The sequence below is a fragment of the Acinetobacter sp. AOR41_HL genome (assembly GCF_027854645.1).
GTDB lineage: Bacteria > Pseudomonadota > Gammaproteobacteria > Pseudomonadales > Moraxellaceae > Acinetobacter > Acinetobacter nosocomialis.
The window spans coordinates 1-57,671 of sequence record NZ_JAKTHZ010000024.1; the positions used below are offsets into that span (position 1 = coordinate 1).

Below are 57,671 nucleotides of genomic sequence, written 5' to 3' on the forward strand. Positions count from 1 at the left end.
GGGACTGTTCTAAATTTTGTGTAAGTACTTAATTTTCATTTATCCTTCAGAGGATAATTACAAAAGGTACTTCACATGGATGAAGCAACAATCAAAAGTATGGCTGCCGAATTGGCTAAAGGTCTAAAAACACCAGAAGACTTAAACCAAATGACAGCAGTCTTTAAAAAATTCATGATTGAAACTGCACTCAATACTGAACTTTCAGACCATCTCGGTTATGAAAAGCATCAGCCCAAGAAAGGCTCAAATAGCCGTAATGGGTTTAGTTCTAAAACCATTACAACTCAAGATGGACAACTGGCTTTAGATATTCCCCGTGATCGAGAAGGTTCATTTGAGCCACAAATTATAAAAAAGCACCAAACACGCATCACCAGTATGGATGACCAAATCCTCTCACTGTATGCAAAAGGAATGACTAATAGGGAAATTGTAGCCTTCTTCAAAGAAATGTACGATGCCGATGTGTCAGCATCTCTCATCAGCAAAGTTACCGATGCTGTGATTGAGCAAGTGACTGAGTGGCAAAATAGAGCCTTAGATAGCCTTTATCCTGTTGTCTATCTTGACTGTATTGTTGTCAAAGTCCGTCAGCACTCCAATGTGATTAACAAGTCCGTATACCTTGCTTTAGGCATCAATATGGATGGGCAAAAAGAATTACTGGGTATGTGGATTGCTCAGACAGAAGGTGCCAAATTCTGGCTGTCAGTCATGACAGAGCTAAAAAATCGAGGAGTACAGGACATTCTTGTTGCCTGTGTAGATGGATTAAAAGGCTTCCCTGACGCGATAGCCTCTGTTTACCCTCATACTGATATTCAACTGTGTATCGTGCATGTTGTACGCAATAGCCTGAGATTTGTAAGCTGGAAAGACTACAAAGCTGTTACGTCGGGTCTGAAAGCGATTTATCAGGCAAGTACAGAGGAAAATGCTTTAAAATCCCTAGACATCTTCTGTGATCAATGGAATCACCAGTATCCCAAAATTGGAGAATCCTGGCGGGCCAATTGGGAAAATATCCGAACGATCTTTAGCTATCCAGCCGAAATACGTCATGCAATTTATACAACAAATGCGATTGAGTCGTTGAATAGCGTAATACGCCATTCAACGAAGAAAAGGAAAATCTTTTCATCTGATGACTCAGTAAAGAAGGTCATTTACTTAGCAACATCAAATGCTGCGAAGAAATGGACGATGCCAATTCAAAATTGGCGTTTAGCAATGAATTGGTTTACGATTCAGTTCGATGATCGATTAAAAGATCATTTATAAAAAATGGAACTTACACAAAATAATTTACAGGCTCGCATTAAAGACTTAACGGTTTAGGCGTAAAATTAAATGTAAAAAAAGCAGCTTCTAAAAGCTGCTTTTTTATTTATGTCTTTATTAACGCGCTAACTTAGCTAAAAGTTCTTCTTTAGTTAAATTGCTCGCTTCAGCATCGCGGCGGCCTTTATATTCAAATGTACCAGCATCAAGACCTTTCTCACCAATTACGATACGGTGTGGAATGCCCATTAACTCAAGGTCAGAGAATTTAACACCTGGACGTTCATTACGGTCATCAAGTAATACATCAAAACCTTGAGCTTGTAATTCAGCATAAAGTGCTTCAGCTGCTTCAAGAGTGCGAGGTGATTTGTGTGCATTCATTGGAACAATTGCGATTTCAAAAGGAGCAATTGCTTGTGGCCAAATAATCCCTTTGTCATCGTAGTTTTGCTCAATTGCAGCTGCAACTACGCGCGTTACACCAATACCGTAACAACCCATTGTTACTGTAAATGGTTTGCCATCTTCACCTAAAACTTTACAGCCTAATGCTTCAGAGTATTTAGTACCAAGTTGGAAAATATGACCCACTTCAATACCGCGTTTAATTTGTAGTGTGCCTTTACCATCTGGAGATGGATCGCCTTCAACCACATTACGCAAATCAAAGATTTCAGTAATTTGTGCATCACGTTCCCAGTTTACGCCTACAGCGTGTTTATCAGCTTCATTTGCACCAGCAACAAAGTCAGAAAGAACAGATGCAGCACGGTCAACAATTACAGTGATACCTTTTTCAACCAAACCTTGTGGACCTGTAAAGCCAGCAGTTAAGCCAAATGCTTGAAGTTGCTCTTCTGTTGCAAATGTAAGAGGAGCGGCAACTAAAGGATGTTTCTCAGCTTTAATTTCATTGAGTTCGTGATCGCCACGTAAGAATAGGGCAACCACAGGTACATTACCTTTTTCGTCTGCAATACCTTGAACCAATAACGCTTTTACTGATTGTTTAGGATCAGCATTTAAGAACTGGCATACATCAGCAATTGTTTTTTGGTTTGGTGTTTCAACCAACTTAAATTCTTGTGCAGGCGCTGCGCGTTCACCTACTAAAACAGCCTCAGCCATTTCAACGTTCGCTGCATAATCAGATTCAGTTGAAAATGCGATGTCATCTTCACCACTTGAAGCCAATACGTGGAACTCATGTGAAGCTGAACCACCAATTGAGCCTGTGTCAGCTTGAACTGGGCGGAAGTCTAAACCTAAGCGAGTAAAAATACGGCTATAAGTGTCGTACATTACATCATAGGTTTCTTGTAATGATTCTTGAGTTGCATGGAAAGAATATGCATCTTTCATAATGAACTCGCGTGAACGCATTACACCAAAACGTGGACGAATTTCATCACGGAATTTGGTTTGAATTTGATAGAAATTTACAGGAAGTTGTTTATAACTTTTTAGCTCGTTACGTGCTAAATCGGTAATTACTTCTTCATGTGTAGGACCAAGCACAAACGGGTTGTCGTGACGATCTTTGAAGCGTAATAATTCAGGGCCGTATTGTTCATAACGACCTGATTCTTCCCACAAGCTTGCGGGTTGAGTCACGGGCATGAACACTTCCATAGCACCTGAACGATTCATTTCTTCACGAACAATCGCATCAACTTTTTTAAGCACACGTGTTCCCATCGGCAGCCATGTATATAAACCAGATGCCAATTTACGAATCATCCCCGCACGTAACATAAGCTGATGTGAAATCACTTCAGCATCGTTTGGGGTTTCTCTCAACGTTGCAAATAAAAAGCGGCTTGCGCGCATGGAAAAAGTCCTAAAAAGTTAAGCGTTATAAAAACGCAGATTATACGATAGTTGCTGCATTATGACATGAATCGTCGAGTTTGACGCAGCATAAAGTTTTTCAAGTCATCCAGATAAGTGAAAATGACGGGTACTACTACAAGAGTCAATAAGGTAGAGGTGATTACACCACCAATAACAGCATGGGCCATCGGCGCACTTTGCTCTCCGCCTTCGCCCAAGCCTAAAGCTAATGGAACCATACCCATGACCATAGCACTAGTAGTCATTAAAATAGGGCGTAAACGGGTTTTACCCGCTTGTAAAATAGCATCATAACGACTTTCCCCATGTTCCATGGCCTTTTTAATAAAGTCGATAAGTAAAATCGCGTTTTTGGTTACTAGCCCCATGAGCATAATAATGCCAATAATTGAAAATAGGTTTAGGGTACTTCTGAACAAGAACAGTGCAAGGAACACCCCAATCAATGACAGGGGCAGAGATGCCATAATCGCAGCTGGATGAATAAAACTATTAAACTGAGAACCCAAAACAATATAAATAAATACAATGGAAAGCGTAATAGCAGTTAATGCATAACCCGCAGACTCGGCCATATCTGCATTGGCACCTTGGGTATTGAAGGTATAACCGGCAGGCAACTTAAATGCTTTTTGCATTTTATCGATGTCTTTACCGATATCCCCACTTGGGCGTCCTGACGTATTGGCTTGGATGAGTACTTCGCGCTCAAGATCACGTCGGTTAATTTGTGACGCACCGAATTTTTGCTCGGTTGTTGCTACTGCACTCAATGGAACTAATATCGGTTGTCCATTTGCACCAGTTTTGTTTGAGTTGAGATATAGGTTTTGCACGTCTTGCGGAAGCATACGTTTGTTTTCATTTAAACGGATATTTACATCATAAGTTTCGCCGTCACGGTCTTCCCACGTTGTGACATTATCGCCCGCAATGAGTGGTCGAATCGCATTTGCAACTTGGGAAACAGACAACCCTAAGTCACTTGCCAGTACACGATTAATATGAACACCTAAAGTTGGTTTCGGTTCTTTTAACGAGCTTTCTAAATCGACCACACCTTTAATTTTACCCATTTCAGTCATAAATCGATTTGAAATTTTTTGAAGTTCATTCAGGTCAGTTCCTTTAATCGAAATCATGATTGGCTTTTGACCACCAGACACTGAATCTTGAGCCGCAGCAACGGAGGTAACACGAATACCCGCTACGGTTTGCAAACGATCACGGAATTCATTATTGAGCGTTGTTAAATCTGAACTACGCTGTTGTTTTGGTTTTAAAGTCACTCCTAAACCAGCGTGGTTTTTACCAGAGTCTATTGTGCTATTTACAACCCCGTAGGTAGATACCACATCGGGAAATTGCCTAATAATTTGATCGACTTGATGTAACTTGGCTTGAGTATATTCTAAAGAGGCATCGACAGGCGTCTCGAACTGAATACGGATTTCACCTTTATCTGGAACTGGTACAAATTCGGTTCCAATCAATTTAGATAAACCTAAGGCCGCAACCAGTGAAGCAATCGCAATAATGACTGTAATAAAACGAAAGCGCAGAGCAAGTTTCAACAGCTTTTCATAAATATGGGTAAGGCCATCTAGTAATTTAGAAATGTGATTAAAGAAACGTTGTAGTCGACTTTCTTTTTTCTTTACCGGGTCTTTCCAATGTGCTGAAAGCATTGGGTCGAGTGTAAAACTGATAAACATAGAAATAAGAACAGCTGTACTTACAGTTACCCCAAACTGGTAGAAGAAACGCCCAATTAACCCCCCCATGAAAGCAACAGGTAAAAATACCGCCACAATGGTAAGTGTAGTTGCGAGTACTGCTAACCCAATTTCTTTGGTCCCATCTAAAGCGGCGGTGACATGGTCTTTGCCAAGCTCTGTATGCCTAACAATGTTTTCTCGAACTACAATCGCGTCATCAATTAATAGGCCAATACTGAGTGATAGAGCTAACAGCGTCATCATGTTAATACTAAATCCAAAAGCCCAGATGAACGTTAATGTTCCAAGCAGGGTAATGGGTAAAGTTAAACCTGTAATGACGGTAGATCGGAAAGAACCTAAAAAGAGTAAAACAATTAAAACTGCTAAACCTGCTCCTTCAAGAATGGTACGTACTACATCTTTAATTGAAGCGCGAATACCTTTGGAGCTGTCTGCGACGACTTTATAGTTTAATCCAGCAGGCATTTGAGCTTTTAGCTTCTCTAAGGTTTGGTAAGTCTTATCGACAACTTGAATTACATTGGCATCTGAACTTTTTAAAATATCGATGGAGACTGCGGTTCTTCCATTATAAAAAGCACTGGATTGCAGTTCGGCTTGAGTGTCTTCAACGGTTGCCACTTGTTTTAGAAAAATAGGGGAGCCATTTTTATTAGCAATGACCAAGTCACCAAAACCAAAAGGATGAATAACTTTTGATTGAATCTGTACCACTAGTTCAGAATTCTTTTGCTGTAAAGTTCCTGCAGGTACTTCTATATTTTCATTTTTTAGTGTGTTAATGACCTGATCAATGCCAATACCATAGCTTTGTAATTGTTCAGGATGAACTTTTATACGAATTTGACGTTTCGCATCACCTAGTAAATTGACATTACCTACACCAGAAACGGTTTTAAGTTGCGGCACAATTTTTTTGTCTACATAAGAACTTAATTGAGCCAAGCTCATCGTATTCGACTCAAACACCACCGACATAATCGGGCTAGATGAAGGATCGTAGCGTTGCACAATCGGCGTATCAATTTCATCACGAAATTGAGCGATAACCGGAGCAATTTTGTCGCGAACATCTTGAGCAGCAATTGCTGAAGAGGTGTCTAGATTAAACTCGGCAATCACCATCGATGACCCTTCACTTGAACGTGAAGTAATTTGTTTAATGCCTGAAATTGTATTGATTTGATCTTCGAGTTTTTTTGTAATATCAGACTCAACTGCTTCAGGTGAAGCACCAGCATATTGCGTGGTAACCACTACAAATGGGAAATCTACATTAGGAAACTCTTCAACGGTCATGCGCTTCCAAGAGGCTAACCCGAGTACCATTAAGCACAGCATCATCATAATGGTAAAAACGGGATACTTCACACTGATTCGGGTAAACCACATAAGCTATTTGCTACCTTATTTATTTTTTTCGGCTGTAAGCGTCACTTTTTTATTGATATCGGAATCGTCAAACTGGATACGACTTACCTGATCTGTGCTTTGTAGACCTTGTACCAAAGCAATATTTTCGTTGTAACGCTGCTCAACTACCCGAATTTTGACCTTTTGAATGGTTTGATTGCGTATCACCCATACGAAAGGACCTTGTTGCAGGTTTTGAATACTATCTAAAGGAATAGTTTGTCCTTGATTGTGATCACTTTGCAAAATAATGCCATTAATAAAAGCGCCGATACTGAGTGAATCAATTGCTTCTTTAGGGCTCGCAAAGAATTCAATTTGTCGACTATCTTGGTCTGCTACAGGTGAGACCCGAGTCAGTATGGCATGTAATTGTTTTGAATTACCCTGAATCTGATATTGAATAGAGCTGCCGACTTTTAGTGCAGATTGTTGCTCAATAGGCAACTTTGCCTGTATTTCTAATTGATCAGGATTAACGATTTCAAAGAGCGTTTGTCCAACCGATACAGTTTGTCCCGGTTCAACTTGTCGTTTAGTAATGACACCTGAAATCGGGCTAGTAATAATACCATCTCGATCAGCCTTTTTAGCAATATCAACATTGGCTTGCTGAGCTCTAACACTTTCAAGTTGACTCTTATAATCTACCTGACTCTGTTCAAACTCTACACGGGCAATAAAGCCTTGATTAAGTAGTCTTTGTTTTCGATTCATCAAATTACGTGCAAGCTCTGCTTGTGCCTGAGCTGAAGCAAGATTTGCTTTAGCCTGAGCTAAACGTGCAGCATTATCTTGATTGTTTAATCTGACTAAAACTTGGCCTTTTTGTACTTTTTGTCCCACATTTGCATTAACAGATGTTGCTGTCGCACTGACTTGAGCTTGAATAGAGCTTTGTTGTACCGCACGAATAGTTCCTGTAAAGGCAGTCTGAGCAGCAAGCGAACCTTCTTTTACAGTAATTAAATCTTGAGGAATCAGTTCAATTTTTTTTGGTTCAGATGCTGTGGTTTTTGGTGCTTCTTGCTGATGACATGCAGCTAAAATCAAACTCAGGCTAATTAAGCTTAATTTAAAAAAAGTAGAAGGGGTAAGATGCGTTGTGCGCATACAGCATCATCCTGTAATTCAAATTTTATTTTGCCCTTATTCTTGATAAAGCTGTGCGCTTATTCAAGCTTTTTTAAACGTTCGATAATATTTTCATAGTCTTTATTGGTGCGATTATAGTTTTTTGAAAGTATTTCAAGTGTTTGTTTAACCTTATTAATATTCATCAGATTGTTTTCAATTAGGGTTTTATGCCTTTCAGGAACCTTTTCACCTTTACGAAAATATTCCATTTCCTGACGTTTAAATAAAATTTTGTCTTGTTGTAATTGGCTCAGTTGTTCCTGTTGATAATTCATTTGTTTTTTGATTGCCAATAAAGCTTGGTCTCTTTTAATCAACGCAGTTTTACTATTGCTATATGCTTTTTTTAACTTGTTATCTTCTTCCCTATATCGAGCAGATAATGCACGTTGTGAAGATTGATTTAGATCAGCTTCAGAATTATAGGGATGATTTCTTTTAATGACCTGCATATTTTGGTCAAGTGCCTCATATCCATAGCGAATATGAGCGGGGGTTACAGATGTACTAATATTAGCAATGCCATGCTGGTCGTAATAGCGATACCAAACAGCTTTAGGAGCACTATTTGCAGCTAAAGTTGGGGATGAGAAAAACAGGGCTCCGCAAGAAGCAATGCTTATAAAAACAGACAAGCAGGTCCTATAAAAGGCATATTTCATCCGCTTATTCATAAAATTCCCCAAAAAAGAAAGCTAAACCGCTTATTTTTAAATAATTAATCTTAAATATATTAGTTATTATTTAACTGAATAAAAATATCGACATTCTAAAAAAAATGATAATTTTTTCGAAAGTGTGATGAGGTTAAAAGTTATTGTTTATAAATGAGAAAGTAGACAAAAACCTTTCATTGAAAATAGAAGTATAGATATGTTAAAAATGCGTATAAATCTGTAAAAACAAATTTAAGTTAAATTGCATTTATATTTTATGTTATGGGGATGGAAGATTAAATGGAAGATGCGTTCCAAAATCTGAAAGTAATGGTTATTGATGACTCAAAAACTATTCGCCGTACAGCAGAAACATTATTGCAACGTGAAGGTTGTGAAGTGATTACTGCTGTCGATGGATTTGAAGCTTTATCTAAAATTGCTGAAGCGAATCCGGATATCGTTTTTGTAGATATCATGATGCCTCGTTTAGACGGTTATCAAACTTGTGCTCTGATTAAGAACTCTCAAAATTATCAGAACATTCCCGTTATCATGCTCTCTAGTAAAGATGGTCTATTTGATCAGGCAAAAGGGCGTGTGGTAGGTTCAGATGAATACTTGACGAAACCATTTAGCAAAGATGAATTGTTAAATGCGATTCGTAATCATGTAAGTTCATAATTAAGTAATTTAAGGGCAAAGAAGAAATGGCACGTATTCTTATTGTTGATGACTCACCAACAGAAACTTATCGTTTTAGAGAAATTCTAACTAAGCACGGTTACGATGTAATTGAAGCATCTAATGGTGCAGATGGTGTAACTTTGGCAAAAGCAGAACAGCCTGACTTAGTGTTAATGGATGTTGTAATGCCAGGTGTAAATGGCTTTCAGGCAACACGCCAGATTACCCGTGATGAAGACACTAAGCATATTCCAGTTGTTATTGTAAGTACTAAAGATCAGGCAACTGACCGAGTATGGGGTAAACGTCAGGGTGCTCTCGATTACTTGATTAAGCCTATTGAAGAAAAGCAACTGATCGATGTAATTAAACAATTTCTAAATTAACTCATCCATCCATAAAAACATAAATGGCGGGTCTACACCCGTCTTATAGGATCGAGTATGGCCGCGAACGGATTTATTGAGTTACTTCGTTTGTCTAAACGGGGTAACAAGAATTACGCTTCAGTCCAAAATGAAGCAGAGCGATGGTCAGGAATTGCTTTTGAAATGAGAGGGCAATACTTCGTCGCACCACTTGGGGAAGTGTCAGAGGTTATCTATCCACCAAAATATACACCTGTTCCAAATACCCAAAGTTGGGTGAAGGGACTGGCAAATATTCGGGGAAGATTACTTTCAGTTTCTGACTTGGCACATTTTATTTCAGGGCAACGAAGTTCATTTTCGGCTGCCCAAAAAGTGTTATGTATTAGCCATCACGACCAATATGTGGGATTGGTTGTTGATCAGGTCTTGGGGATTCAACACTTTAATAAGAAAAGCTTTTTTTCTCAAAGTTCAAACTTGGAGGAAAATTTAAAAGAATATTGCCAAGGGTATTTTCACCAACACAATCAGCATTGGCATGTTTTTTTATTTAGTCGATTATTGCAAAACCCACATTACATGAATGCATCGACAAAATTTATAAACTAATTTTTATGCTGTTAATACACAGTGTATTTTTCTGGGGAGAAGCTGTATGGGCTTTAAACTTAAAAAGAAAAGTGGCAATCGTAGTGTAAACGAAAAATCGAGTGTCAACTTTATTGCGAAAATTCAGTCACAAATTGAGCAATACGCCAGTTTATTTGGGGAAAGTAAAAAGTCCAAGCCTATCCTTTATGTAGCGTTGTTATGTTTAGTATTAGCTTCAACTTCGCTTGCTTACTTGTTTTATAGTGTACCTCGACATAACGAATTAACACGTAGTATGGGTGAGTTACGTTTACTGTCACAAACCATTTCTAGACAGGCTACAGAAGCGACCGCTTCTGGTTCACCTCAAGCCATGAAAGACTTGGTTGAATCGCGTCAAACTTTTGCCAAAAATATAAAAAATGTCGAAAATATTTATGGTACATCTTCAAAAGAATATAAAAAAGTAGCGACTCTGTGGAAATCTTTGTCTTATGACATTGACTTAATCTCATCACAACAGGACGTAATTAACCAGTTATATAATATGAATATCTCGATTAGTGATTCTATTCCTGAGATTCAAGCTGAATATAACTTGATGGTTGATAAGATGGTCCGCGAAAAAGTATCAAGTAATCAGGTCGTAATTGCTAAAAACCAAGTATTTATTGCGGAACGTATTTTACGATCTATTAACTCGGTTTTCGTTGGTACAGAGAACTCTGAAAACTCAGCGCATGACTTTAGTGTTGATATTGAGACTTTTGGTGTGTACTTAGATGCACAGCTAAATGGAAATGCGGAGTTGGGGGTAGCTAAAGTTGAATCTCCTGAAGTGCGTGAATCTTTGGAAGGTATCAAAACTGAATATGATAAAGTTTTAAAATCTGCTGCAACTTCTGTCCTCAAGCATACAAACCAGATCGTAAACGTACGTCAATCATCAAGTGAGATCTTCTCTCAATCTGATGCAATGTTAACTGCTTTAGGTGATCTTTCAGAGCAAACCCAATATGGCTGGAAGGCTTTTGCGTTAGTTGCTGTACTGACATTATCACTTCTTGGCTTAATTACTTCTGTTTTAAAGCTTTTATCACTTCGTAGTAAAGCAGATAAACAACGTGTAGCTACATTACAAGAAGAATATGATCGTAACCAGAATGCGATTTTACGTTTACTTGATGAAATTGCCGATCTTGCAGATGGTGACTTACGTTCATATGCAACGGTATCTGAAGACTTTACTGGTGCGATTGCCGACTCGATTAACTTTGCGATTGACCAGTTACGTGACTTAGTATCACGAATCCATGAAACTTCTCAGGAAGTTGCACGTTATACGCAAGATACTCAAAATATTACTAACCAGTTAGCAGAGGCATCTGAGCACCAAGCACAAGAAATTGCCGGTGCATCAACTGCAATGAACGAAATGGCATTGTCGATTGACCAAGTATCTGCCAACGCCTCTGAATCTGCTCAAGTAGCACAACGTTCGGTATATATTGCATCTAATGGTGCACAAGTTGTAAACCGTTCTATTGAGGGTATGGATACCATTCGTGAACAGATTCAGGAAACCTCGAAACGTATTAAGCGTTTGGGTGAGTCTTCACAAGAAATTGGTAACATCGTATCGCTCATTAACGATATTGCAGACCAAACAAACATTCTAGCCTTAAATGCAGCAATTCAAGCATCTATGGCCGGTGAAGCAGGTCGTGGTTTTGCCGTGGTTGCTGACGAAGTCCAACGTCTTGCAGAACGTTCAGCTTCGGCAACTAAACAGATTGAAACGCTTGTTAAAACGATTCAAACGGATACCAACGAAGCCGTTATTTCAATGGAACAAACGACAACAGAGGTTGTACGTGGTGCTAACTTAGCGAAAGATGCGGGTATTGCACTTGATGAAATTCAAAAAGTATCGGGTGACTTGGCAAACTTAATTGCGAGCATTTCTGATGCAGCAAAACTTCAATCAGCTTCTGCGAGTCACATTGCTGCAACCATGACTGTTGTACAAGAAATTACTTCACAAACAACAACGGCAACCTTCGATACTGCTCGTTCTGTATCTGAATTGGCGAATATGTCGGAGTCATTACGTGAGTCAGTAACGGACTTTAAATTACCTGACTAAATTGGGGGATGAGAATAGCTATTCTCATAATAGCTATTCTTTTAAAAGTATGAGCAGCGCCAGACAAATATTGGGGAAATAGCTATTTTTCTGGTGTTGACTCTGTAGTTTTCCCCATTCAGGGGGTAAGCAAAAGAAGCCTTTGCTATGAAAGAAATATTAAAAACTTTAACTGAAGCAATGACGCTACCTGAAGATAGCTATTCTGAACAAGATGCTGAGTTTCTTGAAATCTTCGTTGAAGAAATTGAAGAAATTTTTGTTGATTTGCAACCATTATTAAATGAATGGATGCAGTCTGAGAATACTGCTACGCTCACTGAAATTCGCCGCCATTTCCACACTTTAAAAGGTTCTGGAAGAATGATCGGTGCTAAATCTTCAGCTGAGCTTGCTTGGACAGTTGAAGACACGCTTAATCGCGTAATCAATCAAACCCTTAAATTGACTCCAGCAATCCAGAGCTATGTTCAATTAGTATTTAAGTTCTATTTTCTTAAATTAGTAGATAACTTTAAGCAAAAAAGAGCACATGCAGTAGATTTTCGACCGCTTATTTTATTAGGCCAACAACTACAACAACAGCAAAGTTTAGAACCTGCTTTAGAAGAGCTTTTACAACTTTCAAATACGCTTACTGCCGAAACAATGACTGGGCTTGAGCTAGACTATATTGAGCAAAACTCATTGGCTGAGCCAATTGTTGAAGATGTAGATACTGAAATTGCAATAAATCTAGATGAAACTTTGACCTTGTTTATGGAAGAGGCAGAGGAGCATTTAACTACAATTCATCAGTTCTTAAATCAAGAGCTGCATCAGTATGATAGTTATAATGCCTTAATACGCGCGCTACATACTTTGCGTGGCAGTTCTGCGATGGCACAGGTCGAAACAATTTTTGAAGCCAGTACCAAAGTTGAGCACTTATTTAAAATACTGTTGCAAGAAGAACTTTCTTCTAACTCAGATGAAATTTTATTATTACAAGAATATCGTGAGTTTATTAGAGATAGCTTAGAGCTTCTATCTAAACATAGTTCAAATGAACAGCTTGAAGCTCGATTGCAGCAGTTTAATCAATCATGGGATGCTTACGTTGAGCAACATGGTGACCGAACAGATCCATTAACACCTTCTCATGGTTTGGTATCACAACTATTGTTGTTAGATGTCTCTGAATTGTTAGATGCAGAATTAGATTTTGAGAAAGGAATTCGTAATGAGTTTCCAGATTATCTTGAACGTCTAAGTGAACAAGCTGATCTACTGTTACAACATACACATTCTCAAGCAATGCTGGGTTTACATGAATATACCAGTCAATTGAAAGAAAGTTATGATGTATTACTTGATAAACCTCTATTATTGCAATCAGACTATATATTTGAAATTTATCAAAAAGCGCATCAACAGCTTATTCAATTGTTCGATGCCTTGGCTGCTGGTCAGCGAGTTGGTATTGTTAAGCAACATCAAAGTATTCTAGAAGAATTAAAACTTTATACCCTACATACTCCGAGCGTACACAATGACCTGTCTCAGCAAGATCCTGCTTCTGTTGAGCCACTACTTAATATCGAACCAGAGCCAGAAGCTGCTGTTACGGTAGAGAATTTATCAGACTCTGCAGACTGGGCAGTATTAAGCCAGAGTGTACAGCAAGATCGCCAATATATTTCCTCTACACAGGTAAATCAAAACTTTGATCCTGACCTTTTAGATATCTTTCTTGAAGAAGCTGATGAGCTACTTGAGGGAATTGATACCGATCTCAATATTTGGGTAGGTGAGCAAGAAAACTTTGCAGCCCTGAATAATCTAATGCGCTATTTGCATACCTTGAAAGGTGGAGCAAATATGGTTCAGGCGACTTATCTTGGTTCGATTACCCATGAATTAGAAAGCATATATGAGCGTTTAATTCAAAAGCAGTTAGTTGCAACTTCACCGTTAATTGATTTTATCCGTTTAGTACAAGATGACTTGGCTGACCGACTGCAAATCATGCGTGAACAACAATTAGATTATGCAGCTCCTTACACAATTAATGCGTTAAAACGAGCAGGTCAAAACTCTAACTTCCAACCTGTACCAATGGTTGAAGTATTTGATAGTGAAAGTGAGATCTTCTCTGAACAAGAGCTGATATCTGAAGTATTAATCGATGAAATACCGGCAGAAATTGAGCCTATTCTTGCAGAATTAGAAGTTCACAATGATCAGCTGGTATTTGATAACGTTGTTACTGAGTTAGCTACGCCAGTTGAAGCAATAACATCCGTTACATCACAAGAGAATGAAGCGGTAGTTGAAGAACAGGATATTACGGCTGTTGTTGAGCAGACATTCCTAGAAGAAGCTGCTGAATTGTTAGAAATGGCTGATGGGCTATTGAAACAATGGTTTGAGCAGCGTACAAACCGTAGTATCTTGCTTCAATTACAAAGAGCTGTGCACAGTTTGAAGGGTGGTGCACGAATGGTCGGTTTAGAAGCCGTCTACGCGATTGCCTATCAACTCGAAAATACATTCGAACAATTTGCGTTGCATCACTTCAACTCGAATATTTATGACCATTTGCTCGAAAGTGCAATTGCATGGCTAAAAGATGCTATTTTCAAGCATAACTATCAGCATTTCGATGGATTACAACAAAGTTTAGAAAATATTCAATTCTTTGAAACGAATATCCAAATTCCGGCTAAGTTAACGAAAACTGATTTGTTTAGCTCAGAACCTGTGATGACTTTCATACAAGGTGATGGTACAGAACCACCACCAATGATGGGCGCATGGGAGCAAACAGAACGTCTGGATCAGAACAATGAAATGATCCGTGTTTCAGCAGACTTGATCGAGAAGATGATTGACTTGTCTGGTGAGAACTCGATTAACCGTTCACGAATTGAAATGGACTTGAGTCAGTTCGGTCATACATTGGTTGAAATGGAATTGGCTATTCAACGACTGGCCGATCAGTTACGACGAATGGAAGGCGAGTTAGAAACACAAATTATTGCTAAACACGGTATTGAGCATTCTCGCTATACCGACTTTGACCCTTTAGAGATGGACCAATATTCATCTTTAAACCAGTTATCGAAATCTCTTGCTGAATCTGCATCGGACTTGGTCGACTTTAAAAATACGTTATCTCACAAGATCAGAGATACAGAAAGTTTACTTTTACAACAGTCGCGTATCCAGGCAGAAATTCAAGAAGGCTTGATGCGAACACGATTGGTTCCATTTTCACGTTTGTTACCGCGTTTGCAGCGGATTGTGCGTCAAACATCTACAGCCTTGAATAGACCTGCTGAGCTTTTCGTAAATAATACCGAAGGTGAGTTAGACCGTAACATTTTAGAACGCTTAGTGACACCACTCGAGCATATGCTCAGAAATGCGATTGACCATGGTCTAGAAGACCGGGCACAGCGCCAAAAGGTGAATAAACCGGAAGCAGGGCGTATTGAACTGAACATTCAGCGTCAAGGAACAGACGTTGTTGTTGTCTTTAGCGATGATGGACAAGGTATTGATGTTGAAAAAGTGCGCCAAAAAGCACTGCTTGCTGGTCTGATCAAGCCAGAACAAGATTTAGAAGAGCAAGATATTCTACAGCTAATTTTCCATCCAGGTTTAAGTACCGCAGAACAGATTACTCAGATTTCTGGACGTGGTGTTGGTCTTGATGTCGTACAGAGCGATATTAAAGCTTTAGGTGGACATGTTAGCGTTGACTCTGTTTATGGTAAGGGAACAACATTTACGATACGTGTACCGACTACTGTAGCTGTAAGTGATGCCTTAATGGTAAAAGTGGCAGATCAGCAATTTGCAATTCCACTTGCTCAAATCGATCGAATTGTTCGAGTTTCGCCAGCTTCTTTAGAGCAGTATTTTGAAAGCCCTAAAGAACTATTTGAATATGAAAATAAGCGATATCCCTTACGTTATCTTTCTGAATTTGTTGGTAATCAACCAATGCCACGACTAAATGGCATGATGTATTCATTACCTGTCTTAATGATTAAAGCCAACAATGGTCAAACTGTGGCGTTACTTGTCGATCAGTTAATTGGTTCTCGAGCTCAAATTGTAGTGAAACCAATTGGTCAACAGTTCTCTAGCATTGGGGCAATTGCAGGCGCCACGATTTTAGGTGATGGACAGGTTTGTTTAATTTTAGACGGGCAAAATATTGCGCGACAAATTCAGTCTACACCGCGTCATAAACAGCTCAATGAAGCAGTATATAGACAACGTGAATCAGACGAGCGCCGTCTCGTTATGATTGTCGATGACTCCGTAACTGTACGTAAGGTAACGTCTCGATTACTTGAACGCCAAGGCTACGATGTTGTTACGGCTAAAGATGGCGTTGATGCCATAGAACAGCTAGAAAATATTAAGCCAGATTTGATGCTGCTTGATATTGAAATGCCACGTATGGATGGTTTCGAAGTACTTAATCTTGTACGACATCATGATATGCATCAATACATGCCAATTATTATGATTACATCCAGAACAGGCGAAAAACATCGTGAACGGGCATTCTCGTTAGGTGTAAGTCAATATATGGGTAAACCGTTCCAAGAAGAAGAGTTACTAGAAAATATTGATGCTTTACTTGTAGCGTTTGAAAGCGAGGTCAAATCATGAAAGGTAGTGTAAATACATCTTTGATCGGTAATATGGACCAACAAGAGCTACAGCATCTTATTACGGTTTCAACTGGTTTTATTGATGCCTATATCATTGAGTGTAATGATGAGGTACCTATGTTGTTGCCGCAAAATATTGTGTTATCCGCCATGGACGTAAAAAATGGCGTAAAACATATTGAGTGGCATGATGTAAAGCTACCTATATACTCAGTCCATAATGCAACTGATCAATATGCTGTAGCACTGGTAATTGAAGGGGAAGATATCAGCCAACGTTTTGCTTTAATGTGTAAAACTATGCCGATCTCTGTTCGTTTACGTATTTCTGAAATTGTTGATGAAATAGATGAATACCAAGAAGCTGAACAGCACCCTACAGTATTTAAATATGTGCGTATGCAAGATCAACGCTACCACATACCTAACCTAGAATATATTGAAAAAACTCTAGGTTTATAAAGAAAAAAGGAACTCAAATGAGTTCCTTTTTTATAAAAATTAAATAAATTTTAAAATATAAAATCATATATTCCAGTATAGAGATAAGCATTCAAAAGAATGCTATATAAAGATTCTCAAAAATAAATTATCTAATTTAATAACCACGAATTATATTTCAGAATTTTCAAATACATATTCATAATTAAAAATAATAAAAAAGCACCCTAAAGAGGATGCTTTTTATATAGATCAATGATCTTTAAGCTTTTAAGCAAGTAAGTTTTCTAAAATTTGCTCATAAATATCAGTTAAAGGATCAAGATCATGTACATCTACATGTTCATTAATTTGATGGATAGTTGCATTTAGAACACCTAGTTCTAAAACTTGTGCACCTGTTGGTGCAATAAAACGTCCGTCAGATGTACCACCACTAGTAGATAGCTCAGTTTCAGTGCCGGTCACATTTAGAATAGCAGTTTGAGCAGCATTCACTAATTCACCTACTGGCGTCAAAAATGGCAAACCAGATAAGTTCCAGTCAATCTCATACTGCAAACCATGCTTATCTAAAATTTCATGAACACGCTGTTTAAGCTGCTCAGCTGTAACTTCTGTTGAATAACGGAAGTTAAAAGTAACTTCTAAAGTACCTGGAATGACGTTGGTTGCACCAGTACCCGAATGAATATTTGAAATTTGGAATGAAGTTGCAGGAAAGTATTCATTTCCATTGTCCCAAACAGTTTGGCATAACTCTGCTAAGGCAGCCGAAGCTTCATGAATGGGATTGCGAGCTAAGTGAGGATAAGCCACATGACCTTGCTTGCCGTGAACATGTAGTACGCCATTTAAAGAACCACGACGGCCATTTTTAACAATATCACCTAATTTACTTGTACTTGATGGTTCACCGACCAAACACCATGTAATTTTTTCATTACGCTCTTCAAGTGTTTCAATAACTTTAAATGTACCGTTAACAGCAGGGCCTTCTTCATCTGAAGTAATTAAAAAAGCAATTGAACCTTTATGATCTGGATGCTTTGCTACAAAACGTTCAGATGCAACCACCATTGCAGCCAACGCAGTTTTCATATCAGCTGAACCACGACCATAAAGTTTGCCATCACGAATTTCTGGTGCAAATGGGTCTGAATTCCATGCATCTAGACGACCTGTTGGAACAACATCGGTATGTCCAGCAAAACAAAACACAGGACCTTCAGTGCCGCGTCGAGCCCATAAATTGTCAACGTCCCCAAAACGCATTGGTTCAATATGAAAGCCAGCTTTGGCTAGACGATCAGCCATAATAGTTTGGCAAGTATGGTCAACAGGAGTAACAGAAGGCTGTTGTAAAAGTTCTAAGCTAAGCGAGAGAGTGTCTGAGTGGTTCATACCGGAAATTGCATGCTGAGTAGGGGAAATATAGTCCGATATAATAGGCGAATCTCTGAAGGTTGGGTATTTAAAAATAAAAAAACCTTATCGAAGTGATAAGGTTTTTCGAAGCTGTGCATAACTTACATTTTATTCTCAGTTTTTTGTGCGGTATTACTTACAGCATCACCAGCTTTAGAGACATCTTTACCAAAACCCTTGAACGTATTACAGCCAGTTAATACAAATGCAATCATTACAGACGCGACTAAAACTTTTTTCATCATTTTCTCCGTTTAAATTTAATAATGAAGTAAATTTAGATTAAAAAACAAACGTAAAAAGAAACATGACTATTTAATAGTAAAAACGTTATAAATTGTTTCTAGAAGTCCATACCTACTTGTAAAGTGGCATTTTTTCGTTGTTAACCGGTGCTAGGCTTAGTAGAGGAGGACGTCTAAACATATAAAACTGTGTATCTTCGTTGTTCTTACAATATAAGCCATCTGTCCACCAATAAGCAGCGTTTGAACTTGCTTGTTTATTAGGACAAAGCCATTCATGTCTTTCTAGACGATAAAATTTAGAGTCAGGAATAGTTGTGCCCCAGTATCCGAGTCGACGTGTTGAATTTACCCAATTGGGTATGGATTGTTTTTGGCCTAAATTCAAAGGTAGGTAGAGCTGGCCTTTTAAAACAGCAAAACGCTGTTGTACCTTAAAATCTAAAGCTTCTGAAAATTGGAACTGCTTATCGGTAAAGTGATACAGCTTTTTGCTCAAAGTATCTTCTCTATTTAAGCCAATCCATTGTTCTAAATTTAACTGACCTTCACCCAAGTAATATTTTAGAGCAACTTCCCAGTGTTCAACTTGTTGTGTTTCTTTATTTAAAATTAAGAAATCAAGTTCACCTAAAGTTCTTGCACCCTCAATTTTTTGAATACTATGGCCTAACAACTGATAAGAATGGTATTGATCTTCCTGTAACCAAAACCAAAGTAAATTCTCAAAACGTAAACCTAAACGTGTACTTTTAAGGCGAGACATAAATTGGAGTAAAGGCTCAGGCATCTCATCAAGCTGGTGTAAACGTGGTAAATAATTTTGAAAATGTTGTTTCCAAGTCTGATCAGAATGTAATTGAAAACTATGCCGAATAGAGAGGCTTTGGGGAAGTTGGCAAAGTAAATTAGGACTAGCAATGGTAAATGCTAATTGTCTTACCATTGGGTGGTTGAACTGTAACCATGGTTCAAAATAGGATGTCTTAACTGAGGCAATATTCATACGTTTAGTACTCGAAATAATTCATCCCAATTTCATGGTCGATCAACAAAACAATACCAGAAAAACACTTTATACTACGATCAACAATAGCTTAAGGTTTATATATGCGAACATTGTTTTGGCGAACTCTGGTCGTGACTTTTATCACGCTTGGTATTATTGGAGCAATTTTACCAGGCATGCCGACAACAGTGTTTCTTATTCTGGCTGCTTGGGCTGCCTCAAAGGGATGGCCTCAAATGGATGCATGGTTGTTAAATCATCCAAAATATGGACCAACTCTACGTGACTGGCGAGCAAATGGCACAGTACCGCGTAAAGCGAAGTGGATTGCCAGTATTATGATGACCGCAAGCGGTATTTTAATGCTGTTTACTTCTGCACCATTTTGGGTGAAAGTTTTCACTGATACTACCATGCTCGTTGTTGCAATTTGGTTATGGCTACGTCCTGAGCCAAAATTAAAAGATTGATAATCTTTTAATTTTGGCGCAAGACAAGCAGTGAAACTGCGCGTAGATAAAAGAAGATTGATAATCTTTTACTTGTGACGTATGACAAGTTTTCCATTAATTTTTATTAAAGCTCAAAATAGTTGAGTTGATATAAGAGAAGAAATTCGATGTCCCAATTTAAACTTGAAGATGCAGATATTCTTATCGATTTAGCAAATCAAACTTTAAGCCTCCCTAAACATAATAAGTTTTATGTGGTTTCTACGGGTAAGAATGGAATTGGGGAACAGGAAAATACGGGGAGAACCCCACGCGGATGGCATCGGGTTGCCAAAAAATTTGGTATGCAATCTCCCAAAAATGCAGTTTTTATTGCACGACAACCCACAGGTGAAGTCTATAGTAGTGAATTAGCCGCACAATTTCCTGAGCGAGATTGGATATTGTCACGCATTCTTTGGCTAGATGGTCTAGAAGAGGGCTTTAATAAAGGCGAAGGCCACGACACTATGCAACGTTATATTTATATTCATGGTACACCTGATAAAGAACCGATGGGGGTTCCAATGTCACATGGGTGCATTCGAATGCGTAATGAAGAAATTATTGAATTGTTTGATTTAGTCTCTGAAGATGCGCTTGTCTATTTGTCTGAACAATCTTTAACCTAAAATGGGATTTTAAAGATTATTGTTTAATTAGCCGAATGATCAAAATATTAAAATAAGTGCTTAAATAAAATACAAAAAATTGTTTTTTACTTAATAATGACTTATTTTTAATCATTCATTCGCATTTTTTTGAAAAGTTGTCGAAAAGCGTTTGACACCTGTTAAAGATTCTCTATAATGCACCTCACAAACGATGAAGACGTTAAGGGCGCTTAGCTCAGTTGGTAGAGCGTCTGCCTTACAAGCAGAATGTCGGCGGTTCGATCCCGTCAGCGCCCACCAAGCCTTTACGTTAAGCTCTCAAGTGCAGCGGTAGTTCAGTTGGTTAGAATACCGGCCTGTCACGCCGGGGGTCGCGGGTTCGAGCCCCGTCCGCTGCGCCACTTAAGACTTAACATCGTTTACCCCACAATTGCGATATTGTGAAAGTGCAGCGGTAGTTCAGTTGGTTAGAATACCGGCCTGTCACGCCGGGGGTCGCGGGTTCGAGCCCCGTCCGCTGCGCCACTTTTATAAAACGCTTTTGCAGGGCGCTTAGCTCAGTTGGTAGAGCGTCTGCCTTACAAGCAGAATGTCGGCGGTTCGATCCCGTCAGCGCCCACCATAATTTGTGACCATACTTTATTTTTAAAGTATTGCAAGTGCAGCGGTAGTTCAGTTGGTTAGAATACCGGCCTGTCACGCCGGGGGTCGCGGGTTCGAGCCCCGTCCGCTGCGCCATTCTCTTGATTCCCTGATCTAGAGGATGTAATGTATAAAGACTGCGGTTGTTGTCTTTTTCAATCAGGGCGCTTAGCTCAGTTGGTAGAGCGTCTGCCTTACAAGCAGAATGTCGGCGGTTCGATCCCGTCAGCGCCCACCATAATTTTTCAAATTTAAAAAATTATATACACTAATTTATTTAGTGTTTTTTGCATTTCTGCTATTTATATTTCCTATCTATTTTATCTTTGCTATTGTTGGTCAAAACTTCTCTTTCTCTTTCTCTTTCTCTTTCTCTTTCTCTTTCTCTTTCTCTTTCTCTTTCTCTTTCTCTTTCTTAATTTTTTAAGTTCAGATTTATTACTTTAAATTGTGATTACTCTCTCGTTTAATGAAAGCTGCCATACCGTAAAGCAATAGCAGCTTTCTGAACCAAGATTAATACTCGTTTAGAATCCAGCCACTCGCGTACGCAAAGTATTCACGCAGCCAAGCGTTATAGCGACTGACTAAAGGAGTTTCGGCAGCAACTGTATAAATATGGGTATAGCCTTGTTTCTTTGCAATAGCTGCAGCTCTTGGGGTATGAAAGTCACTTGTAACAATTGCAATAGGTTGATCAATACTAATATGAGCTTGCTCAAGTAATGGTTTACTGTTTTTAAGGTTAAGTTCTGTACTTGTACTTTTGTCCTCAAGAATCATTCTTTCTTTGGCAATGTGAAAGTGCTGTTCAAGGTAACGAGACATAACTAATGCTTCGGATTCTTTCTCTGAAAAGTCTAAACCACCTGTTAAAACAACTTTTGCGTGAGGTTGTGAAAGGGCAACTGGAGCTGCTGTATCGAGGCGTTTTGCAAGAATGGCTGAAGGCTGTCCATTTTCGACACCACTACCTAAAACAATGATTGCTTTCACCGCGGGAATATTTTGGCCTGTATCTTTATTGTCTTTAATAAAACTAAAAAAATAGCCTAAGCCAATCAACCAGATCCAGAAACATAACCATCCGAAACGCCAAACTGAATGCAGGCGATAGTGATAAAAGAAAAAACGTTCCAGATGATAATAAAATAAGGCATAGAGGCAGAAAAATGCCCCTAATATTAAAGGAACAATTGTGCCTACATGAATTTTATTTAGGAAAGCTAGAAATAAGCCGTCTAAAAATAAAATTGAACCAATGATGGCCAAGAAAATCCGAATCCACTTACTGACTTGCATTGTGTTTAGAGTTGCAATTTAAATTGCAGACAGTGTATGCAAAATCATTCCAAATTCAATGCTGATCGCAATAAAAAGCCGAGTAAAGCTTTTCGGCTATTACTCGGCTTTATTATTTATTGATGTTTAATAAACATCACGGCGATAACGACCTTGTTGTCTTAGCTCATCAACTTGTTCTTCACCTAAAATATCAGTTAGTGCTTGATCTACTCCGCTAGCCATTCCTTCAATACTTCCGCAAACATAAAGAACTGCGCCGCGTTCAATCCAGTTGGCAAATTCAACTGCATTTTGTCGAATGATATCTTGAACATAAACACGTTGCTCTTGATCCCGTGAGAATGCCAAATCAAGTCGTTTTAACATTCCCATTGTTTGCCAAGCTTCAATGGTTGATGCATAGAAGAAATCATGAGTGCGTTGGCGTTCACCGAAAATTAGCCAGTTTTCAGTATAGTTATGACGAGTTCGCGTATGAAGTAAACTCATTAAACCCGCGATTCCCGTTCCATTACCAATACAGATAATTGGACGATTATCATCGATCAAGTGAAAAGACTCATTGGTGCGAATACGTAATGCAATACTCTGATTAATTTCTGTGTATTGAGTCAGCCAGCCAGATCCTAATCCTAAATGGCCAGATTCATCGGTTTGCTGGCGAACAACCAAACGAAGCACTTGTTGAGAAGGGATACTAGCAATTGAATATTCTCGTGTTGGTAGAGTAGGGAGTTGTTCTAATAAGTGGTCCAGATTAGCAAACGGTTCAATCTCACCCGTTAAATTTTTATTCCAAAGCGCTTTTTCAATGGAGATTTGTAGCGAGTCTACCACTGCATTTCTAAGAATATGATGGTGTTGTAAAAACTCATTAATACGTTCAGGGCTATTACCCGGTTGTATTTCAGCAATGTCTCCAGCTTGCCATATAGCTTCATGATTTGCTGTAAGTTCAATATTGTAAGCTGGTTGCCCTAGACTATTTGGGTTGAGCAAGTCACGTTGTTGTAATGTCCAATTATCAAACACTTTTTCAAGATTAACGGCATGCAACTCTAGTTTAGTTGCTTTTACAAGAGCTTGATTCCAGTTTTGAATATGTGTTGGATTTGCATTATCTACCTCGATAGTATCGAAGTAAGCTTTTGCACCATTGTTTTTAAGCCATCCATCTACAGTGTGACCAAAACTACAATATGTATCAGGATATTCTTTTGAACCTAAGGCTAATACGGCATATCTGAGATGCTGAAGCTCTAATTTTGTTTTTAATAGCTTTTTTGCAAAATTAGAAGCTAAGTCTGGTGCCTCTCCAGTACCATAAGTACTAATCACAAAAAGAATTTGTTCATGTTCCTGTAAATCCGCTTCAGTTAACTGCTGTATAGATTTAACCTGAACAGGCTGATGTGCTTCTTGCAAGCTGGTTGCGGTACTCCACGCAAGTTGCTCTGCAACTCCTGTTTGGGTGGCATAAGTAATTAACCAAGGTTTCGCATTTTCATCAATGTAGTGACCAGCTAAAGACTGACGAGCTGCCTGTGTCAATTTTTTCTGTTTACGGCGTTTTAGATAAAGCATCCAACCGGTAACAAAGAATAATGGCATGGCTAAAGATGCAAGCATTGCTACAAATTGATAGACTGGTCCAAAAAAGCTGCCACGATGTACAGGTAACATGCTGCTCATGATTTTTTGATTAAGCTTTTTATCTTCATAAAGCTCCATCTTTTCAATATTGGCAGTTTTATAGTTATAGACAGCTTGGTTACGTGCACGCTCGTGTTGTGGCGTTGCATCTACAAAACTTAATTCAACTTTTCCATCGTCTTTTTTCGGTAAGTTTACTGTTAAAGTTGAATAGTCACGTCCAACCTGATTATTAAAACCGCTCCAAGTTTGGTTGAGGGCAGTAATCAGCTGAGTGCTATCTAATTTAGTTTCAGAAGATTTGTCTTTATTGCGTCCAGCTCCGCCATGTCCTTGCATTTTAGGTTGTTCTACACCTAATACTTTGAACATACCGCTACGCCACCAGTCATATGACCAATATAGACCTGTACATGCAAAAAGAAGATAAAAAACAATAACCCAAGTACCTACGACAGCGTGTAAATCCCAAATAAAATTTCGACCTTTAAGTTTGGGTTTAACAGCAAGCCATTGACGTGCAGAGTGCTTCTTTGGCCAACGTAAATATAATCCGCTCAAAACAAAATAGATGAGCATTAAGGCACAAGCGCCGGTAATTTGTTTACCGAACTCTCCAGCAGTTAAGTTTCGGTGAATTTGTTGTATTAATAAAAGTAACTCGCGACCTTTAACATCAGGCAATACCTGTGCTGTGTAAGGGTTGACCATCATATTGTAGCCACGTCGTTCGCCTTCTTTTTCAATATTGACAACAGAGGAGGCGGTAGGGTCTTTGGCAATCGTAATGCTATTAATTTTAATTTCTGGCTGGGTTGTTGCGAAATGTTGGTAAAGTTGAGCAGGGGTAAGCTTAGGAGTGCTTTCTGCTTGAACAACATAACTATCTGTATTTACCCATTTTAAAATTTGTTGATCATAAGAATAAATTGCGCCTGTAACACCCATAATAGATAAGATGAGGCCAGCACTAATACCCAGAAACCAATGAATTTGAAATAAAAACTTTTTAAACATGGTCGAAAATGTAAATATGATGGAGATCTTGTAACGAAGTATAGCCGAAGATTGCGTAGATAATATGGATTTTGGAGATAATATTAATTTTCATTATCATTTATTTTTAGCTTAATAAAAAACCTCCTGTAACGGAGGCTTTTTAATGGGGGTGAAATTATAAAGTTTTCGGTTCACCTACAGTTTCTTTCAAATGCTTACGAATTGTATTGAAAGAAAAGTTTTTAGAGTCCATGCGTTTAGGCAAGATATACGCACCTTGCTGTTCTTGGCCTTTAGGATCTTTTACTTTAAAGTTAACTAAAATAAAGTCAGGGGTGTTGTACCATTCATAGATGTTTTTCCATCCAATGGTCCCAACGCCTTCTTGTAATCCCATTTGCTGGCGCATTACGATACCGTGAGGTTGTACACCTAAGCGAATGCCTTTGATTTCCTGTACAGGAAACTCATTCATCTTACGCTTAACGTACCATTCCAAACCATATGTGCGGCCAAGGTAATAAAGTACTACACCAACAATGGCTACCCAGCAAATCACTGTAGAATAGTTCTTAATAAAAATAAGACCTAAAATCGCAAGGGCTAAAATTATGCCCATAATTGCCCAGATTTTTGTGCTGATTTTATTGGTGCTGCGCCAGATAAGAAGTTGTGCATTACGTTGTTCAGCTTCTGTAACCTCGTAAGGAACTGGCTGAAGCGTATAAGCATATAAAGTTTTCGCGGTCATAGTGCAAATAACAAATTGTAAACTGTTTTAAGTTTAGCATTAATTGGCATAACTCAGGAAAGGATATTATGCCAATTTCATACTAAATTCCGACTCAAATTTATAATGATGCAAGTTCGCTGGCATCATTATCTAGATCATGACTTAGGCGTTGTTTCAACATACTAAATCGATTCAAAACACTTAGCATCAGTGATAACTGCTGTAAAATAATGAGTGATTTCTGGTCATCTTCATCATTTTGGCTTAAACGCTGACGTATCGTCTTAAGCATATTTTGTGCTGTCAAATCAGGCATTTCATCTCTTAACAGCGCACCTTGTATATCGTCTAATGCTTGATCTAAAACGTTAAGAACCGCTTGATCTTGAATCTTTTCTCTATGCGCTCCGAGTGCTGCGATATAACTTAAAAATGTATGATTAAGGCATAAAAATTCAAATATATCTGACTTGTGAGTAGGATCAAAGTCAGGCTCTGTCGCTAAAGTTGAAATAAGCGAGGCGACTTCAGCATCGGTATTATGAGCAGCGCGGCGAACAATACGATAATTGAGCGCATGGTTATGACCTTCATGGTATTGCTTTACCACTTCCGCTAAATAATTACATTGTGCTTGTAAAGAGCGTCGAATGCTGCGCGGTAGGCGACGGAATTTCCAGTCAGGCCAAATAAAGGTGACACCAAACCACGCTAAAGCACATCCAATTAGGGTATCTACAAATCTAGGAATAGCCGCAGCGACTGCCGAGCCATCTAAGTTAAAGTTAATTAATGCCAAAATTGTGATGAAAGCGGTTGCTTGAGCATATTGCTTACTGCGTAACTCGAAAAATAGTACGCCGCTTAAGACCAGCATGACTAATTGTCCTTCTACGGAAGGTACGAGGAATACCACGCTTAGTCCGACAATAATTCCGACTAATGTCCCAACTATACGTAAACGTAAGCGACGTTTGGTCGCGTTAAAGTTAGGTTGGCTAACAAATAACGCTGTCAACATAATCCAGTAGCCATATTCGATTCGGGTGGTTTGAATAAATACATATCCAATGAACAGAACAATCGATACTCGAATGGCATGACGAAACAGTACAGATTCAGGGGTTAGATTTTGTTTTATTCGGACAACAATATCATTCCAACCTTTTAAATCATCATCTTTGAGTTGGTTTTCAGCCTGCTTTACTTTGTCTGACTGAATATGCTGTTCCGTTTCTAAGTTGAGTAATTGTGAGTCAATAGATTTTAAATTTCGGTATAAGGCAAAAAGAGCATTTACCCATAACAAGTCATACTGTTGATCTTTTCTTAATTTTTCTAAAGATAAGCGTAAGTTCTCAAAACTCTGTTTAAAACGTTTGTTATGGATATATGGTTTGCGTTGTAAAATACATTCATTCAACTCTTGGCAGGCTTTACCCTGAACCGCCAAAATACGCTGAAATCTGAATAAAATATCACTGTGCTGAAAAATCTTTGCTAACTTTTGATAGTCGATATGAGCAGAGTCTGCACGTTCATGAATATCTTGTGCGACAAAATAATAATGTAGGCTACGGCGAGTATCTTTTTGTCCTCGGTCACCTTTTAAGCGGGTTAAAAGGGCGGTTTTAAGATCATTAAAAATAGTAATCAATTTGCCATTTTCTAATGAAAGATCAATCATGCTTTGCTGATAACTGGCAGGAGTCATATCAACATCAAATAAATTGGATTTGGCAAATAGGAAGTCACCTAACGAACCATAAGAGGCTGCAAGTTTGTCTTGAAGTTGGCGAACAGGAAATAATAAAAAGCTAATGGTTGCAATAAGTCCGTACCATGCTGCTCCCGCAACTAAAAGGGCTGGTTGAATATACCATTGGTCAAATAAATGAACCCCCAACATGGTATAAACCGAAACAACCAGACATCCATAAGAGATTGTCGCGTAACGGCGGCCTAGTGACCCGAGTAGAATCCAACCAATACAAGAGGCAATCAACCCTAGTGCAAAAAGCATTGGATAAGGGAAAAGTAATTGCACGGAAGCGGCAGTAATGAAGAAACCAATATAGGTGTAAATCAAATTCATGATTCGCACTGAAAAGCGATCATCAATATCACTTAAACCCGCTGCGACCACACCTAAAGTGAGGGGAATTGTTGCTAATTGATGGCCTAGAAAATAAGGCACGAACGCAGTTCCTGAAAAGGCAATCAGCATCCGCACGTTATACATAAATGATGTGTTATAAGTCGCTCTTTTTAGGCGTTTAAACCAAGATTTCAAATGAAGTCCTTGCTGATCAACCTGAGTGATAAAGGATTTGCGTATTTCTACACCAATGTTGCACAAATCATACGATAGACAGTGTAAGCTTGTCTGTATGCAAATGATTGAAAAATGAAATATCGTTATGTCTGAACAAACAGCCCAGCGTCAATATTCTATTGGCTGGATTATGTTGCTCGCTTTACTCACGGCTTTAGGGCCATTATCCATTGATATGTACTTACCTGCGTTGCCTCAAATGGCCCATGATTTTGGGGTGAGTACGCAAATGGTAGCAAATACATTGCCAGCCTATTTTTTTGGTTTAGCCATTGGGCAACTGGTATATGGTCCTTTAAGCGACCGTATCGGTCGAAAAAAGCCTCTTTATTTTGGGCTTGCGCTTTATGCAGTCGCAAGCTTGTTTTGCGTGCTCGCTACAAATGAATGGAGTCTAATAGCTGCCCGTATTTTACAAGCTTTAGGGGGTTGTGTAGGTGTGGTTATGGCTCGTGCTGCTATACGCGATCGGTTAGATGTACAAGGTTCGGCACAAGCTTTTTCTAGCATGATGATTGTAATGGGTTTAGCGCCTATTTTGGCACCTATGATTGGGGCCTGGATTTTAATCTGGTTTCCATGGCAAGCGATTTTTATTGCGCTTTCAATTGTGGGCGCAATTTGTTGGCTATGTGTACATTTCTTTTTTAAAGAAACTTTGGCAACTGATAAGAGGCTCAAATTATCTCTATATCAAGTGGCTACCTTATATGGTGCTATTTTCAAAGATGCGAGCTTCCGTTTACCTATGTTTGCAGGATGTTTAACAGGTGCAGCGCTATTTTGTTATATCAGCTCAGCTCCCGCCGTTTTTATGGATCAATATGGGCTAAATCAACAAGAGTTTGCTTATGTATTTGGACTGAATGCTTTTGGCATTATGTTAATGTCATCTTTAAATAAGCACTTAACTACACGTGTTGAAATTACTAAGCGTTTAAAAGCAGGTTCAATGGTACAGGTGACAGGGGCAAGTATTGTGTTGATTGCTGGTTTAATTTCTGCAGCACCTTTATGGCTAGTAATGTTAGGACTGTTTTTAGCGATTTCAGGAATTGGTTTAACTGGACCAAATGCCATGGCTCTAGCTATGTCAAAGCAAGGTGCTCGTGCAGGAACCGCTAGTGCAATTATGGGCAGTATGCAATTTGCTTGCGGTTTATTGGGTGGCGTACTTCTTAACTTCCTTATTTGGTCTGCATCACTCAATATGGGAGTGATGATGGTGTTATTTACATTAAGTGGTTTTATTGTTGTTTTAAAAGCGACGCGACAAGCAAAAAGCCAAGCACTCTCTTGATTTTAAGAGAGTGGTTTGCTTGAGTCTTTAATCAAGAAAAACTGCAAAATTCTCTACAGGCTCTCTAGGCGTAATAAAAGTATTCAGAATGTGTGCAGGGTCGGCATGACCTAGCGCAATTGCACATACCAACTCTTCGTCATCTGCTGCGCCTAAAATATCTAACACTAACGGATGGAAATGGTTCCAAGCGGCTTGAGGGCAGGTGTCTAATCCACGAGCCTTGGCTGCGACCATGACATTTTGAATCATCATGGCGATATCCATTTTGGAACCAATTCCCATTGCTTTATTGACTGTAAAGAAAATTCCGACTGGTGCATCAAACAGTTTGAAATTACGTAACTGCTGTGCAGCCATTTTTTCTTTTTCGCCCTTTTTAATCTCTAAGAGACCATAAAGACCCCAGCCATTTTCTCGGCGACGATCAATAAAAGGTGAAATCCATTTTTCAGGATAATAGGCAAAAGTTTCTTTATATTGTTCTGCAAGTTCTGGATTTTTAGAAATCTCAATCTGTGCTGTACAAACACGCTCTACCATTTCATCACGTTTTTGTCCTGTCACGACATAGACTTTCCACGGTTGAGTATTGGTTCCTGAAGGTGCTCGGCTCGCGACTTTTAAGATATCCTTAATGATTTCGGGCTCAATGGGTGTGTTTAAAAAAGCACGGACAGAGTGTCGAGAGGTAATGGCCTCGTCAACAAGGCGGATTTGTTCCAGATTCATGAGGACTCCTGATCTTATTCTCAATGTTTAATGTTTATAAAAGTCTAATTTTGTGCGCCAAAATTGATGCATTTATAAACAAAAAATATTAGAAAAGTGATTTCCTTATATGTATGATGACTCGATTCGTTTAGACAAATGTCTAATCAATCATAGTTTGAAAGTGTCATTTTAGATTTAAATAGACAAAATATTGTGACTTGTTTGGTCATTAAATTAAAATGAAAATAAAGTTTGAGTAAAAAATATTCAATTAGAAAAAAGGTAGAATATGTTTAAAAACAGTACAAAACAGATGGTTTTGTATGAAAAATAACCTTAAAGAGCATAATCTTTTAATGAAAAACATACACAAAATTTTAAATTTCTGCATAATACCGACTTTTTTACGCAGGTATGATTTCTCCATACTCACGTTAGGAAAAAGTAGTGGCTGCATAACAAAATACTTTTACAAAAAGGATTTTGTGCAGGAATGGAGAAATACACGAGGTATAAGGAGCTTTACATGAGTTTACCGCTCATCAACAAGCAGTTCATGAAACAAGGATTGGCGATTACCATTGCGACCATGAAAATGAACTTAACTCACGCAACGACTAAGCCACAAAAAATACAACAGCTTGGTACACATCTCAACGCACTCTTCTTGAATAACAAAGAAAGGGGCGCAGATAGTCGCGTCATAGCGATGGCTTGTTACAGTCTTTGAAATTTAAATCCAGTTTAGACATTCGCCCAAAAGTATATGTAAATATGCTTATTGGCTTAAATCCAGTTTTTATAACTCGATTAATTGATGGGAATCATTAAGCGAGCTGATTTAGCGGTGGTCATTTGTTAGTTTCCAAGTTTGTAGCCGAGTCGATGCATACTGTTCACCCAAATGGGAATATGTTCAGTAATGCGATGAATTCATTTTATTTGAAGGATGCTTTCTCTCATGCGACCTTCAAAGGCTTAGTGCTGGGCATCATGTTGCTTAAACTTGTGACGATAATTGCTATTCAATTGACATTAAAAGTTTTTTCTTAAATGTACTGAAAAAGTCCCTATTGCTAGGGGCTTTTTTGTTTATTGCAGATTTTGGCTTGTGCTAATAGCACTTTAGCAAGAACGTAAGCGGACCGAGTATGAATGAACAACTCAATGCCACACTGATGTCGTGGGTAAAATTTTTTAATGACCCTTTATGGGATTTTCTGGTTATTTTCTTGCTGGCTGTCGGTATTTTTTATACGGTCTTAACAGGAGCAGTGCAAATTCGCATGTTCTTGCAAAGTATTCGTGTTATGAAAAGCAGTCGTACTGAAGGCGAAGACGAGCATGGTCTTACTCCTTTTCAGGCGTTCGTAACAGGCCTTGCGAGCCGTGTTGGGGTAGGTAACATTGCTGGTGTAGCAATTGCTATCGCAATTGGCGGTCCTGGTGCAGTGTTCTGGATGTGGGTAACCGCTGTTCTTGGTATGAGTTCGGCTTTTATTGAGTCTACACTTGCTCAGCTATTTAAGGTGAGAGACAACAAGAGCAAACAGTTCCGTGGTGGACCGGCTTACTATATTACTCAAGGTTTACGTAGTAAAACCTTTGGTGTAGTTTTCGCACTGGCATTAATCTTTACCTATGGTTTCGTATTTAACTCAGTTCAAATCAATGCGATTGCAAATGCATCTTCACATGCATGGGGTTGGGACAAAGCCAATCTTATTGCTCATTTAGGTGGTGTTGATTTAGAAATTTCTTGGGTTGGTCTTGCACTTGTCGTGATGGTTGCATTGGCAATTTTTGGTGGTATTAAACGTATCGCTAAATTTGCAGAAATGTTTGTACCTTTAAAAGCGGGTCTTTACCTATCTGTTGCGTTGTATATTGCATTAAGCAACTATGCAATTTTACCTGACGTGTTAAAACTCATTGTAACTGAAGCTTTCCATTTCAATGCTGCGGCAGGTGGTTTCTTCGGTGCTGCCATATCAATGGCAATGATGCAGGGTATTAAGCGTGGTTTGTTCTCAAACGAAGCTGGTATGGGTTCTGCTCCGAATGCTGCCGCTGCTTCGGATGTAAAACATCCTGTAAACCAAGGCTTAGTGCAAATGCTGGGTGTATTCGTAGATACCTTCATTGTATGTACAAGTACAGCAATCATCATTTTGGTTTCTGGTGTTTATCACGATGCAGGCTTTGTTGGTGTTGAATTAACTCAACGCGCATTAGAGACTCAAGTTGGACACTGGGGTTCTGACTTCCTGGCAGTTCTATTATTCTTGTTCTGTTATTCTGCTGTATTAGGGAACTATGCTTATGCGGAAAGTAATGTGCAGTTCATTAATAACAACCCGAAAATTATGTTCATCTTCCGTATTTTTGTATTGGTGATGGTGTATTTCGGTGCAATTGGTAGTGTTCCATTAGTTTGGTCAATGGCTGACTTGTTTATGGGTATCATGGCTACTATTAACTTAGTCGCAATTTTACTGTTAACACCTGTAGCTCGTACTTTATTGAAAGACTACCGTGAGCAATTAAAACAAGGTATTAAAGAACCAGAATTTAAAATTAATAAATATCCAGAGTTGAAGAAAAAAGTCGATTCAGATATTTGGTAATTTTCAAAAAAGCCTCTTAGAAATAAGGGGCTTTTTTTATGGAGCATAAAAACACTTGAGTATAAAATTTAAACATGACAAATTAAATAAATTCACTACAGCTTTTCACAAAATGAGCAACTAAAATTGCAATTCGGAAATTAATGTCATAGCGCAAAGATGGGCCATGAAACAGCTTAAATTGTGGGTTCTCGGACTTTCTATGGTGTTGGCTGGGTGCCAGACCACCTCACACTTATCTGCCTTAAAACCACAAACGGCAGAGGCATATTCACGTTTTGTCGACCAGCCTTTTGCACAGCTTAAGAAGCAGCATAAAAAACCAGTTGTCGCATTGGTGTTAGGTAGTGGAGGTGCTCGAGGTTATGCACATATTGGTGTTATTGAAGTCTTAGAGCAACATGGTATTCGCCCTGATTTTATTGTAGGAACTAGTGCAGGTAGTATTGTTGGGGCAATTTATGCCAGTGGAAAAACACCTGATGAACTGCGTGATACCGCATTAAAAATGAAAGCGGGTGACGTTCGTGATATCAGTATTGGTTTAAAAGGTTTTTTTGACGGGAAAAAAGTTGAAGACTATGTAAATCAGCAAGTAAATAATTTACCACTCGAAAAAATGAAAATACCAATGTATGTGGTCGCAACAGAGCTTAAGCATGGTACCAAAACAGTATTTAACTACGGCAATACTGGGCAAGCTGTAAGAGCCTCAGCCTCAATACCAAGTATGTTTGTCCCCACTAAAATTGGTAAATCTGAATATGTAGATGGCGGTTTAGTGAGTCCGGTTCCTGTTGAAGTAGCACGAGACTTAGGTGCAGATGTCATTATTGCTGTAGATATTCTGGCTCAACCGATCTATACGGAAACCTCGAATGTATGGGGGCTGTTTAACCAGAATATTAATATTATGCAAGGGCGTTTAGCTGCTGAAGAACTTCAATATGCAGATGTCGTGATTCAACCGGATTTAAGAGAAAAAGCGCATATTTTTGATGTAAAAGGCCGTGAAGCTACTATGCGAGCTGGTGTTGAGGCAGCAAATGCAAAACTGTCGGATATTCAGTTTGCGATTGATGAAAAAATAGCTGAACAGAATCTCTCTACCGATGGATTAAGCGCTCAGTCAAAATAAATTAAAAGCAAGTATATGAAAATTAAATAAAAGCCCGAGAAGGGCTTTTTTGTTGAAAAATAAAAGATTTGTATGTACTGACAAAAATTTTTGTATAGTGGAGTTATGCTGAAAACTACTCATGACAGATATGAGAAATTCATGCTATTTTCAAAAAAATAATTGATTTGTAACATATTGAGGCCGATTAATTAGATGATTCAGCAACAGGTAAAACATGAGTTTCCAACATTAGAAGATATACATGCCGCTGCAGAGCGTTTAGATGGTTTAGTGGTTAAAACGCCTTTTGTTTTTTCAGAAACCATTTCTAAAACTTTAGGGGCAGAAATGTGGCTGAAATTTGAAAATCTACAATTTACGGCTTCTTTTAAAGAACGGGGCGCATTAAATAAGCTTTTAAGTTTATCTGAGCAGGAAAAGCAACATGGTGTAATCGCTGCTTCAGCCGGTAACCATGCACAAGGCGTCGCTTATCATGCTCAGCGTACGGGTGTAACTGCAACGATTGTCATGCCTAAATCGACACCCAATGTAAAGGTACAACGTGTACGTGAATACGGTGCACGGGTTATTTTGCATGGACAAGACTTTTCAGAAGCTGCTGCTGAAATGCACCGTGTTGCTCAAGAAGAATCATTAACCATTATTCATCCTTTTGACGATGCTGAAATTATTGCTGGTCAAGGCACCATTGCACTTGAAATGCTAGGTGCCGTACCTGACTTGGACATATTGGTGGTCCCTATTGGCGGTGGTGGTCTCATTTCAGGTATTGCGATTGCGGCAAAATCGATAAATCCTAAAATTAAGATAATCGGGGTTCAGTCGGTTGTTTACCCAAGCATGGCGAAATTGCTTTGTAACTATCAAATTGCGGTTTCATTAGGTTCAACCGTAGCTGAAGGTATTGCGGTTAAAACTCCGGGTGAGCTTACGACCCAAGTGGCTAAAGAATATGTTGATGATATTGTGGTAGTCACTGAAGACATGATTGAAGAAGCGATTGCGCTGTTGCTTAACATTGAAAAAACAGTGTGCGAGGGAGCAGGGGCGACAGGTATCGCTGCAATTATGTCTCGACCAGATCTATTTTTAGGTCATAAAGTCGGCGTGGTGTTATCTGGGGGCAATATTGATACACGTGTAATGGTTTCGGTATTACAGCGTCACTTAACGCGTACGGGGCGTATGGTTCGTATTCGTGTTGAATTACCAGATAATCCGGGGGCTTTAGCACGTTTAACAGCAATTATTGCTGAGCAGGGAGGTAATATTTATGAACTGCGCCATGAACGCTTTGCTGCCACAAGTCGCGCAAAAGAAAGTGCGGTAAGTGTCGATGTTGAGTTAAAAAGTGCTCCAGATCTGGAACCTTTAATTCAGGCTATGCAGCTTGAAGGCTATATTGTTCGTAAAGAAGAGATTTAAACACCCATATTGCTATGATATAAAAGCTGTATATGGCTCTTAAGGGGGTCATATGCAAAGCAATTTAAAAGGATTAAATTGCAAAAAGGATGAATTTACAAAAAAACGATCAAATCCTTCAATGAAACGGGAAAAACTGACAATTCTCTAAACTTTGCCCTTCACAATTTTAAGGTTTAGGTTTTAGTATTCTCCTCATTGCAAATTTGAAGAAATATAGGGATAACAACGCTCAATGTTCAAATCTTTTTTTCCGTCACCACGGTATTTTTTTATATCGGCGGTTATTTGGATCGCACTAAATATGGTGCTCTGGTACACAGGTGGAAACACATGGGGAACTTTTATCGGCTTTGCTCAAGGCTATCATCAAGCTCAATTACCTGTTGGCGTTAGCCGTTTTTGGTCTCCAACTTTCTTATGGTTTTATGTCTGGTTTTTAGTCTCCACAGCATTGTTTGCTGGTTTTTGGAAAATTGTTTCTAAGAATCCGTGGCAGCGTTGGTCTATCTGGGGATCAGCATTTATTTTATTTAATATCTGGTTTGGTGTTCAGGTCAGTGTTGCCATTAATGCATGGTATGTACCATTTTGGGACTTAATTCAAAAAATGCTTTCTGATGGAGGTGGAGACCTTTCAGCACTATACAGCGAAACTCTAGTTTTTCTTTATATTGCAATGGTTGCTGTGACCTTGGCCGTAATTAATGCTTTTTTCACCAGTCATTATGTATTCCGTTGGCGTACGGCAATGAATGAATACTATACGGAACATTGGGAAAAGCTTCGCCATATTGAAGGTGCTTCGCAGCGTGTACAAGAAGATACGATGCGTTTTGCGACTATTATGGAGGACCTAGGTGTTGAACTGGTAAAAGCTGTGATGATTTTAATCGCGTTTTTACCTATTTTATTTCAACTTTCTAAACACGTTCCCGTTTTACCAATTGTTGGTGAGTTAAACCACTCTTTGGTATGGGCTGCAATTGTATGGGCTGCTTTTGGTACAGTTCTACTCATGGTGGTTGGTATTAAATTACCAGGTCTACAATTTAACAATCAAAAAGTAGAAGCAGCTTATCGTAAAGAACTAGTTTATGGTGAAGATCATATTGAACGTGCAAAACCGGCTACTTTAAAAGAGCTTTTTAGTCGAGTCCGTACAAACTATTTCCGTCTTTATTTTCATTATGCTTACTTTAACTTGGTAGCAACTTGGTATAAGCAATTAGACATTTTATATAGTCTAGTTGTCTTATTCCCTGCAATTGCGAGTGGGAAGATGACCTTAGGCTTAATTAACCAAATTGGTGGTGTATTTGATAAGGTTCGTGAATCATTCCAATATCTAATTAGTTCATGGAAAACAATTATTGAACTACTTTCGATTTATAAGCGTTTAAAAGCTTTTGAATCTATATTGCATAAATAAAAGTAAACCCGCGAAAGCGGGTTTTTTTATAAGGATTGAATTAGTGTGTTGCATTATAAAAATTAAGGATAGGACCAACCAAAGACTGCTGAGATTTATCTAAGGTGACTTGAATCTCTTTATAGTTAAATGTGTCTTCATCATCATACTTGGCAATACCATGCGTTTTATTGTTCACTTGTGGAATTTGGTAGCTAAAAAAAGCCATTTTTTTAGAGGGATGAACGATGTTAATGAGTTTTTTAGGGTCTTTGAATCCGCCAAACTCATTTTCAACACTTTCTTTTAACAGTTCAGGAAAATACAGCGTTGCATTTGGTAATCCACACCCAACGCAAAAAGAAGAGTCATAAAGTTCTATCGCTTGTTTTTGATCTGGACTCATTGCTAAAGCAAAACCAGTTCCATTTGCACCTGCATTTGCTTGTACATCTTGCCAATTTCTTGGAACAAGTACTAAACCTGTTTCAGGTAATGCAAGAAGCTTGAGTTGCTTGGCATGTTGAGCATCAAGTTTAAAATTAAAGCTGCAGCTTTTAAGCGTGCATTTTTCAAAATTTTTAAGTAAACCATCTTCTATTGGGTTTTGTGCAGTAACGCCATAAAAAGGGACTGCAACGCCGTTTAAAAAATTTGCTTCTCCAAGCTTATAGAATTGATTATCTGCTTTGCGGGTTGCAGCAGAGCTATAAAATTGGGGGAAATGAGGAGTAAAGTTTTTTACTTCTGCATAAACAGTTGAATTTAGGCTGACTAATGATGCCCATAAAAAAGAATTTAATTTTTTCATTTTTAGAAAGTAATCAATTTAAAATCTTATATAAATCTAACATATTCTTTTAAACTATAAGGTAATTCAAAATTGAATACTGTTTTTAACTTCATAATAAAAACAGACTTATAGAGATATGGAAAATGAAAAATATACTTTCAATTTGCTGCTTAGCGGCAATAAGTTCTTATAGTTTTGCTCAAGACATTAAATGCATTTCATTTTCTCATCAAGAATGGGAAATTTATTGTAGTAATACAGGTACTTGTAAGGCTGCTGGCTATCAAAATGAAGACAATGGTGATAATCCAGCTTCAATTTTAGTAACGCGTAAAGCAGGGCCAAAACAACCTGTACAAGTTGAGTTTGCTTTGTCTGACTATGAACAAAGCATGCCTGCAAAGCAGCTTAAAAATATCCATTTTTATGTCAATGGCAAAGACTTAGGACCGGTAGCTGTAGATGGTACTGAGCTGCCAATTATGGGTAAACTAAGTAGCTTACAAGCTAACGCTCTACTACAGCAGTCTAAACAGAAAACTGAAATTGTATTTAAAAATACTCAGCATCAATGGAAAATTTCCGATGAAGGAATGACTGCTGTGTTATTAAAAATGGATGATTTTCAAAAGCGTATCGGAACGATTGGGGCTTTAGTCAAAAAGGGCAGTGCCAATGAAAATCAAGTACTTATGCCTGAGCCAAAACTAGTTGTGAAGCGTATTCGTACTTCAACCAAACCTTACTTAACTTTACAGCCAAAAAGTAAACAGTACCAAGCAATATACCGTAGTTTGATGGCAGCTAAGCCGAATCCGAAAGAAGACGGCTTTTGTGAAGGCGTTTATGGTGGGAATAGTGATGGAGCTGAACCACAAGAAATTGAACTATATAAATTAACCAATAAGAAAGTTTTGGCGACTACCTTGTGTTGGAGAGGTGCTTATAACGAAGGGTATGGTGCTTGGGTACTAGATGAGTCTTTAAACGGTAAAGCGACTTTTGTGACTGAGACAGCTTCAGATTTTGATAGCGGTTTGATTAGTAGTACTCAAAAGGGAAGAGGCATTGGAGATTGCTGGGCAAGTGAAGAGTGGGTATGGGATGGTAAGAGTTTTGTACACACGAAAGATATGTGGACAGGCATGTGTAAAGGCTTGGCAGCAGGTGGAGTGTGGGAGCTTGATCGAATAGAGTCTGTGGTGAAATAAGTATTTTGTGGTTACAGAGTCATAACAGGTAACGTTAGTGACTCTGTGATAAAAAGAACAGATTATTTATTGGAGCTAGACCTATGTCACGTCATCTTTACGCTATTGCTCGCCGTAAGTTTTCACACCTGAGCCGTTCAATATGTGTGGCGGCGGCTGTACTAGGCACAACACAAATTGCAATGGCTGGTCCAACGGTCGATCAGCTCAGTGATTGTTTAGTTAAAGCAACGACAGCTTCAGATAAAACCACGGTGCTTCAATGGACATTTACCGCTTTAGCGGCTCATCCAGATTTAAAAACATTTAGTAATGTAACGCCTGAGCAAAAAGATCAGTTAGACCAAAAACTGGCTCAAGTTTTACAGCGGATAATTGTAGAGCAATGTTCTGCTCAAACAAAGGCCGTGATTAAAGCAGAAGGTGTGAAGGCAGTTGGAGAAGCTTTCCAGCAGTTAGGTCAAAGTGCTGGTGAAGATATTGTTAAAGACCCAGCCGTTAAACAGCAGTTGCAGGGCACATTACGCTATATTGATTTAAATAAATTGGTGACAACGTTTTTAACACCAGAAATTTGGAATAAATTAGGAATTACAAGATAAAAAATCTAGTTTTCTATTTTAATAATAAAGCCTGCTATCTAAGTGCAGGCTTTATTGTATTTGAGATGAAGAATCTTATTAGATACTAATCTTAGCGCCTAAAACTTTCACAAACTGTGCTAACCAAGCTGGATGTGCAGGCCAAGCTGGTGCTGTCACCAAATGCCCATCTGTAACGGCTTCAGTCACAGCAATATCTGCATATTGCCCACCTGCGAGTTTTACTTCGGCCGCACATGCTGGATAAGCCGAGCAGAGACGGTCTTTTAAAATGTCTGCCGCAGCGAGTAACTGAGCACCGTGGCATACGGCTGCAATTGGTTTTTTCACTCTATCAAATTCACGTACAATTTCGACAACACGTTCATTCATACGTAAGTACTCTGGTGCTCGACCACCCGGAATAACTAGACCTACATAGTCTTTAGTATTAACGGCATCAAAATCATAGTTAATCGCAAAGTTGTGGCCACGTTTTTCGCTATAAGTTTGTTCACCTTCAAAATCATGAATAGCCGTCGCAATATGGTCGCCGTTCTTTTTATTCGGGCAAACAGCATGCACGGTATAACCTAAACCTGTTAAGAACTGAAATGGAACCATAGTTTCATAGTCTTCAGCATAGTCACCGACTAACATTAAAATCTTTTTAGACATGATTTATCCCTCTTTTTAAAATATAAGTGATTTCTATTTTTAATTTAAATTAGCATAACGGTAGTGTGATTTTTAGGAAAAAGCTCATTCTTTAGTCGAAGAGTGTTTCGTAAGTGATATAAAAAAAGCCTCGATAAATCGAGGCTTTTAAATTTATGGGATCTACTTTTTATAACTCACAAGCTTTACCTTCATATTCATGACGGTTTACAACGTATTCTTGACCATTCCATCGATAAATAGCAGAACAGAAGCCTGGTCCCCCATTTTCAATATCAGGCCAGCCATCTTTGCCTTTAGTTTTCAAAAAGGTGGGAAGGCCAGAGTTGCTAAAGAGTTTTTTCCATTGACCGTCTTTTTGCTGTGAAACAATATAGTAGCCAACCCCTGTATTGCCATAACACATACTGCTACTATCTTGAATAACTGCATCTTTATGACCATCACCATTTAAATCTTTATAAATAATAATTTCACCAGTATCACAGTTACCTTTCCAGCCATGTTTTGTTTTTTTGAAATTTGCAGCTTTAAAAATAGATGCTACTTCACTCTTTGGGACTTGAACCGTTTGAGCAAAAAGTGTCGAGTTTATTAACAATAAAGAGGTCGTAATAAGTAATTTATTTATCATGAGTAACTTGTTCAGCATAGTTTTAGCTTAAAAATTATTGTGGATTCATTGCATTTCAAAATAGATAAAAACCCGCTCTAAAGCGGGTTTTTTTTAATTAGATTGATTTAACCAATCAATTTTTTCATTAATTCATTGACTTGCGCAGGGTTGGCTTTACCCTTAGATGCTTTCATGACTTGACCAACAAGACCATTAAAGGCTTTCTCTTTACCAGACTTGTACTCTTCAACCATTTTTTCATTGGCTGCAAGTACTTCTTTAATGATTGCTTCAATTGCACCAGTATCGGTTTCTTGCTTTAAGCCTTTTTCCGCAATAATGTCATCGGCAGATTTACCTTCCGATTCCCACATAAAACCAAAGACTTGTTTAGCAATCTTACCGCTAATGGTATTGTCAACAATACGTGCAATCATGCCGCCAAGCTGTTCAGCAGAAACAGGTGAGTCAGCCAAATCTAGGCCTGCTTTGTTTAAAGCACCAGAGAATTCACCCATTACCCAGTTTGCAGCAATTTTACCTTGCTTCGCACCACCAGCCGCAGCAACAACAGCTTCATAGAAGTCCGCCATTTCGCGTGAGAGCGTAAGTACGTGTGCATCGTATTCAGTTACACCAAAGTCTGCAATAAAGCGTGCACGGCGTGCTGCTGGCAACTCAGGCATAGTTGCTTTGATGGCCTCAATTTGCTCATCTGGAATAATTACTGGTAACAAGTCTGGATCAGGGAAGTAGCGGTAGTCATTCGCTTCTTCTTTAGAACGCATAGAACGCGTTTCCATTTTATTTGGATCGAACAAACGAGTTTCTTGATCAATTTCGCCGCCCCATTCCAAAATTTCCATTTGGCGTTCAATTTCCACATTGATCGCTTGCTCAATGAAACGGAATGAGTTGAGGTTTTTAAGCTCACAGCGTGTGCCAAACGGTTGTCCCGGACGACGTAAAGACACGTTACAGTCCGCACGGAATGAGCCTTCAGCCATGTTACCGTCAGAAATACCTAACCAACGTACTAATGTGTGAATTGCTTTGATATAAGCAACCGCTTCTTCAACCGAACGCATGTCGGGTTCAGAAACGATTTCAAGCAAAGGTGTTCCGGCACGGTTTAAGTCAATGCCAGACATACCTTCAAATTGGTCGTGTACAGATTTACCCGCATCTTCTTCAAGGTGAGCACGAGTTACGCCAATACGTTTAGTCGTACCATCTTCAAGTTGAATGTCGATGTGACCCAAGCCCACAATTGGGTTATCCATTTGGCTAATTTGATAACCTTTTGGAGAGTCAGGGTAGAAGTAGTTTTTACGTGCAAACACAGATGCTTGGTCGATGTAAGCATCAATACCTAAACCAAAGCGAATAGCGAGATCAACCACTTTTTCATTTAAAACTGGAAGTACACCCGGCATTGCTAAGTCTACCAGGCTCGCTTGTGTATTTGGGTCTTGACCAAATTCAGTCGATGAACCAGAGAAAATTTTAGAATTGGTTGCAAGCTGAGTATGAATCTCAATACCAATAACGACTTCCCAACCGTCAATCAATTTCAACTTTTGAGCTTCAGCCATTATGCATTCTCCTCAGCAATTGCCGCACGTTGAGTATGGAAATCGGTATTTTGTTGATATTGATGAATAATTGACAACAGTTGTGATTCTGACCAGTAGTTACCAATTAATTGTAAACCGACTGGTAAGTTATCTTTATCAAAACCAACAGGAGCATTAATGGCTGGTAAGCCTGCTAAGTTCACTGCAAGTGTATAGATATCGCCTAAATACATTTCAGTTGGACTTAAGTTCGCACCGATTTTATATGCAGTTGTTGGCGCAGAAGGAGCTGCAATCACATCTACATTTTCAAAGGCTTTTAAAAAGTCTTGTTGAATTAAACGACGTACTTTCTGTGCTTTCACATAGTAAGCATCGTAATAACCTGCAGAAAGCGCATATGTACCAATAAGGATACGGCGTTGAACTTCTGGACCGAAACCTTCTGAACGAGAACGTTTATAAAGATCCATCAAGTCTGCTGGGTTTTCACAGCGGTAACCGTAGCGAACACCGTCATAACGTGACAAGTTAGAAGATGCTTCCGCTGGTGCGATGAGGTAATACGTTGGTACATAAGCTTCGGTCATGTTGAGGTCAATCTCAACAAGCGTTGCACCCATTTCTTCAAGCTTTTTCAAAGACTCTTCAACACGTGCTTTTACGTCGGCATCTAAACCTGCAACGTTAAAGTACTGTTTAGGAATACCAATACGTAAACCTTTTACAGATGTGCCATTTAAGTTTGCAACGTAGTCATCAACTTCTTTTTTAACCGAAGTTGAGTCTTTTGCATCATGGCCTGCAATTACATTCATGAGGTAAGCACAGTCTTCAGCAGAGCGTGCCATTGGACCTGCTTGGTCTAATGATGATGCATAAGCAATGATCCCGAAACGAGATACACGACCATAAGTTGGTTTTAAGCCTGTTAAGCCGCAGAAAGACGCAGGTTGGCGAATTGAACCACCTGTATCGGTACCTGTAGCAAATGGTGCTAAATCAGCAGCTACAGCCGCAGCCGAGCCACCTGATGAACCACCAGGTACATGGTCAAGTGCCCAAGGGTTGCTTGTTGCGCCTACATATGAGCTTTCAGAAGTTGAACCCATCGCAAACTCATCCATGTTCACTTTACCTAAAGTGACAAGACCAGCTGCTTTAGTTTTTTCAACAACAGTTGCATCGTAAGGAGAAATAAAATTATCTAATATTTTTGAACCAGCAGTGGTTTTAATACCTTTGGTACAAAAGATATCTTTGTGAGCAAGTGGAATACCCGTTAAAGCAGTTGCATTACCTGCTTTTAAAGCTACATCGGCTGCGTCAGCTTCAGCAAGTGCTTGCTCAGGTGTAACCGTCACATAGCTTTTTACCAGTGGGTCAATTTTAGCAATACGTTTTAAATAGTGTTCAGTCAGTTCGCGAGACGAAAACTTCGCTTGGCTTAAGCCTTCAGCAAGTTCGCGAATTGATAAGCGATGTAAATCAGTCATGAGTAAAATTTCTTTACATTCAAAATAGGGAAGATGTGTTAATTGAGTAAAAGTTATTCAATCACGCGAGGAACAAGATACAAACCATCTTGAGTTGCAGGCGCAACTGCTTGGTATTCGTCTCGATGATTGCTTTCAGTTACCACATCAGCACGTAAAGGTTGAGGATTGTCAAAAGGACTCTTTAAAGGTTCTACGCCTTCCGTATCAATGCCTTTTAAGGTTTCCATCATGCCTAAAATTTTATTTAGACTTTGAGCATATTCAGCAGATTGCGTATCATTGAGCGACAATCGAGCAAGATTGGCGATTGCTGAAACTGTTTGTGCATTTAAATCTGCTGAATGCTGTGCATCCGATGTAGACATAACATCACCTAATCAGTATTAAAAATTTTCAAAATATCGTGCGTTATAATAAGCGATTGACTTGTTCAAATCATCACATTTAGTTTAAAGTTGCCACCTTGCATCCACATGAAAGTTTAACTGAGAACGAACCGTGATTCTAAAACGACTAATTGGCTTGTTTTCGCCGGATCTAGCCATTGATTTAGGTACAGCAAATACACTTATTTATGCACCAGGCCGCGGCATTATATTAAATGAACCAACAGTTGTGGCAATTCGTCACAGTGGTTCACAAAAAATTGTTGCTGCTGTAGGGCTAGATGCTAAGCAAATGTTAGGCCGTACACCTGCGAATATTTCTGCAATTCGTCCAATGAAAGACGGTGTAATTGCAGATTTTGAAGTGACTGAAACCATGTTGAATCAGTTCATTGGTAAAGTTCACGAAAAACGTTTGTTCCCACCTGCACCTCGTGTAGTTGTATGTGTACCATGTAAATCAACTTTGGTCGAGCGTCGCGCAATTCGTGAAGCCGTATTTAATGCTGGTGCACGTGATGTACGCTTAATTGAAGAGCCAATGGCTGCAGCAATTGGTGCTGGCATGCCAGTTGAACAAGCATGTGGTTCTATGGTTGTGGATGTTGGTGGTGGTACAACTGAAATTGCAATTATTTCATTGCAAGGTTGTGTCTATGCCGATTCTTTACGTATTGGTGGCGATGTATTTGATGAGCAAATCATTAATTATGTTCGTAAAGCTCACGGTTGCGTAATTGGTGAAACCACAGCTGAAATTATTAAGAAAGAAGTAGGTATGGCTGTTTCTGATGGTACGACATTAGAAATTGAAGTACGTGGCCGTAACCTTGCAGAAGGTGTACCTCGTGCGATTACTGTAACTTCTGACGAAATTACTCAAGCGATTTCTGACCCATTACAAAGCATTGTAAGTGCGGTGAAATCTGCTCTTGAACAAACTCCTCCTGAACTTTCTTCTGATATTGCTGAGCGCGGTATTGTGTTGACAGGTGGTGGTGCGTTACTTCGTAACCTCGACAAATTGTTAGCGCAAGAAACTGGTTTACCAGTTGTTGTTGCTGAAGATCCTCTTACTTGCGTGACCCGTGGTGGTGGTAAGGTATTGGAATTCTTCGACAACCCGAACCATGACATGCTTTTCGTCGGTTAAGTTTAAGGATTAGGCGGTGCAACCGAATATTTTTTCAAGACAGCCGCCATCTTTCCGCTCGTTCATTATTGCGGTCATTACATGCTTGGTTGTGCTGTTCTTTGATTGGCGCATGCCTTATGTAATTCAGCCAGCAAGGGATGTCTTGTACGCTGCATATAATCCAATTTATGCGCTTGCAAGCTATCCGGTACTGTCGAGAGAATGGCTGAATCAACAAACTAAATCTGAAACACAACTGCGCCGTGAAAACACTGCAATGCAGGCTGAGTTGTTACAGGCTCAGGTTCGTTTGCAGAAACTATCTGAATTATCTGCTGAAAATACCCGATTACGCGGTTTACTTGATACGCCATTAATTATTGATGGCCGTATGGAAATTGCCGAAGTGATTGGAACAGATGCCGATCCGCTACGTCACATTATCATTATTAACCGCGGTTCAATGGATCACCTTAAGGTGGGTCAAACGGTTCTAGATGATAAAGGGATTATGGGGCAAATCATCAATGTATATCCTCATAGTTCACGTGTGATGTTACTTTCAGACAAAGAGCATTCACTCTCTGTTCGTTTAGAGCGTACAGGTATGCGTGCGATTGTTTCGGGAACTGGTGATTTAGGTCGCTTGAAAATGGAATATGTTCCGACTAGTGCAAATATTCAGGTTGGCGATAAAGTATTGAGTTCTGGCTTAGGTGAGCATTTCCCTGCAGGTTATGCAGTAGGTACGGTGGCTAAAATCCGTCGTCATAATTCAGGTGAGTTTGCTGAAATTGATATTACTCCAGCTGCTCAGCTTGCAACAGGACATCACGTGGTTGTGCTTTTCTCTGACTCATTAGCGAAGGAGCAACCTTATGCCGATCGCTAAACTGAAGCGTGAGAAGCGTAAAGATCCACTATGGGGAATTATTCTCTCCGTTATCGTGGGTTCTGTGCTCATGGTTTACCCACTTTCCTACGATATTTCTGGCTGGCGTCCATTGTTCATGCTTATGATCATGTTGTTTTGGGTCGTTTGCCAACCAACATGGTGTGGGGTGTGGTTTGCATTTGGCATGGGAATTTTTACAGACCTTTTGCTTGATGCACCTTTGGGCTTAAATGCCTTAAGTTTTGTTATTGTTACCTTTGTTACCCGCTTTTTAATACGTGAACGTCGGATTTTAACTTTCGTTAATTTATGGACGATTGCCATTTTAGTGATTATTGCTCACTTGGCATTTATGTGGGTAACCCAAACGATGGGGGGCATTCATTTTTCGATTGCTCGTCATTGGCAACCATTAATAACAAGCATCTTAACTTGGCCTGTTGTTTATTATTGTTTAGCAAAATGGCGCATTTAGTTTTAGCTTCCAGTTCTCCGCGTCGTAGAGAATTGTTGCAACAGTTGGGCTTAAATTTTGAAATTTATAGCCCTGATATTGATGAATCTATTCATAATGGTGAGCTGGTTCATCAATATGTTGAACGTTTAGCAAGAGAAAAAGCGCAAGCTGTATTAAATATTTTTCCAGATGCCGTGGTTATTGCTGCCGATACAAGTCTTGGGCTTGATGATCAGATTATTGGTAAACCTGACTCAAAACAGCATGCCTTTGAAATCTGGAAACAATTATCTGGCCGTTGGCATGATGTGTTTTCCGGAATTTGTATTGCGACACAGCAGCAAATCTTGAGTCAAGTAGTGCAAACTCAAGTTGAGTTTGCACCAATGACTGCGCAAGATATGGAAGATTATTGGGCCACAGGTGAACCTGTAGGGAAGGCCGGTGCATATGCAATTCAAGGAATTGCTTCGCAATATATTCCCAAAATTCAAGGAAGTTATAGTAATGTGGTAGGGCTTCCTTTGTACGAATTTTCACAGTTATTCAAAAGAGTGAAGACATAAGGGGTTGTTGATAATTCTTGATTGAATTGCATTGTCGATGAATAGTGGACAAAGCGACATTAACAGTCCCTCTGACTCTTTAATAAAAATTTTATAATGCTTTGAGTTTATGTATGTCAGAAGAACTACTTATTAATGTCACACCTATGGAGTGTCGGGTGGCATTAATCGAAAATGGAACTGTTAATGAGCTGTATGTTGAACGTACAGTGAAGCGAGGACTTGTCGGCAATATCTACAAAGGTAAAGTTGTCCGCGTGCTTCCGGGCATGCAAGCGGCTTTTGTTGATATCGGATTATCTAGAACAGCCTTTTTGCATATTAATGATATGGTTTGGCCTCGTTCACAGCCAACTCCCAATGTTTTTGAATTACTTCATCCAGGGCAAATTCTGACCGTTCAGGTGATGAAAGACATGCTCGGTACCAAAGGTGCTCGTCTAAGTACAGATCTTTCTATTCCTTCTCGCTATTTAGTTCTTATGCCGTATGGTAACCATATTGGTGTTTCACAGCGTATTGAGTCAGAAGAAGAGCGCGAACGCTTACGTAATATCATCGAAGGTATTCAGGCAGAGCATAATCTACCCGGTAGTGTGATTGTCCGTACTGCTGCTGAAGGCGTAGATGATGCTGAGATTGCGCAAGATATGTGTTACCTCAGCAAGCTATGGGAATATATCCAGCGTAAACAAGTGGATGTTGCAGTTCCTTCTTTAATTTTTGAAGAACTACCACTACCACAACGAATTATTCGTGATTTGGCAAGCGAAGAAACAGCAAAGATTTATGTCGATTCGAGAGAAATTCACGGAAAACTGCGTGAGTTTGTAGATGAATTTGTGCCGAATATGCAAAGCCGCTTGATTCATTATCCGGGTGAACGTCCATTATTCGATCTCTATAACGTCGAAGAAGATATTCAAAAAGCTCTACAAACACGCGTTGCTCTAAAGTCTGGTGGTTATCTAATGATTGACCAGACTGAAGCCATGACTACCATTGATGTCAATACAGGGTCATATGTCGGTGGTCGTAGTCTCGAAGACACAGTCTTTAAGACCAATATGGAAGCGACTCAGGTGATCGCACGTCAGCTCAGACTAAGAAATCTGGGCGGTATTATCATTATTGATTTTATTGACATGCAAGAAGCCATTCATCGTGAAGAGGTGATGCGTCAATTTGAAAAAATGCTTGAACGTGATCACGCCAAAACAAAAATCACACAGGTGTCTGAACTTGGCTTAGTCGAAATGACACGTAAAAGAACACGTGAATCATTAGAACACTTGTTATGTGAGTCTTGTCCAACGTGTCAGGGGCGTGGTTTTGTCAAAACGGCAGAGACAGTGTGTTACGAAATATTTCGAGAGATATTACGATATACGCGTGCATTTGAGTCTACGAGTGGCTTTACTGTCGTTGCTCATCCTTCCGTAATTGACCGATTATTAACGGCAGAAGCCCCTGCAGTGGCTGATTTAGAGCACTTTATCAACAGAGTTATTAAATTTCAGGTCGAAAATTTATATACGCAAGAGCAATACGATATCATTTTAAGTTAAAGTTGTAACAAGATATCGCTTAATCCTTGTTACAACTGAAATTTTACTTTCATTCATGAATTTTAAATACTACTTGCATACAGTAGCCGTAGACGTTCTCCCTGTTTAAAACGTCTTAGCAAACAATAAGAGGTATAACCCATGAATGTAAGTGAAAACCTAATTAGCAACGGTCTTAAACATGTTTTAGAAAGCACGCCAGTAAATAGCTGCTATATGTTGAATGACCAAGGTAAAGAAGTACCGATTACAACTGCGATGATCCGTTCAGTATGTCATCAGTTGCTTAACCAGTGCCGCGCAATTAAAAAATAAGGGGCCATTTCAAAGCCCCTTAATTTTTCTTAACTTGCTGAATGATGTTTCAGCTGTTTTTCCTCAATAATTTCTTCAAACCGTTGAATCTCATCTTCAAGATGGGTTAAAAGGTTTTGCATCTTAGGTAAAGCATTTCGACATGCTGTTAAACCCACTTCAAGCTTATCCAGATAGCTTGTCATCGTAATATTAAGCGCTTGCCCATCCATGACTATAGAAGCAGGGTAGAGCGCATCTAATTTCGCACCATTCCAATAAAGTGGCTCACGTGGGCCAGGTACATTAGAAATCACTAAATTGAATGCCTGACGCTTAGGAAGCATTCCAGACATGATGTTTAGACCTGCTGGGCCATAAACTACAGCGCTATAGTTTAAAATCTCATTTGCAGTCATTCGGCTAAAGCGTTGCTTTGAATTTTGCATACTACGGCGAATAATTTCGAGTCGTTCTAGAGGCTGGTCTTTATGGGTCCCCAAATTCGCTAGAATCATCGTAATGCGATTACTTACGTCAGAGTCATCTGTACGCAGTGAAGCGGGCACCATCGCAATAAGAGGCTTTTTAGGCAAGCTATTATGGCTAATCAGGTATTCACGTAATGCCCCAGAACATACAGCAAGTACGACGTCATTAATGGTCACACCAAGCGCTTTAGAAATCTTTCTAAGGCGACTTAATTCAAAAGATTGGGCTGCAAAGCGACGTGAAGCGCTTACGCGTTGATTCAAAATTGAAACTGGCGCCTGAAAAGTCGATACATAGTCAGGATTTTTCCCCATTTCTTTAAAGATGGTTTGTGATAACTCATGCATGACCTTCGGAGTAACTTCAAGCTGTGACTTGATGCCTCCTAAAATACTTTTGATTTTACTAGTACTTGGTTTTGGTACTTTTAAGCGTTTTGTTCTTTTACTTTCTACGCACCAAAGTGGAACCACATGTTTTTCTTGTGGTGTTTTTGATAGAGACTTCTCAATTAAGCGCATACCCGCAACGCCATCTACCATGGCATGATGTATCTTAAAGTACATCGCGAAACGATTACCTTCAATCCCTTCAATAATGTCGCAGGTCCACAGAGGTTTTGCTCGGTCAATTAAAGAGCTGTGCTGCTGCGAAATATACACGAGTAATTCACGAATTCGGCCAGGATGAGGCAAGGCAATATGACGAAAATGATGATCGATATCGAATTCTTCATCTTCATCCCAAAATAAGCCATTTAAACGGTTATTAAAGGGAGGGACAGGAATACTTTTTGATTGGCGAATTTCTTCTACTAAATCACGAACAAAAGTTTCAGGGGCATTTTCAGGAATTTCAAATAAAAACAATCCGCCAACATGCATCGGTTGTTGTCTTTTTTCTAACGATAGAAAAATAAAATCAATAGGGTGTAATGGACGCATAACTCGTTGTGCCTCATGCTTTTTTCTAAGAAGCCCTTAACTGAGCTCTTATTAGAATTATAGAACCGTAAAATTTAGTATATAGCGTTTATTACAGATTAAATATGACTTTGTGTACGAGATATAACTGTAAAAAAAACCACTGATTCATCAGTGGTTTTTTTATACCAGACTATTTTTTTAAGTTGCCTGCATGTAAGCCACATTCTTTTTGTGTTGCTTCTTCCCACCACCAACGGCCTTCACGTTCATGCTGGTTTGGAAGTACTGGACGTGTACATGGCTCACAGCCAATAGAAACAAAACCACGCTCGTGTAGAGGGTTGTATGGAATTTCCATCATGCGGATGTAACTCCACACATCGGCACTAGACCAGTTCGCAAGCGGGTTATATTTAATAAGTTGCTTGTCTGGTCCTGAGAAACCAACATCTGCTTGTACCACCGGAATTTCAGTACGTGTACCTGGACTTTGGTCTTTACGCTGGCCTGTAATCCAGCCATCTAAAGTCGCAAGTTTCTTACGTAAAGGCTGAACTTTTCGAATGCCACAGCACTCTTGGTGTCCATCTTTAAAGAAGCTAAATAAGCCTTTTTCATTCACCATGCTTTGCACAGCTTCAGGTTCAGGGAAGCAAATCTCGATATTAATATTGTAGTGTTTACGAACAGTTTCAATAAATTGATAAGTTTCAGGATGCAGCCGCCCAGTATCAAGACTAAAAACACGGAAGGGTTTACCTAAACGTGAAGCCATATCAATTAAGACTACATCTTCTGCTCCAGAGAACGAAATTGCGATTTCACCTTGTTGGCTTAATGCAAGCTCTAAAATCTCACGTGGGCTTTTAGCTGCATATTCAGTCGCGAGAGCATCAACGATATCAATAGTCGGAATAACGGTCATGGGTGTTCCTGGCAAAAGGCTTGGGCGCATTGTGTTATGAAAAATATTCTAAAGGATAGTGAATAAATTGCTTAGCACTTTAATTTCGATCCTTATGAATAAAATTGATTTGATCAATAACAACGCAAATCTGAAAATCTTAATGGTATGATACAGCAATTTTTAACCAACGTTGGAAGCATTCATGGAAATCGTATGCCTAGATCTTGAAGGAGTTTTAGTTCCTGAAATCTGGATCAATTTCGCAAAAAAAACAGGGATTAAAGAACTAGAAGCAACAACTCGTGATATTCCCGATTATGATGTTTTAATGACGCAGCGTCTGAATATTTTAAAACAACATGGTCTAGGCCTAAATGATATTCAAGAAGTTATTGCCGAGATGGGGCCATTACCAGGTGCCAAAGAGTTTGTTGAATGGGTGAGTAATCATTTCCAACTGGTCATTTTGTCCGATACTTTCTATGAGTTTGCTCATCCTCTAATGAAGCAATTAGGCTGGCCAACAATTTTCTGTCACAAATTAGAAACTGATGAAAATGGGATGATTACAGCTTATAAACTTCGTCAACCAGACCAAAAACGCGAGTCAGTTAAAGCGCTTCACGGTTTAAATTTCCGTGTAATCGCGGCAGGAGATTCATATAATGACACAACCATGCTTGGTGAAGCTGATCATGGCTTCTTATTTGATGCACCTGCCAACGTGATTGCGGAATTCCCACAGTTCCCAGCAATTAATGGATATGATGCCCTAAAAGAAGCAATCCGTTCAGTTTCGCAGCGTAATATTCCTGCTTAAGAATGGACAATAAAAAAGGCGCTTAAAGCGCCTTTTTTATATGAATGAGTTTGAAACTTAGAATTTATAGCCAAGTTTTAAACCATAGGCGATCGCATTGTTATCAGAGAATTCTGCAACATATTGATCACTACCAGCTTGTGCACCAGTTTGTGCTTTAGCATCACCCAACCAGAAGTATTTCACACCACCAGCAATAAATGTTTGTGGAGTAGGGCTATATTGAACGCCTACACCTACGTTCCAGTAACCTTCTGTTGGGCCTAATGTAGTCACCGGGTTACCTGCGCCAGAATCCCAACCTACAGAGACATTACCTGCCCATTTTTCATTAAGCTTACGACCTACACCAGCATTCACTGTCCATTGATCGTCTGAATATTCAACTAAGTTAAAGCCATTTGGACGGCCAACTAGCCCACCTACAGCTTCTGAAACTTTACCAAATTTATATGGTTGAATTGAGAAGTCTTTCCAGTTCACCCAACGAACATTGGCAAATGCAACGGTATCTGCCATGATCCCTGTTTGAAAATCAAGGTTAACAGACTGTGGAGTAGTAATTGTCGTTTTACCAGATGTATTAATTGCTTGAAGTTTAGATGCTGGAACATCTAAACCACCAAGTACTGAAGTAAGACCAGGGAAGTTTAATAAAGATAAATTTTCATTAATATCTACTTTATGGTCAATTTCAGAACGATAAGTTACAGATGCTCTAAGTGCGATTTCAGGAATTTGATAAGCTGCACCTGCTAACCAACCAGCACCTGTAGTTTCTTTGATATTTGCATCATAACCATTATAAAGGCTATACGCTTGACCTCGTAAACTTACATTACCTTTAACTGTTTGTAATACAGGACCTGCGTAGAAATTAAAGTTTTTCGTTGGTTGATAACCAAATACAAAAGATAAGTTTTGAGTATCAACTTTAACTTTAGTTCCACCATTACCTAAATAATTATTTGCTGCAGCAAGAGCACCAGCTAAAGTTTGGAATTGTTTACTTGCTAAAACTTGGCCTTTTGCTAAAGCTAAAGTTTGGTCATTGATAGGTGCACCTTGTGCTTGCAAAGCTTCAGTTGCTTTTTTAGTAACAAGACCATCGATAGCTGCTGCTGATAAAACAGTATCAGTACCTGGATGAGATACGAATACATTGTTACCTGAATATTCTGCATCTGCTCCAAATGGTTGGTCATAGAGTAGACCAAAAGAGAATTTATCGTTAAGTTGTAGTTTTAATGCAGCACTTGGGAAGTAGTAATCATTACCCATATCGTCAATATTACGACGAGTTGCGCTTGATCCTGCTTCTTTACCCTCTACAGTTGGGTCTAAAACAGAGATACCTGCTTCAAAATAATTACCAGGTTGAAAGAATGCAGACATTGACTGTCCAGAGCGATCCAAAGCTGCTGCAAAAACCCCAGTTGCAGGCAGCGTTGCTAAAATCATTGCAGTGCTCAGATGTTTTAATTTCATTTTAATCTTTCCTTGAACTTCAAGACATTTTTTTAAAAGTAACAGAGTTAAACCGTTTAAACTGTGTTGCCTTCAAAGCTTTTAATTACAAGTTTCAAAGCTTTGATAACTCCATGTAACAAAAATAGCATAATTACACTAAGAGTAAATCTGTTATATGAACTGGGGAGTACTCATTTTTTATACAAAAAATGTCAATAATGAATGAAATATGGAGAAATATTTACATTATTAAATTGTTTTAAATATTTGATATTTATATTTTTTATCTATTATTAATAGGCTTTAGATTTATGACATTTTTGTCATAAATCCAAAAAAAATGGCCAAAGATTTTTTTGTAAAAATATGAATTGATTGGTTATGAATTGAGTATTAGTTATCATTTTTACTGGACAAGTCTAGTTTCTCTACATGTGTATATTATTGATTAAGTTTTATATTCTTAATTAATGGGTGGAAATTAAGCAATTTTTTTTACCAATTGGTCAATTTTTGGGAGGGTTTAAAGACTAGTTAAGATCTTCTATATTCCAAAGAATAACCAAAAAATGAGAAATAGGTCTGGTTAGTCTGCTTTTAGAGCTAAAACATACCATTAAAGGGGATATAACTTCTCATCAAATTCTTCAAGTTTGGAAAATTTTAAAGGTTCTAGCTGGTCGAGGTGAGTAAGGTACGTTATATAGTCTTCAAGAATAGTTTCTCGTGTCTCTTGGCTAATATAAGGTACATGGTAGGCAATGAATGGTGGAAGAACCTCAAAACCAGTATAAGCCAAGGTGCCGCGTTGAATGGGTGAGAGATAATGTTCAATTGGTCCGTGAATGGAGCTCTCGCCAAACATATGCGTTCTACCGCCCAGTGTTAAACAGAGCATCGCTTTTTTACCCGCCATACCACCGTGGTTATAAAAACGCTTTCCGCCATAAAAAAGTCCTGAAACGAATACGCGATCAATCCATCCTTTTAAAATTGCCGGGACAGAAGCCCAGTAAAGAGGGAAGTTTAAAATGATCAAATCTGCTCGTTTTACCTTTTCAATTTCCGCTTGGATATCAGGTGCTAAAAGGTTTTGCTTGGCGGCATTACGTTGTTCTAATGCGTAATTGAAATAGTCGGGTTGATTGAGTTCTAAAAAATCCTCTTTGGAAGCTACAGGGTTGAATTGCATTGCATACAAGTCAGAAACTTCTACACGATGACCCAACTTTTTAAAAGTTTGCTGGGCTGTGGTTTTTAATGATGTTGTAAAAGATAGTGGCTCTGGATGAGCATGAACGATCAGAATATTCATAAGGTGACCTGTATTCTTTTTAGAAATTGTGTTGTCTAGTGCAATTTAGCGGGTTTCGTTTTGAACAACTATGCATCAATTTAAAAGCATGGCATAGTTCATGAACTGACAGTTTTTACCATTTGGCGCCATATTTATGATTTCTAGTGGACCAAACCTGAACCCAGAATTACCTGGAACTTATATTAATTTATTAGTCGATATGGTTAAGCGCTTGAATATCTCTGCTGAGCAGTTTTTAGATGGAAGTGGCATAACATTAGAACAATTAAACAAACCGTATTGGTATGTTGAATTTAATTCCTTAAATAACTTACTTGAGCATGCGATTCAACTCACTTATGAGCCAGCATTGGCGGGTTATTTGGCTTTGGAAATGAAAGCGTCTTGTTATGGTTCAGTGGGTATGGCGGCCATGGTCAGTACAAATTTGGGAGAGGCCTTAAAAATACTTGAGCAATTTATTGGGGCCCGTTGTGATGCCTTTAAACCTGAGTTAAAACAAGAACAAGATTATATTTACTGGTCTATACACCAACCTTTGAAAGCTTTTCAGTTGAGTCCAGATGCGACTATTTTTTTGTTATTAGGTTTCGTTCAAATCGCGAAGCATCTCACAGGATTATCTTCTTTAGGTACAGTTAAGTTAAATATGTCTGAACCTGTCGGGTTTTCAAAACTAAAAAACGAATTGTGTGTAGATTGTTTATTTAATGAAAAACAGAATGTCTGGATTTTTCCAAAAGAATATTTATCGCAGCCTATCCTAACGGCCGACCCGATGCTTGCACCTTTACTGAAAGCACAGTGTAAAAAAGATCTCGATAAATTGAAGTTACGCAGCGGATGGAAAGCAGAAGTTAGCCAAGTCATAAAAAAATTATTGATCAATAATCAGGGAGAAATATTAAAAGTTAAACAAGTCGCTCAAATGATGAATATGTCAGAACGTAGCTTACAGCGGTACTTGGCAACCGATAATACAAGTTTCTCAGCATTAGTTAATTTAACTCGAAAGCAATATGCACATCATCTTTTAGAAAATAGTTCGACATCAATTGAAACTGTGGCTTTAAGTTTAGGTTATGCAGATACATCCCATTTCACCCGCGCTTTTAAACGCTGGATGGGAGTGACACCTAAGTATTATCGAACTCAGTTAAAACTAAAAAATTTAGATATAAGTGAATCACCAAGAAGACCACAAAATTGAAAGTGATCTTCTAATATGCCTTAAGTTGATGATTCTGGTTTCCATGAAAGAGAGTGAATCACTTCAAAATAGCTAGGCGGGACTGGAACATGACCCCGTTCTCTTAATATCTGGTGCATACGCGGTAATTTAAAATATGGTACAGAAGCCATTAAATGGTGTTCCATATGATAGTTTACGTGAATTGGTGCAACAAAACTTCTCGCAATCCATCCAGCTTTGGTTGTTCGAGTATTGGTTAAAGCAGTATTACTGGTTTGCATACCAGCGTGTTCTGCCATAGAGCGAATACGTAAAAAAAGTGGGAATGGAGTTAAGTAAGCCAGAGGCCATAACCAATAAAAACGTTGTTGACCAAATGCTTTTAAAACGCCATAAAGTGCTAAATTCGTTGCAATAGCACCTGTACTGTTTTTTGCAATACTCTTTGCATAGTCAACGAAATTTTTATGACTGCGGTCTAGCCAGATTTGATCATTGGCAACAGTCCATTTTATGACATCCAGATCCATTAAAACTCGACCTAAGCTAAACTTTAATCCAGTCATACCTGTTAAGTCGCGTAAGAATTTACGAGTCAGAGACTTTTTACTGACAGGAAAACCAGCAACTAAAGAAAGATCTGGGTCATCTGGAGTAGAGGTTTTTGCATGGTGACGAACATGGTGTACACGATATTTTTGAAGATCATTCCAGATGGGGCGGGCGCATAGCCATTCACCTACGAAATCATTTATTTTTTTATTTTTGAATAGACTTTTGTGAGACGCGTCGTGCATTAAAATTGCGAGGCATAACTGACGACCCGCCAAGATTGCTAAGGCAAGCATACATGCTAATAATTTACCCCAACTCGGTAAGTAGTCCCACATCATTATTAAGCTAGCGAATGTTCCGCCAATAACAGCCCATGTGCTGGCAACCGCCCAAGCACCATATGCATCTGAAGGTTCTGTAAGCTCTTGTATTTCTTCTCTGCTAAATAGGTCCGTAACACTTACCTGCGTATTCATTGTTATTCTCCCAAATTAGAGTTCGGTATCTATATTTTTATATTACAAATATAGTCATAAAAAATTAAAAAGTGAAATATTTGTTTGTAAAAAAATAAATCAGATGATTATAGATTTAGTTCTTGTTCATATATTTTTTTCCAAAGTTTTTGGCCGATCGCGTCTAACTGCTGTACATCTTGAGCA

General features: G+C 38.9%; 50 protein-coding genes and 6 tRNA genes (1 of these 56 running past the window's edge). 32 read left to right on the top strand and 24 right to left on the bottom strand.

Annotation, left to right across the window (positions count from 1 at the left end; genetic code table 11):
• Positions 1–75: 75 nt before the first annotated feature.
• Positions 76–1,284: an IS256-like element ISAba26 family transposase gene (locus MKL35_RS08845; RefSeq protein WP_000343018.1), complete on the top strand. Its 1,209-nt coding sequence runs from the start codon at positions 76–78 to the stop codon at positions 1,282–1,284.
• Between the two features lie 117 nt (positions 1,285–1,401).
• Here the strand turns inward: MKL35_RS08845 and MKL35_RS08850 are convergent, their stop codons facing one another.
• From MKL35_RS08850 to MKL35_RS08865, 4 genes are read right to left on the bottom strand one after another with little or no spacing between them, the layout of a single operon-like run.
• Entirely contained in the window at positions 1,402–3,117 is a 1,716-nt protein-coding gene (locus MKL35_RS08850) for a proline--tRNA ligase (RefSeq protein ID WP_004712081.1), read from the bottom strand.
• A 59-nt stretch (positions 3,118–3,176) separates the two neighbouring features.
• A complete protein-coding gene (locus MKL35_RS08855; RefSeq protein ID WP_032010077.1) occupies positions 3,177–6,275 on the bottom strand; it encodes an efflux RND transporter permease subunit in 3,099 nt (1,032 codons plus the stop codon).
• 15 nt (positions 6,276–6,290) lie between these two features.
• The gene (locus MKL35_RS08860) at positions 6,291–7,409 is read right to left on the bottom strand and encodes an efflux RND transporter periplasmic adaptor subunit (RefSeq protein ID WP_032010078.1); all 1,119 of its coding nucleotides are present in this window, start codon (positions 7,407–7,409) and stop codon (positions 6,291–6,293) included.
• A gap of 59 nt (positions 7,410–7,468) precedes the next feature.
• Positions 7,469–8,107: a hypothetical protein gene (locus MKL35_RS08865; protein ID WP_032010079.1), complete on the bottom strand. Its 639-nt coding sequence runs from the start codon at positions 8,105–8,107 to the stop codon at positions 7,469–7,471.
• A 282-nt stretch (positions 8,108–8,389) separates the two neighbouring features.
• On the opposite strand from MKL35_RS08865, the gene pilG reads away from it, so the two are divergent.
• The 6 genes from pilG (at position 8,390) to MKL35_RS08895 (ending at position 17,019) form a co-directional block, all read left to right on the top strand.
• Positions 8,390–8,773 (top strand): twitching motility response regulator PilG, encoded by a 384-nt coding sequence (gene pilG / locus MKL35_RS08870; RefSeq protein ID WP_000389061.1) that lies wholly within the window; start codon positions 8,390–8,392, stop codon positions 8,771–8,773.
• A gap of 26 nt (positions 8,774–8,799) precedes the next feature.
• Positions 8,800–9,162 (top strand): response regulator, encoded by a 363-nt coding sequence (locus MKL35_RS08875; RefSeq protein WP_002051151.1) that lies wholly within the window; start codon positions 8,800–8,802, stop codon positions 9,160–9,162.
• 57 nt (positions 9,163–9,219) lie between these two features.
• A complete protein-coding gene (locus MKL35_RS08880; protein WP_002051357.1) occupies positions 9,220–9,756 on the top strand; it encodes a chemotaxis protein CheW in 537 nt (178 codons plus the stop codon).
• Between the two features lie 46 nt (positions 9,757–9,802).
• Positions 9,803–11,884: a methyl-accepting chemotaxis protein gene (locus tag MKL35_RS08885; protein ID WP_004885376.1), complete on the top strand. Its 2,082-nt coding sequence runs from the start codon at positions 9,803–9,805 to the stop codon at positions 11,882–11,884.
• Positions 11,885–12,031: 147 nt separating this feature from the next.
• Positions 12,032–16,555, top strand: a complete 4,524-nt coding sequence (locus tag MKL35_RS08890) for a hybrid sensor histidine kinase/response regulator (RefSeq protein WP_032010080.1) — start codon at positions 12,032–12,034, stop codon at positions 16,553–16,555.
• Positions 16,552–17,019, top strand: coding sequence for a hypothetical protein (locus MKL35_RS08895; RefSeq protein ID WP_002051358.1), 468 nt, complete (start codon positions 16,552–16,554; stop codon positions 17,017–17,019). The genes MKL35_RS08890 and MKL35_RS08895 overlap by 4 nt, the downstream gene beginning before the upstream one ends.
• 249 nt (positions 17,020–17,268) lie before the next feature.
• Here the strand turns inward: MKL35_RS08895 and dapE are convergent, their stop codons facing one another.
• The 3 genes from dapE to MKL35_RS08910 form a co-directional block, all read right to left on the bottom strand.
• Positions 17,269–18,402 carry a succinyl-diaminopimelate desuccinylase gene (gene dapE / locus MKL35_RS08900; protein ID WP_032010083.1) on the bottom strand — a complete coding sequence of 378 codons (1,134 nt, stop codon included), beginning with the start codon at positions 18,400–18,402 and terminating at the stop codon, positions 17,269–17,271.
• A 125-nt stretch (positions 18,403–18,527) separates the two neighbouring features.
• Positions 18,528–18,671, bottom strand: a complete 144-nt coding sequence (locus MKL35_RS08905) for an entericidin A/B family lipoprotein (protein ID WP_002051109.1) — start codon at positions 18,669–18,671, stop codon at positions 18,528–18,530.
• A gap of 112 nt (positions 18,672–18,783) precedes the next feature.
• Complete coding sequence (locus MKL35_RS08910) at positions 18,784–19,677, bottom strand: DUF1853 family protein (protein ID WP_032010084.1); 894 nt, start codon at positions 19,675–19,677, stop codon at positions 18,784–18,786.
• Between the two features lie 104 nt (positions 19,678–19,781).
• Here MKL35_RS08910 and MKL35_RS08915 point away from each other — a divergent pair, with 104 nt between their 5' ends.
• The 8 genes from MKL35_RS08915 (at position 19,782) to MKL35_RS08950 (ending at position 21,665) form a co-directional block, all read left to right on the top strand.
• The gene (locus tag MKL35_RS08915) at positions 19,782–20,150 is read left to right on the top strand and encodes a YbaN family protein (RefSeq protein WP_032010085.1); all 369 of its coding nucleotides are present in this window, start codon (positions 19,782–19,784) and stop codon (positions 20,148–20,150) included.
• 149 nt (positions 20,151–20,299) lie between these two features.
• On the top strand, positions 20,300–20,803 hold the full coding sequence (gene elsL / locus MKL35_RS08920; RefSeq protein WP_032010087.1) for a cell wall-recycling L,D-carboxypeptidase ElsL: 504 nt from the start codon (positions 20,300–20,302) through the stop codon (positions 20,801–20,803).
• 206 nt (positions 20,804–21,009) lie between these two features.
• A tRNA-Val gene (locus MKL35_RS08925) sits at positions 21,010–21,085 on the top strand.
• Between the two features lie 24 nt (positions 21,086–21,109).
• Positions 21,110–21,186: transfer RNA gene (locus MKL35_RS08930), tRNA-Asp, on the top strand.
• Between the two features lie 47 nt (positions 21,187–21,233).
• A tRNA-Asp gene (locus MKL35_RS08935) sits at positions 21,234–21,310 on the top strand.
• A 21-nt stretch (positions 21,311–21,331) separates the two neighbouring features.
• A tRNA-Val gene (locus MKL35_RS08940) sits at positions 21,332–21,407 on the top strand.
• 39 nt (positions 21,408–21,446) lie between these two features.
• Positions 21,447–21,523 (top strand) — tRNA-Asp (locus MKL35_RS08945).
• Positions 21,524–21,589: 66 nt separating this feature from the next.
• Positions 21,590–21,665 (top strand) — tRNA-Val (locus MKL35_RS08950).
• Positions 21,666–21,943: 278 nt separating this feature from the next.
• Here the strand turns inward: MKL35_RS08950 and MKL35_RS08955 are convergent.
• From MKL35_RS08955 to yccS, 4 genes are all read right to left on the bottom strand, one after another.
• The gene (locus tag MKL35_RS08955; RefSeq protein ID WP_032010088.1) at positions 21,944–22,729 is read right to left on the bottom strand and encodes a YdcF family protein; all 786 of its coding nucleotides are present in this window, start codon (positions 22,727–22,729) and stop codon (positions 21,944–21,946) included.
• A 126-nt stretch (positions 22,730–22,855) separates the two neighbouring features.
• Positions 22,856–25,402 (bottom strand): PepSY domain-containing protein, encoded by a 2,547-nt coding sequence (locus tag MKL35_RS08960; protein ID WP_032010089.1) that lies wholly within the window; start codon positions 25,400–25,402, stop codon positions 22,856–22,858.
• Positions 25,403–25,559: 157 nt separating this feature from the next.
• Positions 25,560–26,135: an SdpI family protein gene (locus MKL35_RS08965; RefSeq protein WP_031953283.1), complete on the bottom strand. Its 576-nt coding sequence runs from the start codon at positions 26,133–26,135 to the stop codon at positions 25,560–25,562.
• A gap of 100 nt (positions 26,136–26,235) precedes the next feature.
• Positions 26,236–28,410, bottom strand: a complete 2,175-nt coding sequence (yccS, locus tag MKL35_RS08970; RefSeq protein WP_032010090.1) for a YccS family putative transporter — start codon at positions 28,408–28,410, stop codon at positions 26,236–26,238.
• A 127-nt stretch (positions 28,411–28,537) separates the two neighbouring features.
• Here yccS and MKL35_RS08975 point away from each other — a divergent pair, with 127 nt between their 5' ends.
• The gene (locus MKL35_RS08975; protein ID WP_004885395.1) at positions 28,538–29,752 is read left to right on the top strand and encodes a multidrug effflux MFS transporter; all 1,215 of its coding nucleotides are present in this window, start codon (positions 28,538–28,540) and stop codon (positions 29,750–29,752) included.
• Between the two features lie 27 nt (positions 29,753–29,779).
• On the opposite strand, the gene MKL35_RS08980 is transcribed toward MKL35_RS08975, so the two are convergent.
• Positions 29,780–30,484: a nitroreductase gene (locus MKL35_RS08980; protein ID WP_032010093.1), complete on the bottom strand. Its 705-nt coding sequence runs from the start codon at positions 30,482–30,484 to the stop codon at positions 29,780–29,782.
• Between the two features lie 508 nt (positions 30,485–30,992).
• Between MKL35_RS08980 and MKL35_RS08985 the strand changes: the two genes are divergently transcribed.
• The 6 genes from MKL35_RS08985 to sbmA all read left to right on the top strand — a co-directional run bounded on the left by MKL35_RS08985 (position 30,993) and on the right by sbmA (position 37,094).
• Positions 30,993–31,196 (top strand): hypothetical protein, encoded by a 204-nt coding sequence (locus MKL35_RS08985; protein WP_002051146.1) that lies wholly within the window; start codon positions 30,993–30,995, stop codon positions 31,194–31,196.
• 182 nt (positions 31,197–31,378) lie between these two features.
• Positions 31,379–31,519, top strand: coding sequence for a hypothetical protein (locus tag MKL35_RS08990; protein ID WP_079377098.1), 141 nt, complete (start codon positions 31,379–31,381; stop codon positions 31,517–31,519).
• 98 nt (positions 31,520–31,617) lie between these two features.
• Positions 31,618–33,093 carry an alanine/glycine:cation symporter family protein gene (locus MKL35_RS08995; RefSeq protein WP_002051404.1) on the top strand — a complete coding sequence of 492 codons (1,476 nt, stop codon included), beginning with the start codon at positions 31,618–31,620 and terminating at the stop codon, positions 33,091–33,093.
• A gap of 166 nt (positions 33,094–33,259) precedes the next feature.
• Positions 33,260–34,231, top strand: a complete 972-nt coding sequence (locus tag MKL35_RS09000; RefSeq protein WP_002051248.1) for a patatin-like phospholipase family protein — start codon at positions 33,260–33,262, stop codon at positions 34,229–34,231.
• A 195-nt stretch (positions 34,232–34,426) separates the two neighbouring features.
• Complete coding sequence (locus MKL35_RS09005; RefSeq protein WP_004712107.1) at positions 34,427–35,662, top strand: threonine ammonia-lyase; 1,236 nt, start codon at positions 34,427–34,429, stop codon at positions 35,660–35,662.
• Positions 35,663–35,897: 235 nt separating this feature from the next.
• Positions 35,898–37,094 carry a peptide antibiotic transporter SbmA gene (gene sbmA, locus MKL35_RS09010; RefSeq protein WP_032010095.1) on the top strand — a complete coding sequence of 399 codons (1,197 nt, stop codon included), beginning with the start codon at positions 35,898–35,900 and terminating at the stop codon, positions 37,092–37,094.
• A 40-nt stretch (positions 37,095–37,134) separates the two neighbouring features.
• On the opposite strand, the gene MKL35_RS09015 is transcribed toward sbmA, so the two are convergent.
• Positions 37,135–37,884, bottom strand: a complete 750-nt coding sequence (locus MKL35_RS09015; protein WP_032010097.1) for a DUF4850 domain-containing protein — start codon at positions 37,882–37,884, stop codon at positions 37,135–37,137.
• A 125-nt stretch (positions 37,885–38,009) separates the two neighbouring features.
• On the opposite strand from MKL35_RS09015, the gene MKL35_RS09020 reads away from it, so the two are divergent.
• Both MKL35_RS09020 and MKL35_RS09025 read left to right on the top strand, forming a co-directional pair.
• A complete protein-coding gene (locus MKL35_RS09020) occupies positions 38,010–39,077 on the top strand; it encodes a DUF1176 domain-containing protein (RefSeq protein WP_032010099.1) in 1,068 nt (355 codons plus the stop codon).
• 83 nt (positions 39,078–39,160) lie between these two features.
• A complete protein-coding gene (locus tag MKL35_RS09025) occupies positions 39,161–39,679 on the top strand; it encodes a hypothetical protein (protein ID WP_032010100.1) in 519 nt (172 codons plus the stop codon).
• A gap of 78 nt (positions 39,680–39,757) precedes the next feature.
• Here the strand turns inward: MKL35_RS09025 and MKL35_RS09030 are convergent, their stop codons facing one another.
• The 5 genes from MKL35_RS09030 to gatC all read right to left on the bottom strand — a co-directional run bounded on the left by MKL35_RS09030 (position 39,758) and on the right by gatC (position 44,393).
• Positions 39,758–40,336, bottom strand: a complete 579-nt coding sequence (locus MKL35_RS09030; protein ID WP_032010102.1) for a DJ-1/PfpI family protein — start codon at positions 40,334–40,336, stop codon at positions 39,758–39,760.
• Positions 40,337–40,505: 169 nt separating this feature from the next.
• Positions 40,506–40,970, bottom strand: coding sequence for a hypothetical protein (locus tag MKL35_RS09035; protein ID WP_031953275.1), 465 nt, complete (start codon positions 40,968–40,970; stop codon positions 40,506–40,508).
• Between the two features lie 107 nt (positions 40,971–41,077).
• The gene (gatB, locus tag MKL35_RS09040) at positions 41,078–42,547 is read right to left on the bottom strand and encodes an Asp-tRNA(Asn)/Glu-tRNA(Gln) amidotransferase subunit GatB (protein ID WP_004712122.1); all 1,470 of its coding nucleotides are present in this window, start codon (positions 42,545–42,547) and stop codon (positions 41,078–41,080) included.
• Positions 42,547–44,025, bottom strand: a complete 1,479-nt coding sequence (gene gatA / locus MKL35_RS09045) for an Asp-tRNA(Asn)/Glu-tRNA(Gln) amidotransferase subunit GatA (RefSeq protein ID WP_032010103.1) — start codon at positions 44,023–44,025, stop codon at positions 42,547–42,549. The genes gatB and gatA overlap by 1 nt, the downstream gene beginning before the upstream one ends.
• Positions 44,026–44,078: 53 nt before the next feature.
• Complete coding sequence (gatC, locus tag MKL35_RS09050) at positions 44,079–44,393, bottom strand: Asp-tRNA(Asn)/Glu-tRNA(Gln) amidotransferase subunit GatC (protein ID WP_000107699.1); 315 nt, start codon at positions 44,391–44,393, stop codon at positions 44,079–44,081.
• A 133-nt stretch (positions 44,394–44,526) separates the two neighbouring features.
• Between gatC and MKL35_RS09055 the strand changes: the two genes are divergently transcribed.
• The 6 genes from MKL35_RS09055 (at position 44,527) to MKL35_RS09080 (ending at position 49,350) form a co-directional block, all read left to right on the top strand.
• Positions 44,527–45,567, top strand: coding sequence for a rod shape-determining protein (locus MKL35_RS09055; protein ID WP_000601379.1), 1,041 nt, complete (start codon positions 44,527–44,529; stop codon positions 45,565–45,567).
• Between the two features lie 16 nt (positions 45,568–45,583).
• On the top strand, positions 45,584–46,441 hold the full coding sequence (gene mreC, locus MKL35_RS09060; protein ID WP_002051136.1) for a rod shape-determining protein MreC: 858 nt from the start codon (positions 45,584–45,586) through the stop codon (positions 46,439–46,441).
• Positions 46,428–46,919, top strand: a complete 492-nt coding sequence (gene mreD, locus MKL35_RS09065) for a rod shape-determining protein MreD (RefSeq protein ID WP_002051447.1) — start codon at positions 46,428–46,430, stop codon at positions 46,917–46,919. The genes mreC and mreD overlap by 14 nt, the downstream gene beginning before the upstream one ends.
• Entirely contained in the window at positions 46,907–47,467 is a 561-nt protein-coding gene (locus MKL35_RS09070; protein ID WP_032010104.1) for a Maf-like protein, read from the top strand. Before mreD ends, MKL35_RS09070 begins: the two co-directional genes overlap by 13 nt.
• A 113-nt stretch (positions 47,468–47,580) precedes the next feature.
• Positions 47,581–49,035 (top strand): ribonuclease G, encoded by a 1,455-nt coding sequence (rng, locus tag MKL35_RS09075; RefSeq protein ID WP_004712131.1) that lies wholly within the window; start codon positions 47,581–47,583, stop codon positions 49,033–49,035.
• Between the two features lie 141 nt (positions 49,036–49,176).
• Positions 49,177–49,350: a PA1571 family protein gene (locus tag MKL35_RS09080; protein WP_001103036.1), complete on the top strand. Its 174-nt coding sequence runs from the start codon at positions 49,177–49,179 to the stop codon at positions 49,348–49,350.
• A 29-nt stretch (positions 49,351–49,379) separates the two neighbouring features.
• Here the strand turns inward: MKL35_RS09080 and MKL35_RS09085 are convergent, their stop codons facing one another.
• Together MKL35_RS09085 and MKL35_RS09090 are read right to left on the bottom strand one after the other, a co-directional pair.
• The gene (locus MKL35_RS09085; protein ID WP_022575720.1) at positions 49,380–50,765 is read right to left on the bottom strand and encodes a WS/DGAT/MGAT family O-acyltransferase; all 1,386 of its coding nucleotides are present in this window, start codon (positions 50,763–50,765) and stop codon (positions 49,380–49,382) included.
• Positions 50,766–50,937: 172 nt separating this feature from the next.
• Positions 50,938–51,672 carry a phosphoadenylyl-sulfate reductase gene (locus MKL35_RS09090; RefSeq protein ID WP_016803908.1) on the bottom strand — a complete coding sequence of 245 codons (735 nt, stop codon included), beginning with the start codon at positions 51,670–51,672 and terminating at the stop codon, positions 50,938–50,940.
• Positions 51,673–51,856: 184 nt separating this feature from the next.
• Between MKL35_RS09090 and thrH the strand changes: the two genes are divergently transcribed.
• Positions 51,857–52,474, top strand: coding sequence for a bifunctional phosphoserine phosphatase/homoserine phosphotransferase ThrH (gene thrH, locus MKL35_RS09095; RefSeq protein WP_002051289.1), 618 nt, complete (start codon positions 51,857–51,859; stop codon positions 52,472–52,474).
• A 57-nt stretch (positions 52,475–52,531) separates the two neighbouring features.
• On the opposite strand, the gene MKL35_RS09100 is transcribed toward thrH, so the two are convergent.
• Together MKL35_RS09100 and MKL35_RS09105 are read right to left on the bottom strand one after the other, a co-directional pair.
• Entirely contained in the window at positions 52,532–53,962 is a 1,431-nt protein-coding gene (locus tag MKL35_RS09100) for an OmpP1/FadL family transporter (RefSeq protein ID WP_016803909.1), read from the bottom strand.
• A gap of 598 nt (positions 53,963–54,560) precedes the next feature.
• Positions 54,561–55,259, bottom strand: coding sequence for an NAD(P)H-dependent oxidoreductase (locus MKL35_RS09105; protein ID WP_032010109.1), 699 nt, complete (start codon positions 55,257–55,259; stop codon positions 54,561–54,563).
• A gap of 157 nt (positions 55,260–55,416) precedes the next feature.
• On the opposite strand from MKL35_RS09105, the gene MKL35_RS09110 reads away from it, so the two are divergent.
• Positions 55,417–56,472, top strand: coding sequence for an AraC family transcriptional regulator (locus MKL35_RS09110; RefSeq protein ID WP_032010112.1), 1,056 nt, complete (start codon positions 55,417–55,419; stop codon positions 56,470–56,472).
• A 20-nt stretch (positions 56,473–56,492) separates the two neighbouring features.
• On the opposite strand, the gene MKL35_RS09115 is transcribed toward MKL35_RS09110, so the two are convergent.
• Positions 56,493–57,485 (bottom strand): fatty acid desaturase family protein, encoded by a 993-nt coding sequence (locus MKL35_RS09115; RefSeq protein ID WP_032010115.1) that lies wholly within the window; start codon positions 57,483–57,485, stop codon positions 56,493–56,495.
• Positions 57,486–57,592: 107 nt separating this feature from the next.
• A protein-coding gene (locus MKL35_RS09120; protein WP_004885424.1) for a PaaX family transcriptional regulator C-terminal domain-containing protein crosses the window boundary here: on the bottom strand, positions 57,593–57,671 show its 3' portion. 722 nt of this gene lie beyond the right edge of the window; the window shows 79 of its 801 coding nt (coding positions 723–801); the start codon falls outside the window, past its right edge; the stop codon is at positions 57,593–57,595.

Coding starts and splice junctions, on each gene's coding strand:
- MKL35_RS08845 (WP_000343018.1), top strand. CDS start 76: ATGGATGAAGCAACAATCAAAAGTATGGCTGCCGAATTGGCTAAAGGT.
- MKL35_RS08850 (WP_004712081.1), bottom strand. CDS start 3,117: ATGCGCGCAAGCCGCTTTTTATTTGCAACGTTGAGAGAAACCCCAAAC.
- MKL35_RS08855 (WP_032010077.1), bottom strand. CDS start 6,275: ATGTGGTTTACCCGAATCAGTGTGAAGTATCCCGTTTTTACCATTATG.
- MKL35_RS08860 (WP_032010078.1), bottom strand. CDS start 7,409: ATGCGCACAACGCATCTTACCCCTTCTACTTTTTTTAAATTAAGCTTA.
- MKL35_RS08865 (WP_032010079.1), bottom strand. CDS start 8,107: ATGAATAAGCGGATGAAATATGCCTTTTATAGGACCTGCTTGTCTGTT.
- pilG (WP_000389061.1), top strand. CDS start 8,390: ATGGAAGATGCGTTCCAAAATCTGAAAGTAATGGTTATTGATGACTCA.
- MKL35_RS08875 (WP_002051151.1), top strand. CDS start 8,800: ATGGCACGTATTCTTATTGTTGATGACTCACCAACAGAAACTTATCGT.
- MKL35_RS08880 (WP_002051357.1), top strand. CDS start 9,220: ATGGCCGCGAACGGATTTATTGAGTTACTTCGTTTGTCTAAACGGGGT.
- MKL35_RS08885 (WP_004885376.1), top strand. CDS start 9,803: ATGGGCTTTAAACTTAAAAAGAAAAGTGGCAATCGTAGTGTAAACGAA.
- MKL35_RS08890 (WP_032010080.1), top strand. CDS start 12,032: ATGAAAGAAATATTAAAAACTTTAACTGAAGCAATGACGCTACCTGAA.
- MKL35_RS08895 (WP_002051358.1), top strand. CDS start 16,552: ATGAAAGGTAGTGTAAATACATCTTTGATCGGTAATATGGACCAACAA.
- dapE (WP_032010083.1), bottom strand. CDS start 18,402: ATGAACCACTCAGACACTCTCTCGCTTAGCTTAGAACTTTTACAACAG.
- MKL35_RS08905 (WP_002051109.1), bottom strand. CDS start 18,671: ATGATGAAAAAAGTTTTAGTCGCGTCTGTAATGATTGCATTTGTATTA.
- MKL35_RS08910 (WP_032010084.1), bottom strand. CDS start 19,677: ATGAATATTGCCTCAGTTAAGACATCCTATTTTGAACCATGGTTACAG.
- MKL35_RS08915 (WP_032010085.1), top strand. CDS start 19,782: ATGCGAACATTGTTTTGGCGAACTCTGGTCGTGACTTTTATCACGCTT.
- elsL (WP_032010087.1), top strand. CDS start 20,300: ATGTCCCAATTTAAACTTGAAGATGCAGATATTCTTATCGATTTAGCA.
- MKL35_RS08955 (WP_032010088.1), bottom strand. CDS start 22,729: ATGCAAGTCAGTAAGTGGATTCGGATTTTCTTGGCCATCATTGGTTCA.
- MKL35_RS08960 (WP_032010089.1), bottom strand. CDS start 25,402: ATGTTTAAAAAGTTTTTATTTCAAATTCATTGGTTTCTGGGTATTAGT.
- MKL35_RS08965 (WP_031953283.1), bottom strand. CDS start 26,135: ATGACCGCGAAAACTTTATATGCTTATACGCTTCAGCCAGTTCCTTAC.
- MKL35_RS08975 (WP_004885395.1), top strand. CDS start 28,538: ATGTCTGAACAAACAGCCCAGCGTCAATATTCTATTGGCTGGATTATG.
- MKL35_RS08980 (WP_032010093.1), bottom strand. CDS start 30,484: ATGAATCTGGAACAAATCCGCCTTGTTGACGAGGCCATTACCTCTCGA.
- MKL35_RS08985 (WP_002051146.1), top strand. CDS start 30,993: ATGAGTTTACCGCTCATCAACAAGCAGTTCATGAAACAAGGATTGGCG.
- MKL35_RS08990 (WP_079377098.1), top strand. CDS start 31,379: ATGTTCAGTAATGCGATGAATTCATTTTATTTGAAGGATGCTTTCTCT.
- MKL35_RS08995 (WP_002051404.1), top strand. CDS start 31,618: ATGAATGAACAACTCAATGCCACACTGATGTCGTGGGTAAAATTTTTT.
- MKL35_RS09000 (WP_002051248.1), top strand. CDS start 33,260: ATGAAACAGCTTAAATTGTGGGTTCTCGGACTTTCTATGGTGTTGGCT.
- MKL35_RS09005 (WP_004712107.1), top strand. CDS start 34,427: ATGATTCAGCAACAGGTAAAACATGAGTTTCCAACATTAGAAGATATA.
- sbmA (WP_032010095.1), top strand. CDS start 35,898: ATGTTCAAATCTTTTTTTCCGTCACCACGGTATTTTTTTATATCGGCG.
- MKL35_RS09015 (WP_032010097.1), bottom strand. CDS start 37,884: ATGAAAAAATTAAATTCTTTTTTATGGGCATCATTAGTCAGCCTAAAT.
- MKL35_RS09020 (WP_032010099.1), top strand. CDS start 38,010: ATGAAAAATATACTTTCAATTTGCTGCTTAGCGGCAATAAGTTCTTAT.
- MKL35_RS09025 (WP_032010100.1), top strand. CDS start 39,161: ATGTCACGTCATCTTTACGCTATTGCTCGCCGTAAGTTTTCACACCTG.
- MKL35_RS09030 (WP_032010102.1), bottom strand. CDS start 40,336: ATGTCTAAAAAGATTTTAATGTTAGTCGGTGACTATGCTGAAGACTAT.
- MKL35_RS09035 (WP_031953275.1), bottom strand. CDS start 40,970: ATGATAAATAAATTACTTATTACGACCTCTTTATTGTTAATAAACTCG.
- gatB (WP_004712122.1), bottom strand. CDS start 42,547: ATGGCTGAAGCTCAAAAGTTGAAATTGATTGACGGTTGGGAAGTCGTT.
- gatA (WP_032010103.1), bottom strand. CDS start 44,025: ATGACTGATTTACATCGCTTATCAATTCGCGAACTTGCTGAAGGCTTA.
- gatC (WP_000107699.1), bottom strand. CDS start 44,393: ATGTCTACATCGGATGCACAGCATTCAGCAGATTTAAATGCACAAACA.
- mreD (WP_002051447.1), top strand. CDS start 46,428: ATGCCGATCGCTAAACTGAAGCGTGAGAAGCGTAAAGATCCACTATGG.
- MKL35_RS09070 (WP_032010104.1), top strand. CDS start 46,907: ATGGCGCATTTAGTTTTAGCTTCCAGTTCTCCGCGTCGTAGAGAATTG.
- rng (WP_004712131.1), top strand. CDS start 47,581: ATGTCAGAAGAACTACTTATTAATGTCACACCTATGGAGTGTCGGGTG.
- MKL35_RS09080 (WP_001103036.1), top strand. CDS start 49,177: ATGAATGTAAGTGAAAACCTAATTAGCAACGGTCTTAAACATGTTTTA.
- MKL35_RS09085 (WP_022575720.1), bottom strand. CDS start 50,765: ATGCGTCCATTACACCCTATTGATTTTATTTTTCTATCGTTAGAAAAA.
- MKL35_RS09090 (WP_016803908.1), bottom strand. CDS start 51,672: ATGACCGTTATTCCGACTATTGATATCGTTGATGCTCTCGCGACTGAA.
- thrH (WP_002051289.1), top strand. CDS start 51,857: ATGGAAATCGTATGCCTAGATCTTGAAGGAGTTTTAGTTCCTGAAATC.
- MKL35_RS09100 (WP_016803909.1), bottom strand. CDS start 53,962: ATGAAATTAAAACATCTGAGCACTGCAATGATTTTAGCAACGCTGCCT.
- MKL35_RS09105 (WP_032010109.1), bottom strand. CDS start 55,259: ATGAATATTCTGATCGTTCATGCTCATCCAGAGCCACTATCTTTTACA.
- MKL35_RS09115 (WP_032010115.1), bottom strand. CDS start 57,485: ATGAATACGCAGGTAAGTGTTACGGACCTATTTAGCAGAGAAGAAATA.